The organism is Streptomyces sp. NPDC048484 (genome assembly GCF_040651415.1).
Lineage (GTDB): Bacteria > Actinomycetota > Actinomycetes > Streptomycetales > Streptomycetaceae > Streptomyces.
In genome coordinates this window covers 1-56443 of sequence record NZ_JBEZJY010000002.1, presented here as the reverse complement: position 1 = coordinate 56443, position 56443 = coordinate 1, and the positions used below count along the sequence as shown (strand labels likewise).

51 protein-coding genes (1 of these 51 cut by a window edge) are annotated in these 56443 nt (G+C 69.3%); 34 read left to right on the top strand and 17 right to left on the bottom strand.

Features of this window, described 5'->3' with window-relative positions; genetic code table 11:
* A protein-coding gene (locus AB0D14_RS02005) for a helix-turn-helix domain-containing protein (protein WP_362773306.1) crosses the window boundary here: on the top strand, positions 1–175 show its 3' portion. Its footprint begins 509 nt before the window's first position; only the last 175 of its 684 coding nucleotides appear in the window; the start codon falls outside the window, past its left edge; the stop codon is at positions 173–175.
* Between the two features lie 220 nt (positions 176–395).
* Entirely contained in the window at positions 396–1433 is a 1038-nt protein-coding gene (locus AB0D14_RS02000; protein WP_362773304.1) for a tyrosine-type recombinase/integrase, read from the top strand.
* 61 nt (positions 1434–1494) lie between these two features.
* Here AB0D14_RS02000 and AB0D14_RS01995 read toward each other — a convergent pair whose 3' ends face one another.
* Positions 1495–1728, bottom strand: coding sequence for a helix-turn-helix transcriptional regulator (locus AB0D14_RS01995; protein WP_362773302.1), 234 nt, complete (start codon positions 1726–1728; stop codon positions 1495–1497).
* Between the two features lie 191 nt (positions 1729–1919).
* Here AB0D14_RS01995 and AB0D14_RS01990 point away from each other — a divergent pair, with 191 nt between their 5' ends.
* Positions 1920–7628 (top strand): peptidoglycan DD-metalloendopeptidase family protein, encoded by a 5709-nt coding sequence (locus AB0D14_RS01990; RefSeq protein ID WP_362773300.1) that lies wholly within the window; start codon positions 1920–1922, stop codon positions 7626–7628.
* A gap of 145 nt (positions 7629–7773) precedes the next feature.
* Here the strand turns inward: AB0D14_RS01990 and AB0D14_RS01985 are convergent, their stop codons facing one another.
* Positions 7774–8151 (bottom strand): NUDIX domain-containing protein, encoded by a 378-nt coding sequence (locus AB0D14_RS01985; protein ID WP_362773298.1) that lies wholly within the window; start codon positions 8149–8151, stop codon positions 7774–7776.
* A gap of 162 nt (positions 8152–8313) precedes the next feature.
* On the opposite strand from AB0D14_RS01985, the gene AB0D14_RS01980 reads away from it, so the two are divergent.
* On the top strand, positions 8314–8925 hold the full coding sequence (locus tag AB0D14_RS01980; RefSeq protein ID WP_362773296.1) for a hypothetical protein: 612 nt from the start codon (positions 8314–8316) through the stop codon (positions 8923–8925).
* Here AB0D14_RS01980 and AB0D14_RS01975 read toward each other — a convergent pair.
* Both AB0D14_RS01975 and AB0D14_RS01970 read right to left on the bottom strand, forming a co-directional pair.
* The gene (locus AB0D14_RS01975; RefSeq protein ID WP_362773294.1) at positions 8922–10415 is read right to left on the bottom strand and encodes a peptide deformylase; all 1494 of its coding nucleotides are present in this window, start codon (positions 10413–10415) and stop codon (positions 8922–8924) included. The two genes, AB0D14_RS01980 and AB0D14_RS01975, sit on opposite strands and share 4 nt — an antisense overlap.
* Positions 10416–10555: 140 nt before the next feature.
* Positions 10556–10783: a hypothetical protein gene (locus AB0D14_RS01970; RefSeq protein ID WP_362773291.1), complete on the bottom strand. Its 228-nt coding sequence runs from the start codon at positions 10781–10783 to the stop codon at positions 10556–10558.
* 198 nt (positions 10784–10981) lie between these two features.
* On the opposite strand from AB0D14_RS01970, the gene AB0D14_RS01965 reads away from it, so the two are divergent.
* From AB0D14_RS01965 to AB0D14_RS01915, 11 genes are all read left to right on the top strand, one after another.
* Positions 10982–12022 carry a hypothetical protein gene (locus AB0D14_RS01965; protein ID WP_362773288.1) on the top strand — a complete coding sequence of 347 codons (1041 nt, stop codon included), beginning with the start codon at positions 10982–10984 and terminating at the stop codon, positions 12020–12022.
* Positions 12023–12140: 118 nt separating this feature from the next.
* Positions 12141–12617: a hypothetical protein gene (locus AB0D14_RS01960; RefSeq protein WP_362773286.1), complete on the top strand. Its 477-nt coding sequence runs from the start codon at positions 12141–12143 to the stop codon at positions 12615–12617.
* A gap of 115 nt (positions 12618–12732) precedes the next feature.
* On the top strand, positions 12733–13533 hold the full coding sequence (locus tag AB0D14_RS01955) for a hypothetical protein (protein ID WP_362773284.1): 801 nt from the start codon (positions 12733–12735) through the stop codon (positions 13531–13533).
* The gene (locus AB0D14_RS01950; RefSeq protein WP_362773281.1) at positions 13530–14345 is read left to right on the top strand and encodes a sigma factor; all 816 of its coding nucleotides are present in this window, start codon (positions 13530–13532) and stop codon (positions 14343–14345) included. Before AB0D14_RS01955 ends, AB0D14_RS01950 begins: the two co-directional genes overlap by 4 nt.
* Complete coding sequence (locus AB0D14_RS01945) at positions 14342–14638, top strand: HNH endonuclease (protein ID WP_362773278.1); 297 nt, start codon at positions 14342–14344, stop codon at positions 14636–14638. The genes AB0D14_RS01950 and AB0D14_RS01945 overlap by 4 nt, the downstream gene beginning before the upstream one ends.
* The gene (locus AB0D14_RS01940) at positions 14635–14817 is read left to right on the top strand and encodes a hypothetical protein (protein WP_362773276.1); all 183 of its coding nucleotides are present in this window, start codon (positions 14635–14637) and stop codon (positions 14815–14817) included. The genes AB0D14_RS01945 and AB0D14_RS01940 overlap by 4 nt, the downstream gene beginning before the upstream one ends.
* Positions 14814–15194, top strand: coding sequence for a hypothetical protein (locus AB0D14_RS01935; RefSeq protein ID WP_362773273.1), 381 nt, complete (start codon positions 14814–14816; stop codon positions 15192–15194). Before AB0D14_RS01940 ends, AB0D14_RS01935 begins: the two co-directional genes overlap by 4 nt.
* The gene (locus AB0D14_RS01930; RefSeq protein WP_362773271.1) at positions 15191–15559 is read left to right on the top strand and encodes a hypothetical protein; all 369 of its coding nucleotides are present in this window, start codon (positions 15191–15193) and stop codon (positions 15557–15559) included. The genes AB0D14_RS01935 and AB0D14_RS01930 overlap by 4 nt, the downstream gene beginning before the upstream one ends.
* A gap of 640 nt (positions 15560–16199) precedes the next feature.
* Positions 16200–16382: a hypothetical protein gene (locus AB0D14_RS01925; protein ID WP_362773268.1), complete on the top strand. Its 183-nt coding sequence runs from the start codon at positions 16200–16202 to the stop codon at positions 16380–16382.
* Between the two features lie 1350 nt (positions 16383–17732).
* The gene (locus AB0D14_RS01920) at positions 17733–18221 is read left to right on the top strand and encodes a hypothetical protein (RefSeq protein ID WP_362773265.1); all 489 of its coding nucleotides are present in this window, start codon (positions 17733–17735) and stop codon (positions 18219–18221) included.
* Positions 18218–18571 (top strand): hypothetical protein, encoded by a 354-nt coding sequence (locus AB0D14_RS01915; protein ID WP_362773263.1) that lies wholly within the window; start codon positions 18218–18220, stop codon positions 18569–18571. The genes AB0D14_RS01920 and AB0D14_RS01915 overlap by 4 nt, the downstream gene beginning before the upstream one ends.
* 30 nt (positions 18572–18601) lie before the next feature.
* Here AB0D14_RS01915 and AB0D14_RS01910 read toward each other — a convergent pair whose 3' ends face one another.
* Together AB0D14_RS01910 and AB0D14_RS01905 are read right to left on the bottom strand one after the other, a co-directional pair.
* Positions 18602–18850, bottom strand: a complete 249-nt coding sequence (locus AB0D14_RS01910; RefSeq protein WP_362773261.1) for a helix-turn-helix domain-containing protein — start codon at positions 18848–18850, stop codon at positions 18602–18604.
* 4 nt (positions 18851–18854) lie between these two features.
* Positions 18855–19154, bottom strand: a complete 300-nt coding sequence (locus tag AB0D14_RS01905) for a helix-turn-helix domain-containing protein (RefSeq protein WP_362773258.1) — start codon at positions 19152–19154, stop codon at positions 18855–18857.
* Positions 19155–19264: 110 nt separating this feature from the next.
* On the opposite strand from AB0D14_RS01905, the gene AB0D14_RS01900 reads away from it, so the two are divergent.
* Positions 19265–19537 (top strand): helix-turn-helix domain-containing protein, encoded by a 273-nt coding sequence (locus AB0D14_RS01900; protein WP_362773256.1) that lies wholly within the window; start codon positions 19265–19267, stop codon positions 19535–19537.
* 144 nt (positions 19538–19681) lie between these two features.
* Positions 19682–20059 carry a hypothetical protein gene (locus AB0D14_RS01895; protein ID WP_362773255.1) on the top strand — a complete coding sequence of 126 codons (378 nt, stop codon included), beginning with the start codon at positions 19682–19684 and terminating at the stop codon, positions 20057–20059.
* Positions 20060–20434: 375 nt separating this feature from the next.
* Here AB0D14_RS01895 and AB0D14_RS01890 read toward each other — a convergent pair whose 3' ends face one another.
* The 4 genes from AB0D14_RS01890 to AB0D14_RS01875 all read right to left on the bottom strand — a co-directional run bounded on the left by AB0D14_RS01890 (position 20435) and on the right by AB0D14_RS01875 (position 23041).
* Complete coding sequence (locus AB0D14_RS01890; RefSeq protein WP_362773253.1) at positions 20435–20782, bottom strand: hypothetical protein; 348 nt, start codon at positions 20780–20782, stop codon at positions 20435–20437.
* Positions 20783–21065: 283 nt separating this feature from the next.
* Positions 21066–21380, bottom strand: a complete 315-nt coding sequence (locus AB0D14_RS01885; RefSeq protein ID WP_362773251.1) for a hypothetical protein — start codon at positions 21378–21380, stop codon at positions 21066–21068.
* Positions 21381–21690: 310 nt separating this feature from the next.
* Positions 21691–22341 (bottom strand): MBL fold metallo-hydrolase, encoded by a 651-nt coding sequence (locus AB0D14_RS01880; RefSeq protein WP_362773249.1) that lies wholly within the window; start codon positions 22339–22341, stop codon positions 21691–21693.
* 10 nt (positions 22342–22351) lie between these two features.
* Positions 22352–23041 (bottom strand): maleylpyruvate isomerase family mycothiol-dependent enzyme, encoded by a 690-nt coding sequence (locus AB0D14_RS01875; RefSeq protein ID WP_362773247.1) that lies wholly within the window; start codon positions 23039–23041, stop codon positions 22352–22354.
* 223 nt (positions 23042–23264) lie between these two features.
* Here AB0D14_RS01875 and uvrA point away from each other — a divergent pair, with 223 nt between their 5' ends.
* Positions 23265–26339, top strand: a complete 3075-nt coding sequence (gene uvrA, locus AB0D14_RS01870) for an excinuclease ABC subunit UvrA (RefSeq protein WP_362773245.1) — start codon at positions 23265–23267, stop codon at positions 26337–26339.
* 106 nt (positions 26340–26445) lie between these two features.
* Here the strand turns inward: uvrA and AB0D14_RS01865 are convergent, their stop codons facing one another.
* The 4 genes from AB0D14_RS01865 to AB0D14_RS01850 all read right to left on the bottom strand — a co-directional run bounded on the left by AB0D14_RS01865 (position 26446) and on the right by AB0D14_RS01850 (position 30218).
* The gene (locus AB0D14_RS01865) at positions 26446–27357 is read right to left on the bottom strand and encodes a carbohydrate kinase (protein WP_362773243.1); all 912 of its coding nucleotides are present in this window, start codon (positions 27355–27357) and stop codon (positions 26446–26448) included.
* Positions 27354–28385 carry a LacI family DNA-binding transcriptional regulator gene (locus tag AB0D14_RS01860; protein WP_362773241.1) on the bottom strand — a complete coding sequence of 344 codons (1032 nt, stop codon included), beginning with the start codon at positions 28383–28385 and terminating at the stop codon, positions 27354–27356. The genes AB0D14_RS01865 and AB0D14_RS01860 overlap by 4 nt, the downstream gene beginning before the upstream one ends.
* Before the next feature lie 200 nt (positions 28386–28585).
* Positions 28586–29533: a hypothetical protein gene (locus AB0D14_RS01855; protein ID WP_362773239.1), complete on the bottom strand. Its 948-nt coding sequence runs from the start codon at positions 29531–29533 to the stop codon at positions 28586–28588.
* A 514-nt stretch (positions 29534–30047) separates the two neighbouring features.
* Positions 30048–30218 (bottom strand): hypothetical protein, encoded by a 171-nt coding sequence (locus AB0D14_RS01850; RefSeq protein WP_362773236.1) that lies wholly within the window; start codon positions 30216–30218, stop codon positions 30048–30050.
* A 354-nt stretch (positions 30219–30572) separates the two neighbouring features.
* Between AB0D14_RS01850 and uvrC the strand changes: the two genes are divergently transcribed.
* The 11 genes from uvrC to pgi all read left to right on the top strand — a co-directional run bounded on the left by uvrC (position 30573) and on the right by pgi (position 45438).
* On the top strand, positions 30573–32627 hold the full coding sequence (uvrC, locus tag AB0D14_RS01845) for an excinuclease ABC subunit UvrC (protein WP_362773233.1): 2055 nt from the start codon (positions 30573–30575) through the stop codon (positions 32625–32627).
* Positions 32624–33760: an RNase adapter RapZ gene (rapZ, locus tag AB0D14_RS01840; protein WP_362773231.1), complete on the top strand. Its 1137-nt coding sequence runs from the start codon at positions 32624–32626 to the stop codon at positions 33758–33760. The genes uvrC and rapZ overlap by 4 nt, the downstream gene beginning before the upstream one ends.
* Entirely contained in the window at positions 33757–34824 is a 1068-nt protein-coding gene (gene yvcK, locus AB0D14_RS01835; RefSeq protein ID WP_362773229.1) for a uridine diphosphate-N-acetylglucosamine-binding protein YvcK, read from the top strand. Before rapZ ends, yvcK begins: the two co-directional genes overlap by 4 nt.
* Positions 34815–35804 (top strand): DNA-binding protein WhiA, encoded by a 990-nt coding sequence (whiA, locus tag AB0D14_RS01830; protein ID WP_362773226.1) that lies wholly within the window; start codon positions 34815–34817, stop codon positions 35802–35804. Before yvcK ends, whiA begins: the two co-directional genes overlap by 10 nt.
* Before the next feature lie 456 nt (positions 35805–36260).
* Complete coding sequence (locus tag AB0D14_RS01825) at positions 36261–39209, top strand: M14 family zinc carboxypeptidase (protein ID WP_362773223.1); 2949 nt, start codon at positions 36261–36263, stop codon at positions 39207–39209.
* A 215-nt stretch (positions 39210–39424) separates the two neighbouring features.
* Positions 39425–40429, top strand: coding sequence for a type I glyceraldehyde-3-phosphate dehydrogenase (gene gap, locus AB0D14_RS01820; protein ID WP_362773221.1), 1005 nt, complete (start codon positions 39425–39427; stop codon positions 40427–40429).
* Positions 40430–40538: 109 nt separating this feature from the next.
* Entirely contained in the window at positions 40539–41750 is a 1212-nt protein-coding gene (locus AB0D14_RS01815) for a phosphoglycerate kinase (protein ID WP_362773218.1), read from the top strand.
* Positions 41751–41756: 6 nt separating this feature from the next.
* Positions 41757–42533 (top strand): triose-phosphate isomerase, encoded by a 777-nt coding sequence (gene tpiA, locus AB0D14_RS01810; RefSeq protein WP_362773215.1) that lies wholly within the window; start codon positions 41757–41759, stop codon positions 42531–42533.
* Positions 42534–42678: 145 nt separating this feature from the next.
* Positions 42679–42909 carry a preprotein translocase subunit SecG gene (secG, locus tag AB0D14_RS01805; RefSeq protein WP_030358806.1) on the top strand — a complete coding sequence of 77 codons (231 nt, stop codon included), beginning with the start codon at positions 42679–42681 and terminating at the stop codon, positions 42907–42909.
* Between the two features lie 235 nt (positions 42910–43144).
* Positions 43145–43480 (top strand): RNA polymerase-binding protein RbpA, encoded by a 336-nt coding sequence (locus tag AB0D14_RS01800; protein ID WP_362773212.1) that lies wholly within the window; start codon positions 43145–43147, stop codon positions 43478–43480.
* A 302-nt stretch (positions 43481–43782) separates the two neighbouring features.
* Entirely contained in the window at positions 43783–45438 is a 1656-nt protein-coding gene (gene pgi / locus AB0D14_RS01795) for a glucose-6-phosphate isomerase (protein WP_362773210.1), read from the top strand.
* Between the two features lie 311 nt (positions 45439–45749).
* Here pgi and AB0D14_RS01790 read toward each other — a convergent pair whose 3' ends face one another.
* From AB0D14_RS01790 to AB0D14_RS01780, 3 genes are read right to left on the bottom strand one after another with little or no spacing between them, the layout of a single operon-like run.
* Positions 45750–48041, bottom strand: a complete 2292-nt coding sequence (locus AB0D14_RS01790; protein WP_362773208.1) for an ABC transporter permease — start codon at positions 48039–48041, stop codon at positions 45750–45752.
* Between the two features lie 5 nt (positions 48042–48046).
* Positions 48047–48829 (bottom strand): ABC transporter ATP-binding protein, encoded by a 783-nt coding sequence (locus AB0D14_RS01785; RefSeq protein WP_362773205.1) that lies wholly within the window; start codon positions 48827–48829, stop codon positions 48047–48049.
* Positions 48826–49341, bottom strand: coding sequence for a PadR family transcriptional regulator (locus tag AB0D14_RS01780; RefSeq protein ID WP_362773202.1), 516 nt, complete (start codon positions 49339–49341; stop codon positions 48826–48828). The genes AB0D14_RS01785 and AB0D14_RS01780 overlap by 4 nt, the downstream gene beginning before the upstream one ends.
* Before the next feature lie 173 nt (positions 49342–49514).
* On the opposite strand from AB0D14_RS01780, the gene AB0D14_RS01775 reads away from it, so the two are divergent.
* From AB0D14_RS01775 to AB0D14_RS01755, 5 genes are all read left to right on the top strand, one after another.
* Positions 49515–50789, top strand: a complete 1275-nt coding sequence (locus AB0D14_RS01775) for an ABC transporter substrate-binding protein (protein WP_362773200.1) — start codon at positions 49515–49517, stop codon at positions 50787–50789.
* 223 nt (positions 50790–51012) lie between these two features.
* Positions 51013–52686 (top strand): glycoside hydrolase family 13 protein, encoded by a 1674-nt coding sequence (locus tag AB0D14_RS01770; RefSeq protein WP_362773198.1) that lies wholly within the window; start codon positions 51013–51015, stop codon positions 52684–52686.
* An 86-nt stretch (positions 52687–52772) separates the two neighbouring features.
* Positions 52773–54098 (top strand): ABC transporter substrate-binding protein, encoded by a 1326-nt coding sequence (locus AB0D14_RS01765; RefSeq protein WP_362773195.1) that lies wholly within the window; start codon positions 52773–52775, stop codon positions 54096–54098.
* Between the two features lie 5 nt (positions 54099–54103).
* Positions 54104–55468 carry an ABC transporter permease subunit gene (locus AB0D14_RS01760; RefSeq protein ID WP_362773192.1) on the top strand — a complete coding sequence of 455 codons (1365 nt, stop codon included), beginning with the start codon at positions 54104–54106 and terminating at the stop codon, positions 55466–55468.
* Entirely contained in the window at positions 55465–56304 is an 840-nt protein-coding gene (locus AB0D14_RS01755; protein WP_362773189.1) for a carbohydrate ABC transporter permease, read from the top strand. The genes AB0D14_RS01760 and AB0D14_RS01755 overlap by 4 nt, the downstream gene beginning before the upstream one ends.
* Positions 56305–56443 lie beyond the last annotated feature (139 nt).

The window sequence follows — 56443 nt, the reverse complement described above, 5'->3', positions numbered from 1 at the left end:
GGGCCTGGCGCAGATGGTCGGGCGCCTGGTGCAGACGACCGAGACGCGCGGTGATGACCCTGCTGCCGTGAAGCGGTCATTGCGCGCGGCCCGGCTGCGGCTGCGCAAGCTTGAGGCAGAGCTTGAGCAGATCGAGATCACGGCCGAGGAACTCGGCGAACTGGTAGGGGAGTAGTCCCGTCAACGTCGAAGGGCCCCACCGGTCGCTGCACCGGTGGGGCCCTTCGCTGTGTGCAAGCAGCCAGCAGGCATGAACAGTTGATGACTCGACGGTACGCGGCGGCACTGACAACGCCTTTGACGGCCGTAGTCGATCTATCTCCTAGGGAATAGGTATGACTCCAGATAATCTTTATTCTCTGGAGTTAGAATGGTCGTGATCCGAGGGGGAGTTCATGACCGACATCGAGCGCCGCGAACAGCCGAGCGCACCAGCCGTCCGCCAGCTGTCACCCGAAGCGCAAGCCGCACTCGCCGCCGGCCGCGCCGACTCGACACGGAAGGCGTACCGCGAAGACCGCGAAGCGTTCATCCGCTGGTGCGCCGAGCGCAGCGAGCAGCCGGTACCCGCGACACAGACCTTGCTGATCGAGTACGTCACCCACCTGACGCGCACGCCGCGCCCCCGCACCGGACGCCCGTCCGCGCCCAGTTCTCTTGAGCGGATGCTGTCGGCGATCAGCACCATGCACGCCGAGTTGGATGCGCCGCGACCGGAGACGAAAGGCGCCCGCACGGTCATCGCCGGCTACAGGCACCAGCTCGCCATCGACAAGAAGCCCGGCGGGAAGCAGCGCCAGGCGAAGGCCGCCCTGCCGCCCGCCTTGCGGAAGATGATCGACACCCTCGACCGGGACACGCTCATCGGCAAGCGCGACGCGGCGATGCTGCTGCTCGGCTACTCGGCGGCAACTCGGTCCTCGGAGCTGGTCGGCGTCGACATCGGCGAGCCCGTCGAGTGCGACGAGGGCTATCTGGTGTCGATCTACCGGGTGAAGATGAAGAAGTTCACGGAGTCGGCGGTGCCCTACGGCAAGAGCCCGGCGACCTGCCCCGTGCGTGCGCTGCGGTCCCTGCTCGCCGCCATGCGGGAGGCGGGCCGTACCGAGGGGCCGCTGTTCGTGCGCATCGACCGGCACGGCCGAATCGCCCCGCCGATGATGCGTCGCGGCAAGCCGATCGGTGACCCCTCCGGCCGACTCACCCCTGATGCCGCCTCCGACGTCATAGAGCGTCTGGCGGACGCGGCCGGCTTCGAGGGGCGCTGGCGGGGCCACTCTCTGCGGCGAGGCTTCGCTACCGCGGCGCAGCGCGGCGGGGCCCCGATGGTCCGCGTGGCGCGGCAGGGCGGATGGGCGGACAACTCGACGTCCCTCGCCCGCTACTTCGACGAGGGCGACCCGTGGGAGGACAACCCAGTCATGGGCCTGTAGCGACAGGCTTCCTGACAGGAAGTAAGTCAGAAAGGGTCCGCACTTAGAGCGGACCCTTTCGTCATGCCGTGGCGCGGGCGGGATGTGACCGCCCCGCGTCGTCGACCGCACAGCCGAACAGGGTGTGGCACTCGGCGAGCGTCAACTGCAGGACGTTGGCGAGGGCTTCGGCGACCGCCATGGACGGCACCCGCTGCCCCGCTTCGAGCAGCCACGCGTAGCTCTGGCCGATCCCTGCCCGGCGGGCGGCCTCGCTCTGGCTGAGCCCTGCCCGCTCCCTCGCTGTCCGCAGCATGGGGCCGAGCGCCTCGGGGGGTGTGCGCCGAACCCGTATGGGCGCCTGCGATTCCATCCCACACCGCCTCTCTCGGCTTTGAATCGTAGGCTAATTCATGCCCTAGGGCATAGAATCACCTGTCAGGTGCCCGTGTCTCCTTCGAGGCGGACAGGACGCGGGCGCCGCCTACCAGGGCGGGAGCACAGGACATGGCCGAGGCGACAGTCGTCGGACGCACGCGGGTATCGCTGGTCCCGGACACGTCCGTGTTCGGCGCCCTGATGAAGGTCGAGCTGCCCAAGGCGATGCGGGAACCGGGGCGCCTGGCCGGTGACGTCCTCGGCAGGGAGATCGCCAGTGCGGCCCGCAAGCGGCTCGCCGGCTTCAAGCCGGTCGTGAAGGTCGGCCTCGACCTCGACACCGCGGCGGCCACCGCCAAGCTCGACAAGCTGACAGCCCCTCGCACCGTCAAGATCAGTCTCGACCTGGATGCGGGCACCGCGAAGCAGAAGCTCGATCAGCTCGCCGCGGACCGCACGGTGAAGATCACGGCGCAGCTCGACGACAAGGCGGCCACCGCGGCTGTCGTCAAGCTCACCGCTGACCGCACCCTCAAGGTGACCGTCGACCTCGATGAGGCCGGGGCCAAGCAGCGCCTGCAAGGGATCCTCGGGCAGCGGACCGTCGACATCCTGCCCAAAGTCCAGCAGGCCGCCTACAACACGGCGAAGGCGAAGCTCGACCGGCTGACTGCCGACCGCGTCGTCAACATCCGCGCCTCCGTCGACACTCGGGTCGCCGCGAACGAGATCCAGAACCTGATCCGTAACCGGCGGGTCCGTATCGGCGCCGACGTCGACACCCGCGTCGCGGCGAACGATCTCGCGAACCTGGTGCGCCGCCGCATGGTCACCGTGCAAGCCCGCGCCGACACGACCGCGGCGAACGCCGCGCTGAACTTCCTGACCCGCGACCGCAACGTCAACGTCCGCGTCCGCACCACCGGCCTGGCCGCGCTCACCGCGAGCCTCGGCGCGCTCGGCGGCGGGGGAGGCGGAGGGCGCGGCCTGTCGTCCCTCACGAGCCGCATCCTGGCAATCGGCGCCGCAGCCCTCACCGCCCTGCCCTCCATCGCCTCTCTCGGATCTGCGATAGCCCAGATGGGTCCGCTGGCGGCGACGGCTGCACCCGCACTCGGACTCCTCCTCGGAGGCTTCGCCGCCCTGAAGGTCGGCATGACCGGCGTCGGCGACGCCGTCAAGGCAGCCTTCAAGCCCGTCGCCGGCGAGGCGAAAACAGCCGCGACGTCGACGAAGCAGGTCGAGAACGCGCAACGCTCCCTGGCCAACGCGCAGCGCGGCGTCACCGACGCCGAACGCAGCCTCAGTGCGGCGCAGCGCGACGCCCGCCGCATCCAGGACGAACTGTCTGTCGCACGCCGTCAGGCAGCCCGCGACCTGGCCGACATGAACGCACAGGTCAGGCAAGGCGCCCTCGACCAGAAGCAGGCCGCGCTCGATGTCGAACAGGCCGAACTCGACCTCGCCACCGTCCGATCCGACCCGGCTGCCACCCAGCTGCAGATCCGCCAGGCTGACCTCGCCCTAGAGCGGGCGCGCGCGGCAGCCGCAGAGCAGGGCCGCCAGCAGAAGCGGCTCACCGCCGACACGAAAGCCGCCAACCAGGCTGGCATCGAAGGCTCCGACGCGGTCGTGCAGGCCAAGGACCGGATCCGGCAGGCTGGCGAGCAGGTGGCCGAGCAGGAGCGGTCCGTCGCGGACGCGCACCGTGCGGTCTCCGACGCCGCCCGGCAAGTCGCCGAAGCCCACCAGACGGTGGCCGTACAGACCACCAAAGTCGACGACGCCCTGTCGAAGCTCAGCCCGAACGCCCGCCACTTCGTCGGCATCCTCCAGGACATGGCACCCGCCTGGCGGGCCATGCGCCTCGACGTACAGGACCGGCTCTTTGCCGGGCTCGGCACCCGCCTGCAGCAGGTCGGCGGCCAGATCCTGCCCACCGTCCGCAGCGGGCTGGTCGGCACTGCAGGCGAACTCAACCTGATGGGCAAGAGCGCCCTCGACGCCGTATCCAACCTGCAGAAGACCGGCCAGCTCGGACAGGTCTTCGACGGCATCCGCTCCAGCCTCGGCAACCTCAACAAGGTCCCCGGCCAGCTCGTCACCGGCTTCGCCCAGCTCAGCATCGCCGCACAGCCCGCCTTCGACCGCATCACCAAGGGCGCCGGATCCGCCATGGACCGGGTCATGGCGAAACTGTCCAAGGGCCTGGAGAACGGCAAGCTCGAAGAAGCCATCTCGACAGCCCTCGACGTGGCGGTTCAGTTCGGCGGGGTCCTCGCCGACATCGGCGGGATCTTCGCCGGGATCTTCAAAGCCGCGGGCGCGGCGGGCGGCGACTTCTTCGGGGTTATCGGCGCGGCCATCAAGGAAATCCGCCGCGTCATCGAGATGCCCGAGATGCAGAAGGCACTGACGGCGATCTTCACGGCGCTCAACGCGGTGGCCAAGCTCCTCGCAGGGGCCCTGGGTGCAGCCCTGCAGGCCCTGCTGCCACTCCTCGCCGCCATCGCCCCCGTGATCGTGCAGCTAGCCGGCCAGCTGGGGCCGGTCGTCGCAAAGATCTTCGAGACGCTCGGTGTCGCCCTGATGCCGATCATCGAAGCGCTGCTGCCGGTCCTCGCCAACGTGATCGGCGTGGTCGCGGATGTGGCCGTCCTGCTGCTGCCGCTCCTCGCGCCGATCGGTGAACTGATCGCGGCCGTCGTGACCGCGCTCGCCCCGATGGCGGAGTCTCTCGGCAAGACACTGGTGCCGGTCATCGGCGTCCTGGTGACCGCACTCGTGCCGATCGTGCAGGCGCTGGTGCCCGCCTTCGGAATGTTCGGGCAGTTGCTGGCGCAGATCGTGCCGCTGTTCCCGCAACTGCTGCTGGTGCTGCTGCCGTTGATCCCTTCGCTGACGCAGCTCGCCCTCTCGCTGATCACCCTGGCATTGCAGGTCATCACCCCGCTCATGCCGCTGATCGTCGGCCTGGCGCAGCTGTTCACCGGCACCCTCGCCGTGGCGATCGGCTTCCTCGTGCCGATCATGGAAGGTGTGATCAAGGGAATCACACGCTTCGTCGACTACCTGAGCGCCGGCGTGAAGGCGATCTACAACGGCTTCATGTGGGTGTGGAACAAGCTCCTCGGCCACAGCATCATCCCGGACATCGTCAACGGCACCGTCGAATGGTTCAAGCGGCTGGGCCGCTGGCTGCGCGACATCGTCCGAGGCATCCGCGACAGTGTCGTCGGCTTCTTCCGCGGCTTGAAGGATGGCGCCACTGCGATCTGGCAGTCCTTCTGGAACCGGGTTCGCTCCATCGCCTCCGGCGCCACGAAGGCCGTCCGCGAAGGCGTGTCCGCGTTCGGAGACCGGTTGAAGGACATGTTCACCTCGATCCGGGACGGGATTGGGCGGGTCTGGAAGGGCCTTCAGAAGCTCGTTTCGGCACCCATCAAATTCTGGGTGAATACGGTATATAACGATGGAATTCGCCCCGTCTGGAATCGCACGGCGGCCAAGCTGCCGGGCATCGACAACCTCGACAAGATGACCCTCCCGAAGGGCTTCGCCCGGGGTGGGGTTCTGCCGGGCTGGTCGACGTTCCGTCAGGGCGACGACCAGCTCGTGCCGATGCGCCGCGGTGAGGGCGTGTACGTATCGGAGGCCATGCGGGATCCGTATGAGCGGGCACGCCTCCACGCCGTCAACGAGGCCGCCATGGCGGGCCGCAGCCTCTCCGGGTTCCGCGGGTTCGCCGGGGGCGGCATCCTCGGCGACATCGGGTCGGGCATCAAGAACGGTGTCGGCAAGGCGCTGGGCAAGGGTGCGGATGTTGTCCGCGGCGGGCTGGCCGATCTGGCGCAGGCGGCGTTCAAGCCCGTCAAGTCCGGGATCAGGAAGACGCTCGGCGGCAGCAAGAGCACGTACAACGGGATGATCGCCGCTGCGCCGATCCTCGCCATCAACAAGGCCATCGACTGGATTCGCGGGAAGGACGTCGTCGAGTCGTCCGGCCAGTGGATGAAGCCGGTGAATGCGGCCTACGGGACGCCGTTCGGCAAGCGCGGGTCGATGTGGAGCTCTGGCCGCCACACGGGGCTGGACTTCCCGGCGAGGACCGGCACGAAGGTGGTGGCGGTCGACAACGGCACGGTGAAGTCCGCGGTCTCCGGCGGGCCCTACGGCAAGCATGTGACGATCAGCCACGGTGGCGGCCTGTCGTCGCTGTACGCGCACATGTCCGCCATGGTGGCCAGGGCGGGCGAGGGCATCACCAAGGGCGCCAGGGTCGGCTCGGTGGGCGCCACCGGCAATGTGACGGGCCCGCACCTCCACTTGGAGGCCCGGAAGAACGGCACTCCGGTCGACCCGAAGCCGTACCTGACGAGCAGCGGTGACGGCGGCTCCGGGGTCAAGCGGTGGACCGGCGTCGTCCAGCAGACGCTCGGCCAGCTCAACCAGTCGATGAGCCTCGTGTCGACGACGCTGCGCCGCATGAACCAGGAGTCGGGCGGCAACCCGACGGCCGTCAACCGGTGGGACTCGAACTGGAAGGCCGGCCATCCGTCGGTCGGCCTCATGCAGGTCATCAAGGGGACGTTCGCCGCGTATGCGGGGAAGTACAGGAACACCGGCCCGAAGATGTACGGGGTCTCGGTCGATCCGACGGCGAACCTGTACGCGTCGATGCGGTACGCGCTGAAGACCTACGGCAGCCTGGGGCGCGCCTACAACCGGCCTGGCGGCTATGCGATGGGCGGCATCTTCGGCGGGCTGCGCATCAACCGGGGCCGGTCGGGCGGGTATGCGTCGGGCGGCATCATCAAGGTCGGTGGCAAGCGCATCGACACGGGGCCGGTCGCCGCCTCGGTGGGCAGCAGCTTCCTCAAGGCCCTGACCGGGACCGCCGCAGCCATCAATGCGGCGATGACGAAGGTCGCCGCCGCGGTGAAGAACGCTTTCAAGGGCGTCAAGACGACCCTCGACAACAAGCTGCTCGCGGCAATCAGCAAGCAGAACAAGGCGCTACAGGCTCTGTCGAAGCAGCGCGACGCCATCGCGGCGAAGATCACCGCAGCGAAGGCGTTCGCCACGGAGGCCACCGGCCAGGCAGTCCAGTTCACGTCTCTGACCGGGCTACCCAACGGCGGCAACACCTTCGACGTCACCGGCATTCAGTCCGGCCTCAACGTGCGCCTCGGGCAGCTCAAGGCGTTCGGGAAGAACCTGCAGATCCTCAACCAGCGCGGCCTGTCCAAGACGCTCCTCCAGCAGATCATCACGGCAGGGCCGGACAACGGCGCCGCCTACGCGCAGGCCCTCGTCGACGCGACACCCGCACAGCTCAAGGACATCAACCTCACCCAGACCGCCATCACCAAGGCCACCAGCCAGTTCGGCCTCGATGCCGCGGATGCGATGTACGACGCCGGCGCCAACTCCGGCAAGGGCTACCTCACCGGTCTCGCCTCGACGCAGAAGCTCATCGAAGCCCAGATGGCGAAGATCGCGAAGGCGATCCAGAAGACCATCAAGGTTGAACTCAAAATCAAGTCTCCGTCGCAGATCCTGCGAGCCCTCGGCCGGTTCACCGGTCTCGGCTACGCGAAGGGGGTGGAGGAGACCGTGCCGCGGGCGAAGGCTGCCGCAGGGCGCATGGCCGGCGCGGTGCGTGCGTCCGCGGTGGCGAGTGCGGCCCGCATCCGGAACGCCAGCACCGTCAACAACGGCGGCGACAGGCACCTGCACTACAACGCGTCGGTCAAGGAAGAGGCGAGCCGCGCCAGCGTCCTCAAGGCCCTCGCCATCGACGACATGCTGAACCGCACCGTGATGGCCGGCGTCTGACAGACGCGGGCAGGCCCTGGTCCGGAGGTGCCAGGGGCCGCGCCCGATAGCCCTTCGCCTGGAGGCGCGGGCATGAAGCGGCCCCCGAGGTGTGAGGATCCCTGGGGGCCGCTTCTTTTCGTTTCGCTTTTCGTTTCAGGGCTTGCTAGGTCAGGGCCCTGTCGAGGTGTGCCTGCACGGCCGGGAACACTCCGCGCGGCACGAGGCGGCGTAGCGCTTCCCGGTCCGCCCATGTCACCTCGGCGACCTCACGGGTGCTGGCTGCCCGAGCCTCGCCTGAGACGAGCCGGCAGGCCACGTACAGCACCTGCCGGCCGGTGTCGGGGTGCGTCCGCTCGCCGAGGATTTCCGCCGGCTCGACGACCACCCCGGTCTCTTCGAGTGCCTCCCGTGCCGCGGCCTGCTCCGGTTGCTCCCCGGGCTCGACCTTGCCGCCCGGGAACGCCCACGACAGGGAGCCCTCAGCGACCGCACGGCGGGCCAGCAGCACCCGACCGGCCTCCACCACCACCGCGAGCGCCACAGAGACTCCTGGGTCGTTCACGGCTTGCCGGCCCCGCGGTACTCGCCGATCGCTGGCCGTGATGCGCCCACCGAAGATCCGCATCGCGTGCTCTCCCGGGTGGAAGCGCGGGCTGACCGGGAGGACCATGGAAGGGTCTCGGGGAGTTCGACGAGGTGTGCCATGGAGAACAGCCTTTCAATCACAGCTCTGGTGATCTCTGTCATTGCGCTGCTCGCGTCCCTCGCCCACGGTGGGCTCGAAGGACGGCGCCAGCACATCAGAGAGATCGAACAGTTCTACCTCACCCGGTACTGGGAGCTGCAGGATCAGGCTCCGGTGGAGGCATTGCGAGGAACGGGGCCGGCGAAGCCAGCGAGTCAGCTGCAGATTGACACGCATCCCGTCCAGATTGTCGACGACCAACAAGGCGGCGAAATCAACGTCAGCCGGCTTGCGCTGCTCTACCTGCGCATGTGCGACGACGAGGTGCACACCCGGCACCGCGGCATGATCTCCGATGCGACGTGGCAGGAATGGCTCGCAGCCATGCAGACCCAGGTGACCCGCTGGCCCGTCGCTGATGAATGGGAAGCCGTCAAGGCCCGCAGCTCCGAAGAAGGTTTTGCTGATCTCCACCGAGCCCTGCGGAAGCACGGGCCCGCCTACGAACAGACGGACCCGTGCAAGTGGAGAGGCTGCGTGCGTTACTGGCGAGGTCTGAGGCGCAACCCCTCGCGCGCTCCACTCCGTCCGCCCCCCGCGCACAGCGCTGGGCAATGGCCGGATGACTAGCGGCCGTACTGCCAGCTGTGGCCCGTACCGCGGTATTCGGCGACGGGGATGGGCTCGATGCCCTCCCGCATGCGCGAGCGGTACAGCTTGCCGTGCAGGTGGTCGACCTCATGCGCGGCGAGGCGGGCCAGGCCGTGCTCGAAGATGGTGATCCGCTCGGTGCCGTCGATGTCCTGATGCTCGACGCTGATGGCGAGCGGGCGGGGGACCTTGCCGCGGACATCGAAGAAACTCAGGCAGCCCTCGTACTGCTCGTCGCTGTCCGGGGACTCCTCGACGATCCGCGGATTGAACAGGGTGATCGATTCGCCGTCGGGGGTGCGGACGATCGCGGCGGCCCGGTCGATGCCGACCTGCGGGGCCGCCATGCCCATGCCCTTGCCGAACACGTGGACGGTTGCCGCGCGCTCGCAGGCGGAGACCAGCTCGGCGACGACCCGGCGGGCGTCCTCCGCTTCAGCGGGCAGGTCGAAGAGGCGGGCCGTCTTCGTCAGGATCGGATCGCCGTCCTGGACGATGCCGGCTTCGCGCATCCGGTCGCTGGCGCTCAACACGGTCTCCATGGCGTGCGGGGTCTCCTCGGTGTGGGTGCGGGCGCGGAACTTCCACTCCAGGCGGTAGCGGGCATGCAGGGGCGGATCGTCCGTCGTCCACGAGTAGACCCGACGGCCGTCCTCGTCGGAACGGCGTATTGCGGTACGGAAGGGGAGCGCTTCGGCGGTCATCGTCGTCTCTGTGCCCCACACGACCGGGTCGAGGCCGGCCGGAAAGTCGAGGCGGACGCTCATGCGCTGCGTGGGCAGGCGTACAGCGCGCTGGAACCACGAACCCCACTTGTCGTCTCCGACGGTGTAGCTGTACTCCAGCCATGCGGACTCGCCGGGGTACAGCGGGTACTGGCCGTTCTCGTTCTCAAGCAGGAGCCAGAGCTCTTTGAACGCGTCGCGGTCGTGCTTGACGCGCCAGGTGAGCGGCTCGCTGCCGATGGACGCGCTGAGGTTGATCTCTTCCCATGTGAGCGGGTTGTGGCGGTAGTGCTGGTTCGACCGTTCCGGGTTGCCCGGGTAGCGGTCGACGGAGATCCGGATCAGGTACCGGGTGACGGGGTCCGGGCTGTCGTTGTAGAGGCGGCGCCGCTGCGTGGCCCGGTAGACGTGCCCGTCGTAGTGCAGCGTCGTGTCCTCGTGTTCGACGAGCAGGTTGGCCGAGTGCGTGTCCCCGGAGGTGTTCTCCGGGGCGGACGTGTGCGCGGCGGGAGTGCGGGGCTCCAGGCTGCTGTATGCCCGCGAGAGGGCGCCTCCCGCCCGCAGTTCCCGGTCTGCGGCCGTCGCGAACTCGGCTGACGGCCGCTGTGTCCCGCCTTCCACCTTCGAGATGTACGACGGGGTGTAGCCCACCCGTTTCGCCAGGGCGGTCTGGGAGAGGCCGCGGACGTCCCTCCAGCGCTTCAACTCGGCGATGAACGCGTCGTCCTGCAGCTGGGTGGACATCGGAGCCTCTTCCTCCTGTGCGTATGAGTGATCTATGAGTGAGCGGCATTCAGCCTGTCGTCACATGCAACGCCCGCGCTTCCCTCGGAGTGATCGCACTCAACCCAAGCGAGGGGCGGCACTCGATGGAGGCCCGGAATTCAGTCGCCGGACGCCGCGGACCAGGCGCCAGCGGGCGGACGATCCGGCAGCTTGGCGCCTGGCCGGCGCATGTACCAGCGCATGAATTCTCGCAGCACCTTCGCGCGGGGGCTGCGCCCCTGGGGATGGATGGCACGGGTTGCCGCCTCGAAAGGGATCCATTCACCGTCGGGGATTCTGACGTGCCGCGGCGCGTCGTACTCAGCCTCTTCTGCCTCGGGGGTCATGTCCGCGAGGATATCCACTTGTGGTCACAAGCAGCAAGGCCAGGGCGCGCTATTTGTGTGTACAAGATTCTTAGCGAACCCCCTTGCTTTGTGTGCACAACGGCCCTAGGTTTGTGCACACAAGAACGGCCCCCGGTGGTGCTGGTAACACCAGCCGGAGGCCTGACGGACTACCTGTCTTCACCAGGGAGAACCGCTGTGAGCCATGCTCTCACGTCCCGCCAGCGTCACATCAAGGCCGCTTCGGCTGTTGACCTCGGCGTCCTCTACTCCACGATCTCGGCCGGCATGCTGCTGATCCGCCGCTATCTCACCGGCCGCGGCGTCGATCAGGAGTTTGCCGACCGGTACGGATCCGCCTTCGGCCGCACCGCCGCGAAGATCTACCGCACCGGTCACGGCGTCGAGCCCCGCAGGGCCTGGTCGAATGTCAACGGCAAGTGGCGCCGCGTCAACGGCTACCTGCCCACCGAGACCGAGACCCTTGACGAGGCGTTCACCACCTACAAGCGGACGGCCGAGTACGTCCTGCCCGCAGCGGCCGAGCCGGCCCCGGCCGAGGTGTACGTCAAGGAAGCCGGGCACTACCCCGCACAGTTCGCCGACCTGAACGGCGAGTCGCTCCGCACCATCGAGCGCGCCAGCAGCACCGAAGCCGTCTCCGAGTTCGTCAAGGCGCAGCTCGCCGACCTCGACACGTGGCAGCGGCACTACGAGCAGTACGACCGCGCGATGGTCGGAGAGGTCGACCAGGCCGCCCGCGCCGCCGTACAGGGCCTGCCCTGGGACGACCCGCAGGTGCAGACGCTCCTCAATGCGGAGCGCGGCCAGACGGAGATTCAGCAGGCGCGCGACATCCTGAACGCCGCTTACGTCGACTGGTCGTTCGACCTCACCGGCACCGTCGAGATCCCCGAGCCTGCACGGCCTGCCTCCCCGGTCATTGCCGAGGGCTGCCGGATTCCCGGCTGTGACGGCACCTGGCACTACGACGACGGTATCTGCGTGGCGTCTCTCGGCGAGGTGCGGTTCGAGGGCGAGGACGTCGCCCTGCCTGCGGAGTTGGTGGCCCCTGCCGACGGGCCGCGCCACATCGTGGCCTTCGCCTACAACATGACCAGCCTGAACTTCCGCCGCGAGATGCGCGACCGGACCTCGGCCCGCACCTTCGTCGGCCAGCTGCGAGCCCTTGGCGACGCCATCGACGACGCGTCCGCGCACCTCCCCGCTGCCAGCTGAGCGGCCCCAGACCAGGCCTTCGCTTCGCGGCCCCCGCACAAGAGGACGGCCCCGGCAGGTGTAGCGAGCACCTGCCGGGGCCTGGGGCCGAACCCGCTACAACCTAGGGAGAACGACCATGCAGAACATTCTAGTGCCCACCACCCCGGCCATCGAGACCAAGCCCGGATGGAAGCTGGCCCCCGCCGCGTTCGGCAAGCCCGGCAACCAGGCAACCGTGTGGGCCGAGTGCCCCGACTTCTGCAGCGAGAACCACGTCGACAACTGGACGCAGCACGCTGTCGATCTCGACCACTGGGGTAGCGACGGTGCCCGCTGGGACACCGACTCCATGCACGCGCCTGCCGAAGCGCTGCTGGCCCTGTCCGCCCGTCTGTACCTGGACCCGACCAACCCGGACCCGCGGATGCGCGCCGCGACCGTCCGCATCGACGACGAGTCCGTAGACGTGTTCCACACCCCGGAGATGGCCGAGCAGACGGCCGACGAGCTGATCGCGTTCGCCGCGCAGCTGCGCCACCTCGCCCGCCAGGCCCGCACCTTCAATGAGGGTCCCGCCGAGGCGTTGCACCAGGTTCGCGGGGGTCAGGTCTGATGCCGCGCCGCAACGACAACGTCGACACCACCCGCGACCACACGTCGCCGGAGCGGCTCTCCAAGAGGGACGCCCGCCGACTGGCCGCCAAGGCGCAGCGCAGGCGGTGGATCGTATGAGCAGCGACGACGAGAATGCCCGCCGCTTCGTCGAGCGCCACTTCCCCGAGGTGTCCCGCTTCCTGGCGTCGGAGAATCCTGCCGTCTCGCAGCTGCCCACGTTCGGCCCGACCGAAGTGTTCGGCGGCGTCGACGACCTGCAGCCGGCCGTGGCCGTGGTGCGGGTGGCGATGGCGTTGACCCGCGAGCAGCTGTCGACGGCCCTCGGTATCGCGTTCGCGGAGATTGCCGCGGACCGCACCGTGGAGTCGTTGACGGACGCCGAGGTCCGCAACGAGATCGAGCTGCACCTCGCGGCGCAGGCCATCCACTCGCTGGACATGCAGATGGAGCGGGACGCCGGCCGTGACTGGCCCGCCGACATCCGCCGGGTCCTGGACGTCATCGCCGCCAAGGCCGACCAGGCGTATGCCGCTCGGGTCCCGGATCGCCGTACACAGGATCCGGTGTACGGGGACGGCACGGTCACCGTCGACACCCTCGACCACGGCCGGATCACCATGAGTGAGCCGGCCTGGTGCATGGGGCACGACGGGCAGCCGGTCCTGCACCGTGCCGACGTCGCGCACACCAGCGATCAGACGGTTGCCGAGTACGCGGGCGTCGAGTTCCTGCCCGCCTGGATCACGTGGGCGCCGTTCTCGACGCGCCAGCCGGAGCCGATGGGCGACGTCGACGAGTTCCCCGGCCTGACCCCCGAAGAGCTGCGCGACCTGGCCGCCGAGGTGGGCGCGCACTCCGGCCGCCTCTACTCCAAGGCCAACGAGCTGGACCGCATCCGCCGGAGGCAGGCATGAGTGCCATCGAGCAGCAGTTCAGTGACATCTACCGCGAGCACTACAAGCGGCTCGTCACCTGGGTGTACTGGAAGCTTCCAGTAGGCCGGCAGCACATGGCCGAGGACTTCACGCAGGAAGCGTTCCAGTCCCTGTGGGATTACCTGCCGAAGAGTGGAGCACCCGAGTACCCGCTGGCGCTGCTGAAGCGGATGGCAGGCCACAAGATGGCCGACTTCTACGTGCGGCGCCAGAACGACTCGGACGTTGTCGCCTTCGACCCGGCCGAGTCGTCAGCAGCCGTGGCGGCTGCGGCAAGCGGGCACCGGTACGTGGAAGGTGACCCGGAACTCTCGCTCCTCGCGGGCGCCCTGTACGAGGCGATGGGGCGGATGCAGGACGCTTCGGTCCAGTGGCGGCGGCTGCACGCCCTGACGGGGAAGATGCGCCCCCTGGGCGAGCCGTACCCGGACGTCCCGAAGCGCGCTTCCAGGAAGCTCAAGCAGGAGGCGGTGCGAGAGCAGGCGTACCGCGGCCGTGACGAGGCGCTGGCCGAGCTGCAGATGGCGTGCGGCGAGGTCGGCTCGTTGCGGGCGGAGCTGGAGCGTCTGGGCGGCCGGAACTGGAAGTCGTCGACCGGCTGGCCTCCGCCGAGCCGTATCGACCACGGCACTCACAGGACGACGCTCGACAACCCCGACGTCCGCGAGTGCCAGTACGGCCACCCGCTGACCATCGACACGACCGGCTTCAGCGCGAACGGCGAACGGTCCTGCCGCGCCTGCGGCAACGACGTGCAGAAGCGATACGCGGCAAAGAAGGCGACGGCGTGAGCACCGTCCGGGAGTCGCTCACGGACCAGCAGAAGACCTATCTGCATTGCGCGCTCCGCAGGCGCGATGGGAGCCGCTGCTTCTACTGCGGCCGCAATTTCAAGCCCGGCCCGCGGCGGCGCAAGACCCTCGACCACTACATCCCGCACCGCATCTGGCCCGGCTGGCAGGTCGACAACCTCGTCCTCGCCTGCGAGGGCTGCAACACCGCCAAGGCCGACGTCCTGCCCTGGCCGTTCGTATGGCTGTTGCTGACCGCCTATCGGCCCGACGAGTGGGAGCTGACCGCATGAACACCCTCGTTCGCCGTCCCACGGAGAACATCGCGTTGCGGACGATGACGCCTCGCCCGCTGCCGCCCGTCGAGCTGGTCACCGACCTCCTGATCGCGGCCCGTGCGACGGACGACCGGTACGGCGCCCGCCACTTCTCCAACCTGCTCGACCGGATCCTCGGAAAGGACGCCCTATGAACACCTCGACCGCAGGTCGTACCGCAAGTGCCCCCCGGGTCGAGAAGTGCCCCGCCTGGTGCGTCGTCGAGCACGGTGACGACCCGATCGACGACATCTTTCACCGCGGCAGCTACGCCCAGGTTGGCGTGCCGGACGACCAGGTCTACCTGTCGACCGACGACCTGAAGATGGTCGCCCACCTATGCCTCCCCGAGGTGCCGGAGCCCGGCGACGAGAACGGCTTCGTCGTCCTCCACCACGGCGACCTGTGGGGCCCCTACGCCGAGCTCGACATCGAGGGCACCGACCAACTCATCCGGGACGTGAAGACGTTCGCCGCCCGCCTGCAGCAGCTGCGCGACCAGATGGCCGCAGTGAAGGAGCAACAGTCATGACCGTGTACCTGGAGCGGCCCGTGCGGTCGATGGTCGACCAGCACAGTCTGGTCGACCCCTACGACGAGCCGCACGCCAAGATCCGTATCGATGTCGTCGTGTCGCGCGACCACCTCGCCGCCGCGGTCGACATGGGCGTGCACAAGTACTACGGCGACGGCCGGACCGGCGACGACCTGACGGTCGAAGAGGTCCGCTACTTCGCCGAGGCATACGTCCTCTCGGAGAGCGCGCTGGGCGCCCAGCAGGGCGCCGAGGCGATGGCCGCGCTCCTCGACGAGGACTTCCACGAGGAAGTCACCCGCGCCCACATCGCCGCCTCATACCGGGCCGTCGACAGGGCGTACCCGGCGGCCCTGAAGTAGCACGTCGAATCCCAAAAGGTCCCCTCTCCGGAGGGGGCCCGGGAGGGGAAGAGTTCCCAGCGTGCTGCTCAAATGTCCCTGTCTGTGAGCGCGGTTCTGGCGCTCAAGTTGGCGCCCGCCTGAGCGCGCTCATGGGCGCCAGTTGGCGCCCGTTCTGGCGGCAGAAGTGAGCGCCACCTGGCGACAGGATGAGCGCGTCCGCGAGCGTCAAGTTGAGCGTCCTGGCGGGCACGAGTTGGCGACAACTTCACAGCGTGCGATCCAAACACCCGGCCCGTTCCGGGGGGCTCCACGGCCGTGACGACCGCGCAGGTCGCGATCCAAGTTAACGACCCTCGAACGGGCTGGTCGAATCCCTAATCAAGACCCCGTCGGAGACACCGGAAACGGCTGGTCGAATCCCAACGACCCCGCAGCGTGTTCCACATCTACCCCCGGCCGTTTCGGCAGGTCGTTACCGATCTATCCCCGCCGTTCCGGAGGGGTGACGGAAGCGCCGTAACCCTTTACGCCCAAGGGGTCGGAGCCCTTTACCCCCAAGAGTCTGCGGGGGTCGCCGTGACCCCCGCAACCCGCTCCCCGTAAGGGCGGGACGCGCCTCCCGGTGCGTCCCGGCAACCACTCTCCCTGAGGAATTCACATGGCTGGCATCAACACCCGCGTCGTCGGACTCGGGAACCACCACACCGCCCGCACCGGGACGGGGATCGTCTCCGACGTCGAGCCGGACGTCGAACCCGGCGAGGTCCCTCACGTCAAGGTCGACTGGGACTCCGGTGACACTTCCTGGGTCTCGGCAGATGGCGTGACTCCGGAGAGGTAGCTCGCATCTCGTTGCAGCGCCCCGTCCTGCGCCCGACTCCACCGGGCACGGTGCGGGGCGCTTCTTCGTGTCACGGGTGTGACCTTTCCGGTCACGCTGGTCACGGCCACGCGAGCAAGATCGGCGTCACGGGTGTCACGGCCGGCGTGACGGATGGCTCGCGCGATGGCTCAACGGCTCGGCTCAAGCCGTTCTGCTGAGCCATCGGCGGCCCTACGCGCCTGCTCGCGCTCGCGCGCACGCGAGGGACGGCTCGGATGGGGTCGGTCAGACCGACGTCATCGATCACGCGCATGCGAGGGACGGCTCAGATTCCCGACAGTACGAAGATCACGCGGGGTCCTCGCGTTCACTCGTTCGTTCACCCGGTCGGCGAGTGAACTTTCGCCGCCCTACGCGCGCACGTGCGCGCACGAGGCTGGCACGGGCCCGGCGTTCACCCGGCGGGACCCCGGCGCAAGCCCGGCAGAGACCCGGCGGACTTCTCGCCGTACCCGGCGGGCCGCCGCCCTCCTGCCGGGTCTGCGCCGGGTGCAAACCGGGCAGCCGCCGGGTGGACAGGGGGAGGACATGTGCCGGTTTGCCCCCGGACAGATGCTCTCTGCACCCCGGACGGAGGGTGGACGCTGTCCGGACAGCGTCCACCCTCGAAGATCATCCGTCCGCCCTCCAGTCCGGGGCGTATCAGGATCTTTCGGTCGGCTGTCCGGGTAGCCGTCCACCCACTTTGCCCCGTCTTGTCGGGCGGATAGTTGATCTCCGAGGGTGGATGGAAGCCGGATGGAATCCACCCGCCAGCCGCCCCGCAAGACGGGGCAAAGTGGGTGGCATCCACCCTGCTATCCGGGTGTCCGCAGAGATCGAACTAGACCAATTCGACGCCCGGAACATCCCGTTATTGGAACTGCTCGCGAGGTGCTCGGCACTGCTCGACCGCAGGTCACAGCTGCTCGGAGTACTGCTCGCCGAGGTGCTCGGGATTTCGCGAGCAGTTGGGCGAGCACCTCTGCGAGCACTTCTGACCTGCGGTCGAGCAGTGCCGAGCAGTCGACCGAGCGCCCACTTTGCCCTGATGTGCCGCCACTGATCAGTGCCTGCTCAGCCCTGATCAGGCTGGAGAAACCGCAGGTCGCGCCTGCTCAACACCCTGATCAGGCCCTGCTCAACGGATGCTCTGAGCAGGCGCTGAGCGGCAGGCTGAGCGGCTGTGACCTGCACCTTCACATTCTGAGCAGAGCCTGAGCGGGCGTATTTTGTCCGAAAATGCGGGGCTGGCTAACGCCATCGCCGGGTGCCGGACCAACCCATATGTCATTGCGCACGCCATACCTTTGAAGTAGTTTTGAAGTCATGACCACCACGCCCATCGAAGCGACCTTCTCGGAGCTGCTACAGAAGCCGAAGGACACCGTCGCCCGCATGCAGGGCAGCGCCCGCAGAGGCATCCGTTTGAACCGTCGAGACGACGAAGACCTCTACCTCACCACCGCGACCCAGGCCGAAGACGCGGTGCAAGTCGTCGACTCCACCACGCGCATCTTCGTCGCCATGATGAAGAGCGACCCGCAGGCAGTGAAGATCCTTACGCACGTCTTCCCCGATGCCTTCCCCTGGGTGCGCTTCCTGCCGGACCCAGCCGTCCGCGAGTTCCTCGTCGAGTTCATCGAGACCGCCCGCGCAGCTGTCGACCTCGACAACATCAGCCTGCTCGCCCCGGTCATCGCTGCATGGAAGTCCACCGCACTCATCCACGCCGACAAGGATCTACACCGCGCCCTCACCACCCCGGCTGGCGAGGATCTCGGGCCTGTCGAGCCGCCGGAGGTGCCCGGCGAGTGAGCCCGAAGAAGGGGGACCCGGTAGCTCCACCACCGGGCAAAGGCGAATACGAGGTCCGCTACGGGGAGACGGCGGCCATCGAAGGCTGGCGAGAAGTCGGCAACAAGGCGCCAGGCAACGCAGCCAAGGCATGGGAGCAGATGCGCACTGACCCTTGCCCGGCGATACAGACCGAGCGGCACCACCAGTTGAAGTTCGACCTCGCCTACCGCGACTTCAAGGGCGGGCGGCTCCCGCAGTGGCAGATCGAGGTCACGGGCGGGGGCCGGCTCTGGTTCCTGATCAATGAGGGGAGACGGATTGTCTGGCTGGTGAAAGCCAGCATCGGGCATCCGAAGGAGACCGAGTAGTAGCAGGGACGCGGAATGCGCGGCCGGGGGTTACCGCTTGCCTTTGCGGCTGGAGCGTCCAGGCCGGTTGGCGCTGTAGTAGCAGGCGAGATCCTCCCGGCTGATGAGGATCACTCCACCCTTCATCTCCTGGCTGTACGCGAGCGTCCCGGCAGCCAGCCGACGCCGGACGGTGTCGTAGCTGCACTTCAGGAGCCATGCCACTTCCCGGACGCTGAAATAGGGAGCGTCGAGGTTCTGCGGCTTGGTGGGGGTCCGCGGGGACTGCTTGCTGGTCATCCTGCTACTGGCCGCCATCGCCTACTCCCCGCCGCGACAGGCGCGGCTCCGGTGGGCGGAAGTTGCGGACGCGGGCCTCTTCTTCAAGTTCAGCTGCTTCGAGTTCGGCCTCGATGTGGGCCTTGATGTCGGCCGTGGCGTAGATGAGTCGGCCGCGGTATCGCTTGGCCTTAGGGCCTTTGCCGGTCTGTCGCCAGTTCCAGAGGGTGCGGCGGGTGATGCTCATTCGGCGGGCCGCCTCGTCGCTCCAGACGTAGCCCTCGGGCGGCTCGGGCGGGGGGCCTTCCTTCGGGTTGCGGGGCATACGGGAAGGCTGTCCAGGCTTGACCGGAATGAAGATCACTCGTTGGTGGGGTTAGCCGGAGGTCGTCTCTGTCGAAGGTCTCGTAGAAACCTTCGACGAACGGAGCAGGCGTGAACAGCAGCACAAGCCAGTGCGCTGGCAGCGGGTGCCCTGTGGCGGCCTCCGTCGAGCTGGAGCTGAAGTGCTTCACCCCGGAGCAGGCTGCCGCGATCCTCGGCATGACCGAGAACTGGGTCGTCGAATCCGTTCAGGCCGGTTCGATCCCCTGCACCCGCATCGGAAAGTCGCCCCGACTGACCGCCGCCCAGATCCGCTGGATCCAGGCGCAGGGCGAAGCCCGGCCCCACAAGTACGCGCTGGCTAGGCCCGGGCATCCGGCGTAGACCCGGCGGTCCGCCGGCCGCCGGGGATCGCAGAGTGACCGGGCAGGTCAGACATCACGGCCACAGCTGACGGGCAGAAGGCGGTATACCGGGCCGGCCGCCCAGATGTCATGCTGCTGCATTCCCTAGCGGAAGGGCCAGCAGATGACCAGCAAGCGACTCATGAATCCGCGAGAGTTCGGGCAACACATCACCGGAAAGGCGCGAGCAAAGGGCTACGACCTCACCACCGCAGACGGCCGAACCAGGCTCGCCAAGGACACTGGTCTGCCGGAGGGCGACATAGCGGCCATCGCGGCAGGGAAGTACAAGCCCCCGGTCGATCCATGGAAGACGTTCGGCGAGATCGTGGTCGAACGCCACAAGGACATGCTCTGCATGGTCGGCATCCTTGAACCTAGCGGCACCAGACCGCCGAAGAAGAGCGTCAAGGACACCGCTGTCGACCTGGGCCTCACCCAGCCAAAGAGCGTGGTCATATTCGAGGCACTCGTCGCCGCGCTGCTCAACTCCGAGAAGTAGTACCCCCTGCGACGGCGCGGGTCAGCCGCATGCCTCCCGTGGGGAGCCCGGAGGAGCGACGGGTCCTGCGGCCTACTCCGGCTGCGGATCCACTCGAAACGCTTGCGCGATCATTGCGTACCGAGCGGCGATCTCCAGCTGGCGACTGCTAGAGATCGCAGAGTCCAGCGCTTCCGCTCGCGCAAGGAAGGCGCGGGACCGACGAAGACAGTAGGAACGCACCTCGTCATCTGACGCGTCCCCGAAATCGAAGTCGGCAGCAGGCTCCTCAGTGAACTCGCTCCGTTGCCACGGACGCTTCTGGCTCATGGCGACCCCATCTCAGAACGTAAGCGCCCGCCCCTGACATGGAGGCGGGCGCTTACGCAAGTGCTCCTAGTAGCTGTCGGGCGTTCCGGGGGCGGCGTAGTGGCCGTCATCGTTCGTGCGGACCCCCGCTGTAATGACACCGCTCTTCGCGCCGCGCGACGTGTAGATGTCGACGCCGCACGCCTCAGCAAACTCGAACAGTTCGAGGCTGGGATCCTGGTAGCCGAGGACCTGCGCGGTCACCCACATCACGTTCATGCGGACCGCATCCGTCTGCAGCTGCGTGAGCTGCTCGACCGTCCGGTTGTCGTGGTCCCGGTTGTGGCCAGCGCGATCCGCCCGATACGGCGCATCCGACCAGTCGTGATTCTTGATCTCGGCGGCGAACTGGCGCGCCAAGGCAGTCAGAGCCATGGTGTCCTCCTACAGGACGGGGTGAGCATCGCCCCCCGACGGGGCGGCTCATGCCAGAGTACGCCCGACCTCGGAGCTGAATCGAGGTTCGCTGGCACTCCGGGCTACTCGCAGAAGTCCTTTGGATGCAGCCACTCGTCGAGCTTGGTGGCCTCGGCGTTCGGAGCGGGGGATTAGGGATGGACATGATCACCTCTTCACGGCGGACGCAGAGCGATGCTGCCCCCGGAGAGGGTGGATCAAGATCGCTCGTCAGTACGGTTTGCCCGGCCAGGTCGACGAATCAGGCAGTAGGCGACGTGCGAAGTGGATCAAGGTGGTTGCCGACACCATCCAGGTTGAGCGCGGCCGACGCCATCACCGAGAACAGGACCAACTGCCGCAGCAGGTCCGCGCGGATCTCGATTGCCGCTTCCAGTGCCAGTTGGTGAGGCTCGCTCTCCAACGGCTCATCGCACACTGCAGACGCGGCCATCGCCAACCGGTACGGAATGCGGCTGAGCTCAGCGGCCTGCCCGGCGACAGCCTGCGGGCCATCGATCATCACCGAGTTCCGCGCCGCCTCGATCTCTCCGGCGGCAGACAGCAGCGCCGCCACGTACTCGACGAGATCCCCCCCGCCGCTGCGCAGCCTCGATCGCATCCTCACGGGTCAGCTGCGTCAGCGTCGAGACGGACTTCATGAACTCGATGTACGTGGCGCGCCGATTCTCCAGCCGCTGACCGACGTGATCGACGTACAGCTGCGTGCGCGCCTGCTCCTTCGCCTGGTCGAGCTCCTGGCGCTTGCTGCGCGCCACGATCCGCGCCTGCCACGTCGTACCTATGAGGGCGAGCGAGGCGCCGAGGCCAGTGCCGGCGACGCCAACGACAGCCGTAATGATCTGCGTTCTCACCAGAGTCGTCGGCTACCAGCCACGGGCGTGCCACTCCGCCAGGTGCGGACGCTCCGACCCGAGGGTGGTGTCGTTGCCGTGCCCGGGGTAAATCCACGTCTCGTCTGGCAAGCTGAACACCTTCGCCTCAAGGCCGCTCATCAGACTCTGGAAGTCCTCCGGACGTGTTGTCCTCCCAGGACCGCCCGGGAAGAGGCAGTCACCCGTGAACACATGAGGATGTCCGTGCGGGTCGTCGTAGACCAGCGCGATCGAGCCGGGCGTGTGTCCCACCAGGTGACGGGCGGTCAGCTCCACGTGCCCCACCCGGATCGTGTCGCCGTCCCCGACCGGCACGTCCGTCGGCACGGGGATGCCGTCGACGTCGTCCCGTCCCGCGTACGTACGGGCGCCCGTGGCCGCCACGACCTCCGCGAGTGCCTGCCAGTGGTCGCCGTGCTGATGCGTGGTCACCACGGACGTGATCCCGTCGGCGCCGATCAGCGTGAGCAGTGTCCCGGCGTCGTTGGCCGCGTCGATCAGCAGCTGCTCGTCGGTGGCCCGGCAGCGCAGCACATAGGCGTTGTTGTTCATCGGGCCGACCGCGACCTTGGAGATCATCAGGTCCCGCAGCTCGTGCACATCCGCAGGGCCGCCGACCTTCACCGCTCCGCTGTATGTCATGCCGCTCAGCCTATAGCGGGGGCAGTACGGGAAGCGGCCCGCCCTCGACGAGCAGAGAGGCTCCGTCCCGGCGCCCGGCGAGCCAGCCGAGCAGGGCGGGAGCGGGACCGCTCACGGTGACCTCGGCGTCGCCTCCGGAGCCGTGTCCCGTGCTCCACGCGCGCGTGAAGTCCGTGACTCGCGTGGGCGGGACCTCGGGGTGCCCGGCGAAGCGGTCCGTGAGAAAGGTGATCTCCCGTTCCACGAACTCCTCCGGCAGGTCTTCCGGCTCGTACCCGATCCCCAGGTCCACGTGATGCAGCTCGACCTCGATCCACCGCCGGAACGGCACCCGGGACGCCGAGTCGGTGACCCCGTTGCGCAGCTCCACGGTGCGGGACCAGTCGGCGGGCGCGGCCCCTGCCTGCTGGAAGCCCGCCGCGCTGTCGCGCAGATCGGTGAGCTGCGTCTCCAGGGGGCGGGGAGCGTCCCGCTCGATGTCGGCGTCCCGGGCGTCCGCGGAGGCGTACATCGGCCGCCCCAGGAGGACGTTCACGAGGGCGTCCGCGTTGCGGGAGAGATGGGCGAGGACATGCCCACGGCTCCAGCCGGGCAGTCGTGACGGTTCGGTCACACGGGCGTTGTCGAGCTCGGCGACTGCGCTGAGCAGCCGTTCGGTCGCGTCACGTACAGACGTCAGGTCGCGCACATGATCGTTCATGCGTCCGACGATAGCTGCGCCACACGTTCGGGTGAAGGTGGTGGACGACCTCCGCAAATCGAATGCGCGTGCTATAAGGTCGGACGTGGCGCCGGGCATTCTTGGAAGCCCGGGATTGTTCTCATCGAGGCGAACCGAACCGGCGTTGTCAGTGGCTCCCCCTAGTCTGAGAATGACGGGGTCCCCGCCCCTGTCACTTCTCTCAAGAAAGGTGCGGACCGGCGTGGCCGACCGTCTCATCGTCCGTGGAGCGCGCGAGCACAACCTGAAGAATGTCTCGCTCGACCTCCCGCGCGACTCGCTCATCGTCTTCACGGGCCTGTCGGGGTCGGGCAAGTCCTCGCTGGCCTTCGACACGATCTTCGCCGAGGGACAGCGGCGCTACGTGGAGTCACTGTCCTCCTACGCCCGGCAGTTCCTCGGCCAGATGGACAAGCCGGACGTCGACTTCATCGAGGGTCTCTCCCCGGCGGTCTCCATCGACCAGAAGTCGACCTCGCGCAACCCGCGCTCGACGGTCGGCACCATCACCGAGGTCTACGACTACCTGCGTCTGCTCTTCGCGCGCATCGGCAAGCCGCACTGCCCCCAGTGCGGCCGTCCCATCGCGCGCCAGTCGCCGCAGGCCATCGTCGACAAGGTGCTGGAACTCCCGCAGGGCAGCCGCTTCCAGTTGCTCTCGCCGCTCGTGCGCGAGCGCAAGGGGGAGTTCGTCGACCTCTTCGCCGACCTCCAGACCAAGGGGTACAGCAGGGCCCGGGTCGACGGCGAGACGATCCAGCTCACCGAGCCGCCCACGCTGAAGAAGCAGGAGAAGCACACCATCGAGGTGGTCGTCGACCGCCTCACGGTCAAGGAAGGCGCCAAGCGCCGCCTGACCGACTCCGTGGAGACCGCGCTCGGCCTCTCCGGCGGCATGGTCGTGCTCGACTTCGTCGACCTGCCGGCCGACGACCCCGAGCGCGAGCGCATGTACTCGGAGCACCTGTACTGCGCGTACGACGACCTGTCCTTCGAGGAGATGGAGCCCCGCTCCTTCTCCTTCAACTCGCCCTTCGGCGCCTGCCCGGAGTGCTCGGGTATCGGCACGCGCATGGAGGTCGACGCCGAGCTGATCGTCCCGGACGAGGACAAGTCCCTCGACGAGGGCGCCATCCACCCCTGGTCGCACGGGCACACCAAGGACTACTTCGGACGCCTGATCGGAGCCCTCGCGGACGCGTTGGGATTCCGGACCGACATCCCGTTCGCCGGTCTCCCGCAGCGCGCCAAGAAGGCCCTCCTGCACGGACACAAGACGCAGATCGAGGTCCGCTACCGAAACCGGTACGGCAGGGAGCGCGTGTACACCACGCCCTTCGAAGGTGCCGTCCCCTTCGTGAAGCGCCGGCACAGCGAGGCCGAGAGCGACACGAGCCGAGAGCGCTTCGAGGGCTACATGCGCGAGGTGCCCTGCCCCACCTGTGAGGGCACGCGCCTCAAGCCGGTCGTCCTCGCGGTCACGGTCATGGAGAAGTCCATCGCCGAGGTCGCCGCCATGTCCATCAGCGACTGCGCGGACTTCCTGGGCGAGCTGAAGCTCGACGCCCGCGACAAGCAGATCGCCGAGCGGGTCCTGAAAGAGGTCAACGAGCGGCTGCGTTTCCTGGTCGACGTCGGCCTCGACTACCTGTCACTGAACCGCGCGGCCGGCACCCTCTCCGGCGGCGAGGCCCAGCGCATCCGGCTGGCCACCCAGATCGGCTCAGGCCTCGTAGGCGTCCTGTACGTCCTCGACGAGCCCTCCATCGGTCTGCACCAGCGGGACAACCACCGACTCATCGAGACCCTGGTCCGGCTGCGCGACATGGGCAACACGCTCATCGTCGTCGAGCACGACGAGGACACCATCAAGGTCGCCGACTGGATCGTCGACATCGGTCCCGGCGCGGGTGAGCACGGCGGCCATGTCGTACACAGCGGCTCCCTGAAGGAGCTTCTCGCCAACGACGAGTCGCAGACCGGTCAGTACCTGTCCGGCAAGAAGGCCATCCCGCTGCCCGACATCCGGCGTCCGCGCGATCCCTCCCGGCAGCTCACGGTGCACGGTGCCCGTGAGAACAACCTGCGGGACATCGACGTGTCGTTCCCGCTGGGCATCCTCACGGCCGTCACGGGTGTCTCCGGCTCCGGCAAGTCGACGCTGGTCAACGACATTCTGTACACGCACCTGGCCCGCGAGCTGAACGGCGCCAGGAGCGTTCCCGGCCGCCACACGCGCGTGGACGGCGACGACCTCGTCGACAAGGTCGTGCACGTCGACCAGTCGCCCATCGGCCGCACACCCCGGTCCAACCCGGCTACGTACACCGGTGTCTTCGACCACGTCCGCAAGTTGTTCGCCGAGACCACCGAGGCGAAGGTCCGTGGCTACCTGCCCGGCCGCTTCTCCTTCAACGTCAAGGGCGGCCGTTGCGAGAACTGCTCGGGCGACGGCACGATCAAGATCGAGATGAACTTCCTCCCGGACGTGTACGTCCCGTGCGAGGTCTGCCACGGTGCCCGCTACAACCGGGAGACCCTGGACGTCCACTACAAGGGCAAGTCCATCGCCGACGTCCTGAACATGCCGATCGAGGAAGCCATGAACTTCTTCGAGGCCGTGCCGGGAATCTCCCGCCACCTCAGGACACTGAACGACGTCGGCCTCGGCTATGTCCGGCTCGGCCAGTCCGCGACGACCCTGTCCGGCGGTGAGGCCCAGCGGGTGAAGCTCGCCAGCGAGCTCCAGAAGCGGTCCACCGGACGCACGGTGTACGTCCTCGACGAGCCGACCACCGGCCTGCACTTCGAGGACATCAGCAAGCTGCTCGTCGTGCTGTCCGGTCTGGTCGAAAAGGGCAACACGGTCATCGTCATCGAGCACAACCTCGACGTCATCAAGACCGCCGACTGGGTCGTCGACATGGGCCCCGAGGGCGGCGCCGGCGGTGGCATCGTCGTTGCCGAGGGCACGCCCGAGGAGGTGGCCGGGGTGCCGACCAGCCACACCGGCAAGTTCCTGCGGGAGGTCCTGGACGCCGAGCGCGTGAGTGACGCCACGCAGGCGAAGCCCGCGCGCAAGGCCGCCGCCAAGAAGGCCGTGGCGGCCGGGTCGACGACGAGGAAAACGGCGACGGCCAAGACCACGACGGCCAAGACCACGACGGCCAAGGGTGCCACGGCCAAGGGTGCCAACGGCACGGCCACGAAGAAGGCGACCGCAGCCGCCAAGAAGGCCGCCCCGGCGAAGAAGACGACCCGGACCCGAACCGCCTGAGACAGGTTCGTACGTCATCCGCATTGCGCCGGGCCCCACGGAAACTCCGTGGGGCCCGGCGCAATGCGCGACCGCGCCGGTGCCGCGACAGGCACCAGGACAGGCGCTAGAAGGCACCCACCTCATGGGCGTACGGCGGTTCCGCGCCCGCGCGGGAGCAGGTGATCGCCGCGGCCCGTGCGGCGAACCGCAGCAACTCGCGCCAGCCGTCGGCCCCGAGGCCCGCCACCGCAGCCCCGGACAGGGCGTCGCGGGAGGCGAGACCGTGCAGCAGCGCCGCGTTCACCGTGTCGCCCGCGCCGATCGTGTCCACCACGTCGACCGGTTCACCCGGCACGGAACACTCCCCGCCGTCACGGGTGAAGACGGTCAACCCGTCACCGCCCCGCGTGATCACGACGGCCGAAGGGCCGGAGGCCAGCCACTCGCGCGGCGTGCCGCCCAGCCACCGGGCGTCCTCCTCGGACAGTTTGAGCAGCGACACGGACGGCAACCAGCTCTTGAACCGGGCCCGATAGGCCGCCGGGTCGGGGATGAGGCCCGCGCGGATGTTCGGGTCGAGCGTGGTGAAAACGCCCTGCGCGGCCGCGCTCCGCATCAGCTCCTCGTAGGCACTCGCGCCGGGCTCCAGGACGAGCGAGCAGGTGCCGAAGGACACTGCTCGCACCCCGTCCGGGAGCCGGTCGGGCGCCGAGAACAACCGGTCCGAGGTGCCTTCGACGTAGAAGGAGTAAGCGGCCGAGCCGTCCACGGCGATGGACGCGACGGCGAGGGTCGTGGGCTCGGCGCCCCGCTGCACGCCCGCGACGTCGACGCCCGCCTCGCGCAGCCCGCCGACAAGGGCCTCGCCGAAGGCGTCGTTCGAGATCCGGGAGCAGAAGGCCGTGGGGGAGCCGAGCCGGCCCAGCGCCACCGCCGTGTTGTACGGACCGCCGCCGCGGCGTGGGGCGAGCCCGGCGAGCGCGCCCGTCCCGCTGGGCACCAGGTCGATCAAGGCCTCACCGGCGACGACGATCACGAGTCGGATCCTTTCTCGGGGCAGCCGCACGACGTGCGGTGCACGAAGGCGGAGGGCAGCCGGACCGTACGGGACGCACGGCCGGGGGAGTCCAGGCGTTCCAGCAGCAGCCGTACGGCCTGGGCCCCGATCTCCTTGCTGGGCTGGGAGATCGCGGTGAGCCGGGGCGAGAAGAGGTCCGCCCAGGCGAAGTCGTCGAAGCAGCACAGGGCCAGGTCCGCGGGCACGGACAGACCCCGCGCGCGCACGGCACGCAGCGCACCGATGGTCATCGCGTTGTTCCCGGTGACGAGTGCTGTCGGCGGTGCCGGGAGGGACAGCAGGGCGTGGGTCGCCCGCTCGGCGCCCGCCGCCTCGGAGTTGCCGGGGACCACGAGCCGCTCGTCGTACGCGAGTCCCGCGTACGCCAGGCCGTGCCGGTAGCCGGAGATCCGCTCGCCCGTCGTGCTGAGCCCCGGGAGCCCGGTGACCAGAGCGATCCTCCTGTGACCCAGCTCGGCGAGGTGGGTGACCAGGTGGCAGACGGGCTCTACGTTCTCCGCGCACACCTGGTCGAACGCGAAACCGGGCGCCGGGCCCCCGTCGGCCAGCCGGTCCAGGAACACCGTCGGTACGTCGTGCCGTCCGAGGTAGCCGACCAGCTTCCGCGGGTCCGCGGAGGGCGCGACGATCATGCCGTCCACACGCCGCTCGTGCAGAAGCTGGACCACCTTGCGCTCATGGGCCGGGTCGTCGTGCGGATCCGCGATCAACAGGCCGTAACCGTGTTTCAGGGCGCCCGCCTCCACGCCCTGGAGGATCTCCGTGAAGTAGGGGTTGCTGATCGCCGACACCGCGAGCCCGATCGACCGGGTGCGCGCGGTGACCAGGGACCTGGCCAGGCTGTTCGGGGTGTAGGCGAGAGCGTCGATGGCGTCGAGCACGGCTCGGCGCGTGTGCGGCAGCACCGGGCGCGTGTCGTTGAGCACGTGGGAGACCGTCGCGACGGACACGCCCGCGTGCCGGGCCACATCGGCCATCGTCGCCATGGTGTCCTCCCCGGAACCGTCTGCCCGCCCGCGAAGCTACCCCATCCGACAGTGCACGTAAACGCTTACGTAAGCGTTTACGTCCCGCTGCCGCTGCCGCTGCCGCTGCCGCTGCCGCTGCCGCTGCCGCTGCCGCTGCTGGTGCCTGGTCCCGGTGTCCGGTGTCCGGTGTCCGGAGTCCCGCCAGGCCCCCCAAGCGCTCACTCCCAATCCCACCCGATGCCCACGATCCCCGACCGCACCCGCTGCTCCACCAGGTGGACCGACCGGTGGAGGCCGCTCAGGGCCAGTTCCTGGCGGCCGCTGCGGGGAGCCGCCGCCGAGTGCTGGGCGAAGCGGTGGCAGCGCACGGGCAGTGCCTCCTCGGTGAACCTCACCTCAAGGGCGTACTGCCCGCCGGAGAAGCCGAACCCGCGGACGTACTCGCCGGCGGTGCCGGCTGTGCCGTCCTCGACGCCGTAACGGAACAGGAAGGTGTCGCCCGCCCGCAGCCGTGTGTCGAAGAGCAGCTCGGCCACGAGCACGCCGGTCTCGTGATGCCGGAGCACCCGTCCCGTGCGGCAGTTCTCCAGGGCGTGCACGGTCATGCGCTCCGGAGTACAACCGGGGTCGCCGTGGTGGACGGCCACATAGCGGTCGACGCCGTCCGTGTGGGCACGCACGATGTGCTGGGAGTCGCGCCCCAGCAACTCGCGGCGGGTGCCGATCCGTACCCGCTCGTGATGGCCGAGGGCGAGCAGCCCGCCGTCGAGCGGTGAGTCGAGCTCGGTCAGCAGCTTCTCCACAGCTCCGGAGGCCTCGACCAGCGAGCGGTAAGAGCGGGCCGCGGGGTGTTCCGGGCCGGTGCGTTCGTCCGCCGTCGTGAGCAGCCGGATCAGTGACTCGTCCGGCAGCTGCAGTATCTCCTCCAGGGCGCGTACGGCCCGCAGTGACTCGGCGCGCTGCGGGCGCCGGGCGCCCTGTTGCCAGTAACTCAGGCTTGTCACGCCCACCTTGACCCCGTACCGCGTCAGATGGTGCTGTACGCGTTGCAGCGGCAGCCCACGGGCGGAGATCGCGGCGCGCAGCGCGACATGGAAGGGGCCGCTCCGCAGGGCCGTCTCCAGTTCCGCCGCGGCGACGTCCGCGTGCTGTATGCCGTGCCGCATGCAGGGCCCTTTCTGTGAATGCGCACAACGGCTGGTCGGGCCGTTTGCGCCGTTCGTGGGGGCCGTCCGGTCGGCGCACCGGGAAGGGGCACATGGGTACGCCGTGTTTCCCGGCCCAAGTAATCCCGCATTGAAGCCTGTTGACCATGCCCGGACAACACTTGCTGCGCAACTCACTGTCCCCGTGGCCTCCGAACGCCTCACCGACGGTGCCGAGCAGGCGCGAGTGTCAGCGATCCGGGCGCGGGTGCGTGGCGGGCGAGCGCGGGTGCGAGCGCGGATGCGCGTACGGGTGTATACGGGTGTATTGGGGGGGCGGACGTATGGCGGAACCGCGGAGATCGTCACCGCGCGGCGAGTCCTCCGCGCACAGACCGCGGCCCGGAGCGTACGCGGTGAAGGTCCGAGGAGCGGGAGCCCTGGACCCGGTGGCACGCGTTCGCTCCGAGCCGTTTTCACACTGCTCGCTCCGAGCTGTCTGCACGCTGTTCGGAGGGTGAGGCGGCCGTACGGCTCAGGAGCGGGGGTCCCCGCCGTGCCGTGCCGACCGCAGACGCTTGGCGCGCACGATGTCGGGGTCGCGGGGGTCGAGGCCGGACAGCAGGCCCTCGCCGTACTGCTCCTCGTCCTGATACGGGCGGACCCGGACCGACCGCCGTGATTTCTCGATCCGTGTCTGTCGCATCTTCCGCAGCCCTTCGGTCATCGACCCGACGCCCTTGCTTCCTGGGCGCCCGGTCCACCTGCATCTGCACTGGTACGAGCATTGCCCCGGATTGTCTTCGTGTCGTCACGGCAAGCCCCCGAAACAGGTTCCGGTCCACCTCAATTGCCCACCTCCCGCCAGCCGTAACCGTCAACGCCCGGCAGGCTCTCGGGCGCGGGCCTCGAAAACGCGCCCGGACGGGCCACCGGGAGTGACGGGAAGTGACCGTGGGCGCGGCCGGGCAGCACGTCCGGAGCCTCCTCGGCCCGCACGCTTCCGAAGCCGCGGTGAGGCCCGGCCGCGCTGTCACACCCCGCCAGTAGGGTGGGAGACATGGCCGACCCCTCCAGCTACCGCCCCAAGCCGGGACAGATCCCCGACTCGCCAGGGGTCTACAAATTCCGCGACGAGCACCACCGGGTGATCTACGTCGGGAAGGCGAAGATCCTGCGCCAGCGCCTGGCCAGCTACTTCCAGGACCTCTCCAACCTCCACCCGCGGACGCGCACGATGGTCACCACGGCCGCGTCGGTGGAGTGGACGGTGGTGTCCACGGAGGTCGAGGCGCTTCAGCTGGAGTACTCCTGGATCAAGGAGTACGACCCCCGGTTCAACGTCAAGTACCGCGACGACAAGAGCTACCCGTACCTCGCGGTGACCATGAACGAAGAGTTCCCGCGGGTGCAGGTGATGCGCGGCCACAAGAAGAAGGGCGTGCGCTACTTCGGTCCGTACGGGCAGGCGTGGGCGATCCGCGACACCGTGGACCTCCTGCTGCGCGTCTTCCCCGTGCGGACGTGCTCCGCGGGTGTCTTCCGTAACGCCGAGCGGACGGGCCGCCCCTGTCTGCTCGGCTACATCGGCAAGTGCTCCGCGCCCTGCGTCGGGCGGGTCTCGGCGGAGGAGCACCGTGAACTCGCCGAGGAGTTCAGCGACTTCATGACCGGCCGCACGGGTACGTACATCCGCCGCCTGGAGCGGCAGATGACGGACGCCGCCGAGGACATGGAGTACGAGCGCGCCGGCCGCCTGCGGGACGACATCGGGGCCCTGAAGAAGGCCATGGAGAAGAGCGCCGTCGTGCTCGCCGACGCGACGGACGCCGATCTGATCGCACTCGCCGAGGACGAGCTGGAAGCCGCCGTGCAGATCTTCCACGTACGCGGCGGCCGGGTGCGCGGCCAGCGCGGCTGGGTCACCGACAAGGTCGAGGCGGTCACCACGGCAGGCCTGGTCGAGCACGCGCTCCAGCAGCTGTACGGGGAGGAGACCGGCGACTCCGTACCCAAGGAGGTGCTCGTCCCGGCGCTGCCCGACCCCGTGGAGCCCGTCCAGGAGTGGCTCACCGAGCGGCGCGGGTCGAACGTGTCGCTGCGGATCCCGCAGCGCGGCGACAAGAAGGCCCTCATGGAGACGGTGCAGCGCAACGCGCTCCAAGCGCTCGGCCTCCACAAGACCAAGCGGGCCTCCGACCTGACGACCCGCTCCCGCGCCCTGGAGGAGATCGCCGAGGCCCTCGGCCTGGACACCGCGCCCCTGCGGGTCGAGTGCTACGACATCTCGCATCTCCAGGGCGACGACGTGGTGGCGTCGATGGTCGTCTTCGAGGACGGGCTGAGCCGCAAGAGCGAGTACCGCCGCTTCCAGATCAAGGGCTTCGAGGGCCAGGACGACGTCCGGTCCATGCACGAGGTGCTCACCCGCCGTTTCAAGCGGTACCTCGGTGAGAAGGAGAAGACCGGCGAGTGGGCCGACGGCGAGACCGGTCTCACCGAAGAGGACGGGCGGCCCAAGCGGTTCGCGTACCCGCCGCAGCTGGTCGTCGTCGACGGCGGCAAGCCGCAGGTCGCGGCCGCGCAGCGGGCCCTGGACGAGCTGGGCATCGACGACATCGCGGTCTGCGGCCTCGCCAAGCGACTCGAAGAGGTCTGGCTGCCCGGCGACGACGACCCGGTGGTACTGCCACGTACCAGTGAAGGGCTCTATCTTCTTCAGCGTGTGCGCGACGAGGCGCACCGCTTCGCGATCACCTATCAGCGCGCCAAGAGGGCCCGGCGTTTCCGGGCGAGCCCGCTCGACGACGTACCGGGCCTCGGGGAGACGCGCAAACAGACGTTGATCAAGCATTTCGGTTCGGTGAAAAAGCTGCGATCCGCGACAATCGACCAGATCTGCGAGGTTCCCGGCATAGGCCGCAAGACGGCCGAGGCGATCGCTGTGACCTTCGCCCAGGCCGCCCCGGCGGCTCCCGCCGTGAACACCGCGACCGGAGAGATCATGGAAGACGAGGATCACGTGGAGGACGCGGCACCCGAAACGACGGCGGGTGTCGCAGGGGAGCCCGTGTCCGCGGGCGCCTCGGACGAGCGACGGGGGCAGGAGAGATGACCGAGCACGAGCAGGAAGAATCACACGAGCAGGAAGAACCGGCGGCACGGCGCAGGACAGACGCCGAGGAGCCGCGTAGGGCCGCAGCCGGCGAACAGCGCACAGCTGAAACCGGGGCCTCGCACAAGGAGGCGCGCGAAGGTCGCCCACAGGAGACGGCAGCGGTAGACGCGGCCGACGAAGCGGTACAGAAAGCCGATGAAACGGTGCAGAAAGACGGAGCGGAAGTGAACACGGGCGCGATCATCGAGACGGCCGGCGTCCCCGAGGCGGCCATTCCGGAGCTGGTGATCATCTCCGGGATGTCGGGCGCGGGCCGGTCCACGGCCGCCAAGTGTCTGGAGGACCTGGGCTGGTTCGTCGTCGACAACCTGCCGCCCGCGCTGATCCCCACCATGGTGGAACTCGGCGCCCGCTCGCAGGGGAACGTGGCGCGGATCGCGGTCGTCGTCGACGTCCGTGGCCGCCGCTTCTTCGACAACCTCCGTGAGTCCCTCGCCGACCTGGAGACCAAGAACGTCACGCGGCGGATCGTCTTCCTGGAGTCCTCCGAAGAGGCCCTGGTGCGCCGCTTCGAGTCGGTGCGCCGGCCGCATCCGCTCCAGGGCGACGGCCGCATCGTCGACGGCATCGCCGCCGAGCGCGAACTGCTGCGCGAGCTGCGCGGCGACGCCGACCTGGTGATCGACACCTCCAGTCTGAACGTGCACGAGCTGCGCGCCAAGATGGACGCCCAGTTCGCCGGGGAGGAGGAGCCCGAGCTGCGGGCCACCGTCATGTCCTTCGGCTACAAGTACGGCCTGCCGGTCGACGCCGACCTGGTCGTGGACATGCGGTTCCTGCCCAACCCGCACTGGGTCCCGGAGCTGCGCCAGTACACCGGCCTCAACGAGGAGGTGTCCGCGTACGTCTTCAACCAGCCCGGCGCCAAGGAGTTCCTCGACCGGTACGCCGAGCTGCTGCGCCTCATCCAGACCGGCTACCGCCGTGAGGGCAAGCGCTACGTGACCATCGCGGTCGGCTGCACCGGCGGCAAGCACCGCTCCGTCGCCACGTCGGAGAAGCTCGCCGCCCGCCTGGTGTCAGAGGGAGTGGAGACGGTCGTCGTCCACCGGGACATGGGCCGCGAATGACGGGACGTCCTCTGCGGCTGAACCGGCTGCGGCGTGTCGGCGTCGAGGAGCGCGGCGGCAAACCCGCCGCGGCCCGCGGCGCCAAACCGCGCCGTCGCGGTGCCCAGCCCAAGGTTGTCGCGCTGGGCGGCGGCATGGGGCTCTCCGCCTCGCTCGCCGCCCTGCGCCGCATCACCGGCGACCTCACGGCGGTCGTCACGGTCGCCGACGACGGAGGCTCCAGCGGCCGCCTGCGCGACGAGCTGGGCGTGCTTCCGCCCGGTGACCTGCGCAAGGCACTGGCCGCGCTGTGCGGTGACGACGAATGGGGCCAGACGTGGGCCCGTGTCATCCAGCACCGCTTCCAGTCCCAGGGCGAGCTGCACGAGCACGCGGTCGGCAATCTGCTGATCGTCGCCCTGTGGGAGCAGCTCGGCGATCACGTCCAGGCCCTCGACCTGGTCGGCAGGCTGCTGGGCGCGCACGGCCGGGTACTGCCCATGTCCGCCGTACCCCTGGAGCTCCAGGCGCTGGTCAAGGGCCACGACCCGGAGCGGCCCGAGGATGTGGACACCGTCCGGGGCCAGGCGACCGTGGCGCTCACAACCGGCGAGGTGCAGTCCGTGCACCTCGTGCCGCACGACCCGCCGGCCGTGCCCGAGGCCGTCGCCGCGGTCCTCGACGCCGACTGGGTGGTCCTCGGCCCCGGCTCGTGGTTCTCCTCGGTGATCCCGCATCTGCTCGTGCCCCAGCTGCTCGACGCCCTCACCGACACGAAGGCGCGCCGGATCCTCCCGCTGAACCTCGCTCCGCAACCCGGAGAAACAGAAGGCTTCTCCCCGCAGCGTCATTTGGAGGTTTTGGGACGACACGCCCCTAAACTCGCCCTGGACGTGGTGTTGGCCGACGAGGCCGCCGTGCCCGACCGCGACTCACTCGCCGACGCCGCCCAGCGGTTCGGTGCCGCGGTCGAGCTGGCGCCGGTGGCCAGGACCGACGGGACTCCGAGGCACGATCCGGAGCTGTTGGCCGCCGCGTACGACCGTATTTTTCGGATGCATGGAAGGATCGGCCCATGGCGATGACGGCAGCGGTGAAGGACGAGATCTCCCGGCTTCCCGTCACCCGGACCTGCTGCAGAAAGGCGGAGGTTTCCGCCATCCTGCGGTTCGCGGGCGGCCTTCACCTGGTGAGCGGCCGCATTGTGATCGAGGCGGAGCTGGACACCGCGATGGCGGCACGACGGCTGAAGCGGGACATCCTGGAGATCTTCGGCCACAGCTCCGAACTGATCGTGATGGCGCCCGGCGGTCTGCGCCGCGGCTCCCGTTACGTCGTGCGGGTCGTCGCCGGTGGTGACCAGCTGGCCCGCCAGACCGGCCTCGTGGACGGCCGTGGCCGCCCGATCCGGGGCCTGCCGCCGCAGGTGGTCTCGGGGGCCACCTGCGACGCCGAGGCGGCCTGGCGCGGGGCCTTCCTGGCTCACGGATCGCTCACCGAGCCCGGCCGCTCGTCCTCCCTGGAGGTGACCTGCCCGGGCCCGGAGGCCGCGCTCGCGCTGGTCGGCGCCGCCCGGCGCCTGTCGATCGCCGCGAAGGCCCGCGAGGTGCGCGGCGTGGACCGGGTCGTCGTACGTGATGGTGACGCCATCGGCGCGCTCCTGACCCGCCTCGGCGCGCACGAGTCCGTGCTGGCCTGGGAGGAGCGGCGGATGCGCCGCGAGGTCCGCGCCACCGCGAACCGCCTCGCCAACTTCGACGACGCCAACCTGCGCCGCTCGGCTCGCGCCGCCGTCGCCGCCGGAGCCCGGGTGCAGCGTGCCCTGGAGATCCTCGCGGACGAGGTTCCGGAGCACCTGGCTGCCGCCGGGCGCCTGCGCATGGATCACAAGCAGGCCTCTCTGGAGGAGCTGGGCGCGCTCGCCGAACCGCCCCTGACGAAGGACGCCGTGGCGGGCCGTATCCGGCGGCTCCTCGCGATGGCCGACAAGCGGGCCCAGGACCTCGGCATCCCGAGCACGGAGTCCAACCTCAGCGAGGACATGGCCGACAACCTCGTCGGCTGATCGCCCCGACTCCCGCCGGGCGGGCTCCCGGACACCGCAGAGCCGGGTTCCCGGCCATCCTGGGACCGGATGCCCGCCCCCCGGCCGGATGCCCGCCCCCCCGGCCGGATGCCCGGCCACCGGATGCCCGGCCACCCCCGACCGGATGCCCCCGCCCGGATGCCCGGCCACCCCGGGGACCGGGTTCGTGGCCATCCCGGGGCCGGGCTCCGGACGTCGCAGGGCCGAACGCCCCGGGCCCTCGGCCCGTCGGCGGCCCGCCGCAGGGCTGTCCCGCGGGAAACACCGAACCCGCAGCAGCTAGGTCGCCGCATTCCTCAACACGCCGGTGCGCGCGCCCATTTGGGCTAATCGCACCACCCGTTTCACTTCCAGGCGGCGCTCTTGACTTGACCATGAAGTGTCATGAGCCTGGCATCTGTTCGCCGTCGTGGCGGACTATCGCAAGGGGGGCTCATGAGACGAAGAGCGAGATCGATCCTCGCTGCCGGCGCACTCCTGCTCGGCGCAGTGGCCATCGGACCCGTGGCGCAGGCGGAACCAGGCGCCGCCGCCCCGGGCTCGGACGAGGTCAAGGTGTTCCGCGCGGACGTCACCAAGGAACAGGTGCCCCTGCTCCTCGCGGCGGGCCAGGACAGTCACGAGCTGGGTGAACGAGTACCGCAGAAGGGCACGGCCACGGTCGAGGTCTACCTCACCGACAAGCAGGCCGGGCAGTTGGAGGACAAGGGCGTCGACCTTGCCGAACACAAGCTGTCGGCCAAGGCACGCGCGCGTGTGTCGGCCGCGGGGGACGGCGTCTTCCGGCCGTACAGCGGCGCGGGCAACCTCCAGGAGGAGATCGTCAGAACGGGACAGCAGAACCCGTCCCTGACGAAGGTCGTCTCCATAGGCAAGACCCTCCAGGGGCAGGACATCCTGGCCGTCAAGCTCACCAAGGGCGCCAAGAAGAGCAAGGACGGCGCCAAGCCCTCCGTGCTGTACATGTCCAACCAGCACGCCCGTGAGTGGATCACGCCCGAGATGACCCGGCGTCTGATGCACTACTACCTGGACAACTACGGCAAGGACCAGCGGGTCACCAAGCTCGTGGACTCCACCGAGCTGTGGTTCGTCCTGTCCGCCAACCCGGACGGCTACGACTGGACGTTCAAGGCCGGGGGCGACCGCCAGTGGCGCAAGAACCTGCGCGACGTCAACGGTGACGGGGCCCTGACGGTGGCCGACGGCGTCGACCTCAACCGCAACTTCGCCTACAAGTGGGGCTACGACGACGAGGGCTCGTCCCCGTACCCGACGAACCAGACCTACCGCGGTGCGAGCCCCGGCTCCGAGCCCGAGACCAAGGCGCTCGACACCTTCGAGAAGCGCATCGGCTTCACGTACGGCATCAACTACCACTCCGCCGCCGAACTGCTCCTCTACGGGGTGGGCTGGCAGGTGGCGACACCGAGCCCCGACGACGTGCTCTACAAGTCCCTCGCCGGCACCCCGGAGAACTCGGCGATCCCCGGCTACCACCCGCAGGTCTCCTCGGAGCTCTACACGACCAACGGCGAGGCCGACGGACACGCGTCCAACGTCAACGGCACGGCGATGTTCACCCCCGAGATGTCGACCTGCCAGACCGTGTCGAACCTCTACCCGGACGACGCCTGGAACGCGGCGGACTGTGCGTCGGTCTTCACCTTCCCGGACGACGAGAAGCTGATCCAGCAGGAGTTCGCGAAGAACATCCCGTTCGCGCTCTCCGTCGCGGAGTCGGCGGCCAAGCCCGACCAGCCGAAGTCCTCGGTCGGCATCGACGCCCCCGACTTCACCCCGGCCCCCTTCGCGACGTCGTACTCCCGCGGCGCCGACCAGGAGGTCTCGGTCGTCGCCCGCAAGTCCGTACGCGACAAGGCGCTCAGGTACCGCGTCAACAACGGCCGTACGAAGGACCAGGCGCTCAAGTCCTGGAAGGGCGGCGAGACCTTCGGCGGCGAGGACAACCTCTACTTCGACGAGTACCGCGCGAAGGTCCGGGGCGGTGCGCCGGGCGACAAGGTCGAGGTCTGGTTCACCGGTCGGACCCGCGGCGGAAAGCCCACCGCCAGTGAGCACTTCACGTACACCGTCGTCGAACGGCCGCGCGCCGACACGCTGGTGGTGGCCGAGGAAGGGGCAGCGGCGACCAAGGCCCAGACCTACGTCGACGCCCTGAAGGCCAACGGCCGCAAGGCCGTCGTCTGGGACGTCAGCACCCAGGGCACGCCCGACGCGCTCGGGGCCCTGAGCCACTTCGGGACCGTCGTCCACTACACCGGCGCGGACCGCCCCGGGTACGCCACCCAGCTGCAACTGCGTGCCTATCTCAACGAGGGCGGCAAGCTGATCGAAGCGGGCGAGCAGGCGGGCGGCCAGGTCGCGCTGCCGGGCGCCCTGACCAACGACTTCAGCCAGTACTACCTCGGCGCCTACTCCCGTACGACGACTCCGGGTGCCACGGCCTTCACCGGCTCGGGGAAGCTCGCGGGCGCCGCGGGACCGCTCGGCGACACGCCCGGCAATCCGCTGAACGCGGCGGGTGCCTACAGCGTCACCTCGGACACCCTGCCCGCCGCCACGTACCCGCAGTTCGCGAGCGCGGGAGCCGGGGCGTACCCGGGCACCGTCAACCCGTACGGCCCGTACGAGGGCGCGTCCATGGCGGCCGTCACGCACTCCGACTACGCCTGGAACCGGCTCACCCGCACCATCGACCTCACCGGGGTGAGCGCGGCCGACGCGCCCGCCCTGCGCACCCGGCTCCTGTGGGACACCGAGGAGGGCTACGACCACGCGGTGCTCGAGGCGCACACGGCCGGGGCCGACGACTGGACCACGCTCCCGGACAAGGGCGGCGCCACCAGTACCGCGGTTCCCGCCGAGTGCGGGGCAGGGTTCTTCATCCAGACGCACCCCGCCCTCACGCGTTACCTGACCCGGAGTGAGAGCGGCTGCACCCCGACCGGCACGAGCGGCTCCTGGAACAGCTTCACCGGGGCCTCCGACGGCTGGAAGCAGGTCGAGTTCGACCTGGCCGCGTACGCCGGGAAGACGGTGGAGGTGTCGCTGAGCTACATCACCGACCCGGGTTCCGGCGGACACGGAGTCCTCGCCGACAACGCCTCCGTCGTGATCGGTGGCACAGCGGGCGCGGCCGAGGGCTTCGAGACGTCGCTCGGCGCCTGGAAGGTCCCCGGGCCGCCCGCGGGCAGCCCCGCGGTCGTCCAGGACTGGGGCCTGTCCGGCGAGCTCTTCAAGACGTACGGCGCGGTCACCACACGTGACACCGTGCTGCTCGGCTTCGGTCTGGAGCACGTCACCGCGGCTACCGACCGCACGGCACTGCTGGGCAAGGCGCTGGCCGCCCTGCGCGGCTGACCCGGCCGGCCAGTCGGCTGACCTGACCGGCTGAAACGGACGTCGAGTCCGGGGCGGTCCGTACCCCTACTGGCGGGTACGGACCGCCCTGCCGCGTATGGGGCATCTCGATGTCACTCCGGGAGTCTCAGGGAGGTAGGGTCGTAGGCGGTCGGGGACATCCCATACAACTCGCCGGAGTCCACAGCCGGCGTACCTAACGAGGAGATCGGTTCGTGACGATCCGCGTAGGCATCAACGGCTTTGGCCGCATCGGTCGTAACTACTTCCGCGCGCTGCTGGAGCAGGGTGCTGACATCGAGATCGTGGCTGTCAACGACCTGGGTGACACCGCGACCACCGCTCATCTGCTCAAGTACGACACCATTCTGGGCCGTCTCAAGGCCGAGGTGTCGCACACCGCCGACACGATCACCGTCGACGGGCACACCATCAAGGTGCTGTCGGAGCGCAACCCCGCCGACATCCCGTGGGGCGACCTGGGTGTCGACATCGTGATCGAGTCGACCGGCATCTTCACCAAGAAGGCCGACGCCGAGAAGCACATCGCCGGTGGCGCCAAGAAGGTCCTCATCTCGGCTCCGGCCTCGGACGAGGACATCACGATCGTGCTCGGCGTCAACGAGGACAAGTACGACGCGGCGAACCACCACATCATCTCCAACGCCTCCTGCACCACCAACTGTGTGGCGCCGATGGCCAAGGTTCTCCTGGAGAACTTCGGCATCGTCTCGGGCCTGATGACCACGGTCCACGCCTACACCAGCGACCAGCGTCTCCAGGACTTCCCGCACAAGGACCTGCGCCGCGCCCGCGCCGCCGCCGAGAACATCATTCCGGCGAGCACCGGTGCGGCCAAGGCCCTCGGCGTGGTCATCCCGGAGCTGGCGGGCAAGCTCAACGGCATGGCGATGCGGGTGCCGGTCCCGACGGGATCCGTCACCGACCTGGTTGTCGAGACCGAGCGCGTGGTGACCAAGGAAGAGGTCAACGCCGCGTTCCAGAAGGCCGCCCAGGGCGAGCTGAAGGGCTACCTGGACTACACCGAGGACGCGATCGTCTCCTCGGACATCGTCGGCTGGCCGGCCTCCTGCACCTTCGACTCCTCCCTGACCATGGTGCAGGGCAACAGCGTGAAGATCATCGGCTGGTACGACAATGAGTGGGGCTACTCCAACCGCCTCGTCGACCTGACGGCCTTCGTCGGCAACCAGCTCTGACCGACACAGCAGGCACTTCGATGTGAGAGCAGGGCTCGGGCAGCGCACGGACGCGCTGTTCGAGCCCTGACTCACGTACGCGATCAAGAGCCCTCCCAGGAGTTCCCTCATGAAGACGATCGACGAACTTCTCGCCGAAGGCGTGGCCGGCAAGCGGGTCTTCGTGCGCGCCGACCTGAACGTGCCGCTGGCCGAAGGCCTCATCACCGACGACGGCCGTATCCGTGCCGTCCTGCCGACCGTCAAGGCCCTCGCCGAGGCCGGTGCCAAGGTGGTCGTCGCCTCGCACCTGGGCCGCCCCAAGGGCGCCCCGGACCCCGCCTTCTCGCTGCTGCCCGCCGCCGGGCGGCTCGGTGAACTCCTCGACGCGCCCGTGGCGTTCGCCCAGGACACCGTCGGCCCCGCCGCCCACGACGCCGTGAACGGGCTGCAGCCCGGCCAGGTGGCGGTCATCGAGAACCTGCGCTTCAACGCCGGCGAGACGTCCAAGGACGACACCGAGCGCGGCGAGTTCGCCGACCGGCTGGCCGCCCTGGCCGATGTCTACGTAGGCGACGGTTTCGGCGCCGTGCACCGCAAGCACGCCTCGGTCTTCGACCTCCCGGCGCGACTGCCGCACTACGCCGGATACCTCATCGCCACCGAGGTCGGTGTCCTGAAGAAGCTCACCGAGGACGTCAAGCGGCCCTACGTGGTCGCCCTCGGCGGCTCCAAGGTCTCCGACAAGCTCGCCGTCATCGACGAGCTGCTCGGCAAGGCCGACCGGCTGCTCATCGGCGGCGGCATGGCCTTCACCTTCCTCAAGGCCAAGGGGTACGAGATCGGCGCCTCCTTGGTCCAGGAGGACCAGCTGCCGACCGTCAACGAGTACGTCGAGCGCGCCGAGAAGAACGGCGTCGAGCTGGTCGTCCCCGTCGACGTCGTCGTGGCCGCCGGCTTCCCGGACCTGAAGACGAAGGCTCCGTCCGACCCGGCCACCGTCGCCGCGGACGCGATCCCGGGCGACCGGATGGGTCTCGACATCGGCCCTGAGACCGGCGCCCTGTACGCCTCGAAGCTCGCCGACGCGGCCACCGTCTTCTGGAACGGTCCGATGGGCGTCTTCGAGCACCCCGACTACGCCGAGGGCACCAAGGCGGTCGCCCAGGCCCTTCTCGACTCACAGGCCTTCACGGTCGTCGGCGGTGGCGACTCCGCCGCGGCCGTCCGCATCCTGGGCTTCGACGAAAACGCATTCGGCCACATCTCCACCGGTGGCGGCGCCTCCCTCGAATACCTTGAGGGCAAGACGCTCCCCGGTCTCGCCGCACTGGAGGACTGACCCCGTATGACCACTCGTACGCCGCTGATGGCGGGCAACTGGAAGATGAACCTCAACCACCTCGAGGCCATCGCCCATGTCCAGAAGCTCGCCTTCGCCCTGGCCGACAAGGACTACGACGCCTGTGAGGTCGCGGTCCTGCCGCCCTTCACGGACCTGCGCTCGGTACAGACCCTGGTCGACGGCGACAAGCTCAAGATCAAGTACGGCGCCCAGGACCTCTCGGCCCACGACTCCGGCGCCTACACCGGCGAGATCTCCGGTTCGCTGCTGGCCAAGCTCAAGTGCACGTACGTGGCGATCGGCCACTCCGAGCGCCGCCAGTACCACGCCGAGACCGACGAGATCGTCAACGCCAAGGTGAAGGCCGCCCACAAGCACGGCCTCACGCCGATCCTGTGCGTCGGTGAGGAGCTGGAGGTCCGCGAGGCGGGCAACCACGTCGCGCACACGCTCACCCAGGTCGAGGGCGGTCTCAAGGACGTCCCCGCCGAGCAGGCCGAGTCGATCGTCATCGCGTACGAGCCCGTCTGGGCCATCGGTACCGGCAAGGTCTGCGGCGCCGACGACGCCCAGGAGGTCTGCGCGGCGATCCGCGGCAAGGTCGCCGAGCTGTACTCGCAGGAAGTGGCCGACGCCGTCCGTATCCAGTACGGCGGCTCGGTGAAGTCCGGCAACGTCGCGGAGATCATGGCGAAGCCCGACATCGACGGCGCCCTGGTCGGTGGCGCGTCGCTGGACGCCGACGAGTTCGTCAAGATCGTCCGGTTCCGCGACCAGTAGGCCGCGCTCCGGAGGTGAACCACCGAGCTGCGAGTATGCGGTAGCGGTGTTACGTCGTACCCTTGCGGGGGCCGGGCGGCTTCGTACCCGAAGCGCCGGCCCCCGTCGTCCGTCCAAGTCCTAGGAAGTTGGTCCAGCCGTGGTTATGGGGTTCTCGATCGCCCTGATCGTCTTCAGCCTGTTGCTGATGCTGCTGGTGCTGATGCACAAGGGGAAGGGCGGCGGCCTGTCCGACATGTTCGGTGGCGGCATGCAGTCGTCCGTCGGAGGTTCCTCGGTCGCCGAACGCAACCTCGACCGCATCACCGTGGTGGTTGGTTTGCTGTGGTTCGCCTCCATTGTGGTGCTGGGCATCCTGATGAAGGTCAACAACTGATCACCGCTGACACCGGTACAGCAGCACAAACGCACATTACGCAAGCACATTCCGCACGTAAGGCCCCATGTCCGGTACGCGCCCGCAGGCGCGGCCTATCATGGGGCTTGCGTCTGAGCGCGGGGGTGTAACTCCTATCACTGGACGCGCGTTGGGCCTTACGTAGACTGAGGCGCCCGCAGCGAAGCATCACGCCGACTCGCTTCGCGGCACCATTACGCAGGGAGTTACGACCGTGGCAAGTGGCAACGCGATCCGAGGAAGCCGGGTCGGGGCGGGGCCGATGGGTGAGGCCGAGCGCGGCGAGTCCGCGCCCCGGCTGCGCATCTCCTTCTGGTGCTCCAACGGGCACGAGACGCAGCCCAGCTTCGCCAGCGACGCGCAGGTCCCGGACACCTGGGACTGCCCGCGCTGCGGCTTTCCCGCCGGACAGGACCGGGAGAACCCGCCGGCCCCGCCGCGCACCGAACCGTACAAGACGCACCTCGCTTACGTACGGGAGCGGCGCAGCGACGCGGACGGCGAGGCGATCCTCGCGGAGGCGCTCGCCAAACTGCGGGGCGAAATCTAGGCGGAGTCGAGACCCGGCCGGACACCGAAAGGTGCCCGGCCGGTGGTGTCTTCCGCGCGGGCGTACCTTCCGGGCGGGACCCGGGCGGACGTATTTCTCGTACGCCTGGGACCGTTTCTCGTACCCCCGGGATCGCACAACTTCTCCGTCGCTGTGCTGATACCTGCGATCGAGCCGGACGTATCTGTTGTTGAGCCGGAAGACGGCGGGACGACAGCTCACGTCACCCCCTGATCAATTAGGTTGGGACCGGCAGCGGGGCAAGGTACGCAGCACAGGCAGGAAAGAGGCGGAAGTCCGAAATGAACGCAGAAAGCCGTACCAGGCTCAACCAGACGCCCGAGTGGACCGCTCTGGCCCAGCACCGGGAGGAACTCGCCGAGGCGCACCTGCGCGAGCTGTTCGACCGGAACCCGGGACGCGGCGCCGCATACACGCTGCGGGTCGGCGATCTGCACGTCGACTACTCCAAGCACCTGGTCACCGACCGGACGCTGCGGCTGCTGCGGGAGCTGGCCGCGGCGACGGATGTGTTCGGCCTGCGGGATGCCCTGTTCGGCGGCGAGAAGATCAACACGACCGAGGACCGGGCGGTCCTGCACACCGCGCTGCGCGCCCCGCGCGACGCGGTCGTCGAGGTCGACGGCGAGAACGTCGTACCGGCGGTGCACGCGGTCCTCGACAAGATGTCCGGCTTCTCCGAGCGCCTCCGCTCGGGCGAGTGGACCGGGCACACCGGCAGGCGCATCAAGAACGTGGTCAACATCGGCATCGGCGGCTCCGACCTGGGCCCGGCGATGGCGTACGAGGTACTGCGGTCCTTCACCGACCGGGACCTGACGGTCCGCTTCGTGTCGAACGTCGACGGGGCCGACCTGCACGAGGCCGTGCGCGACCTGGACCCGGCCGAGACGCTGTTCGTCATCGCCTCGAAGACCTTCACCACCATCGAGACGATCACCAACGCGACCTCGGCGCGCGACTGGCTGCTGACCGGGCTCAAGGCCGGTCAGGAGGCCGTGGCCAAGCACTTCGTGGCGCTGTCCACGAACGCGGAGAAGGTCGCGGACTTCGGTATCGACACGGCCAACATGTTCGAGTTCTGGGACTGGGTCGGCGGACGCTACTCGTTCGACTCCGCCATCGGTCTGTCCCTGATGATCGCGATCGGCCCGGACCGCTTCCGGGAGATGCTCGACGGCTTCCACCTCGTCGACGAGCACTTCAGGACCGCGCCCGCCGAATCCAACGTGCCGTTGCTGCTCGGCCTCCTGGGCGTCTGGTACGGCAACTTCCACGACGCGCAGTCCCACGCGGTGCTGCCGTACTCGCACTATCTGTCCAAGTTCACCGCGTACCTCCAGCAGCTCGACATGGAGTCCAACGGCAAGTCCGTGGACCGCGACGGGCACCCGGTGGAGTGGCAGACCGGACCGGTGGTGTGGGGCACGCCCGGCACCAATGGACAGCACGCCTACTACCAGCTCATTCACCAGGGCACGAAGGTGATCCCGGCGGACTTCATCGGCTTCGCCGAGCCGGTCGCCGAGCTGAGTGACGGGCTCAGGGCGCAGCACGACCTGCTGATGGCCAACTTCTTCGCGCAGACGCAGGCGCTGGCCTTCGGCAGGACTCCGGACGAGGTGCGGGCGGAGGGAGTGCCCGAGGAACTGGTGCCGCACAAGACGTTCGAGGGCAACCACCCGACGACCACGATCCTCGCGCGCGAGCTCACCCCGTCGGTCCTCGGCCAGCTGATCGCCCTCTACGAGCACAAGGTGTTCGTGCAGGGCGCGATCTGGAACATCGACTCCTTCGACCAGTGGGGCGTCGAACTCGGCAAGGTCCTCGCCAAGCGCGTCGAACCCGCCCTCACCGAGGGCGCCGACGTCCCCGGCCTCGACGAGTCCACCAAGGCCCTCGTGGCCACGTACCGGGAGCTGCGCGGCCGCGGCTAGTGCCGCGGCACTAGGGCCTGTCTGGAGTTGTGATCTGGGCTCGCGGGGCGTGGCACGCACGCTCGCGGCGTTGCCGAAACGCCCTAGTAGCTCCGCTACGAGGGCCTTCCGGCGCCTTGCGATCGCACGCACCACGCCCCGCTCCCTGATCCAGATCACAACTCCAGACAGGCCCTAGCCGCGCCGCGTGGGCCGGTACTTCACCTGCGGGCCGGTGGGGGCCGTTCGCGCCCCGCGGCGGAGCCGCATGACGTCACTGCCCCGCGCCCCTCAAAAGCGGGGCTGCGCGTCCGGCCCCGAGCCCGCCCCGCTCAGGCCGCCGCGCTCAGTGTGTCCGCGAGCCGGCGGCGGGCCGACCGGGCCGCGGGCAGGGCGGCGAGCGCGGCGGCGCCGAGCACGGCGGCCGCGGCGAAGAGCACCAGGAGGACGGGGGAGGGCCCCCGGGCGATCCCGGCGCCGATGCCGCTCGACCTGCCCTGGGCGTCGATCAGCCAGTGCGCGAGCGGCACCCCGAGCGCCGTACCGACGACGACCGAGGCCAGCGCCGTGCACCCGGTGGCCGTCACCGTGATCGCGGTGATCTGCCGTGGGGTCAGCCCGATCGCCTTCAGCGCCAGCAGGTCCCGTTCGCCTTCGCGCACCGCCCCGCCGATCACGGTGAGCAGTTCGATGAGCCCGATCAGGGCCAGCACGGTGATCAGCCCCACCACGACTCCGCGCAGCGGCGAGAGCCCGTCGGCCGGATTCGGCACGGCGTACGCGCTGATGTCCCCGTGCGCGGCCTCGGTCAGCTCGGCGGCCACCCGGTGCGGGTCCGCGCCAGGGCGCAGCTGGAGCTGATAGAGGGCCGCATCGAGCCCCGGGTCGTTCTCCCGGAGGGTGTCGAGCGAGGTGGAGATGACCCGTCCGCCGTTCTCCGGCTCGATGCTGCGCCCGACGATGTGCAGGATCTGCGGCTGGGCGCCGACCGTCATCCGCACCCAGTCCCCGACACGCACGTCCAGCAGGTCGAGCAGCCCCTGTCCGGCCACCGCCTCGTCGGGGCCGTGCGCGGGGCGGCCCTCGGCCAGTGTGAACGGGTAGGGGTCCTCGCGGGTGCCGAGCCCGCGCAGCGCGATCGTGCCCGTCTGGCCCGGGACCAGGGCGGCCACCTCGACGCCCGGATGGACGGCGGTGACCCGTGGGTCGCGGGCCAGCAGGGCTCGTACGTCCGGATCGCTCAGGGTCTCGTCCGCCCGTACGGTGAGCGCGGACGCGAGCCCGATCTGGTCGGGCCTGCTCTGGAAGCGGTCGATGGTGGTCCACGCGCTCATGGCCACGACGATCAGCAGCAGCGGCAGTGCCAGCCGGGCCACCGTGGCCAGCGAGCGCGGCCGGCGCGTGAACGCCTTGTGCCAGCCCAGGACCAGCGCCGACGGCAGCCGCAGCCCGAGCGCCCCGCGGGCGAGCCCGGACAGCCGGCCGCCGAGCGGGGCCGCGGCCCGCAGTCCCGGCACCGGAGGCACCTGCCCGGCGCGCCAGGCCGCGAGCCCGGTCGTCGCGGCGATGAACAGCACCGCGGCCAAGGGCACGCCGAGGAGCGCCGCCGTGTACCCAGGCAGCCCCTGCCACACACCGACCGCGTCCCCGAGACGCCCCGGTGTCCGGCTGCCCAGGGCCTGGATGAGGGCGGCGGCGAGCACGGCGCCGAGGAGCGCGAACGCCACATGCTGGAGCAGGAAGATCCGCACGACCTGGCCCGGGGTGAAACCGATCGCCTTCAGCACCGAGATGTCCCGCAGATGGCCGCGGATACGCGTACCGATCGCGCCGTGCACGGCGAGCGCGGCGGCGAGGAGGGCGGCCAGGCCGAACAGGCCGAGCACCTGGCCGAGCAGCCGGTTGCCGCCCTGGGCCTCGGACCGGGCCTGCTGCCAGCTGGAGACCTCGGTGACCGCTTTGGCCCCGAGCACGGTGACGGCCCGCTGGACGGCGTAGTCCGTGTCGTCGGGGTCGGTCAGCCGCACTCCGGTCACCTGGCCGCCACGACCGTCGGTGCGCTGCACGGCGGAGGGGAGCGCCCACACCAGGCCCGACCGCTCGCCCGGGCTGTAGCGGGGCTCGGCGCTGTCCGCGATGCCCAGCACGGTCAGGGGGCGAGTGGCGCCGGGCACGGTGAGGGTGTCTCCCGGGTCGGCCCACAGCGCCCGGGCGAGGCTGCTCTCCAGCACCACACCGTCCGGCGCGTGGGGGTCGAGCCAGCGGCCGGAGGTGAGCAGCGGACGGCCGGTCGCGGGCCGGTCGACGGTGCCGCGCAGCTCGACGGAGGCACGGGTACCGTGCGACGCGACCGTCGTGGCGGCGGTGGGATAGGGGCCCGCGACCGACGCGACACCATCGAGCCCGGTGAGTCTGCCGGCGTCCGCCGACGGGCCGGTGTGGATCCACACATGTGCGCCCTGCGACTGGGTGAAGACCCGCTGCCAGGGGTTGGTCGCGTATCCGAAGAGCGCGGTGGCCAGCAGCAGGGAGGCGACGATCCCGGCGGTGGCGAGCACGATGAACAGCGCCTCGCCACGATGCGAGCGCAGATCGGCGTGCGCCCAGCGCAGAGTGGCCCGCACGCCGCTCAGTCCCTCAGTTCCAGTACGCCGGACATCCCCGTGCCGCGGGCGGGCGTGGCGTCGAGTGTGGCGTCGTCGGCGATACGGCCGTCGAAGAAGCTGATCACCCGGTCCGCGGCGCTCGCGAGCCGTGCGTCGTGCGTGACCAGCACGATGGTCTGGCCACGCTGGTGGAACCCCGACAGCAGCCGGGTCACCTCGCGGGTGCCCTTGCTGTCGAGGCTGCCCGCGGGCTCGTCGGCGAGCAGCAGCTGCGGGTGGTTGACCAGGGCGCGGGCCAGCGCGACACGCTGCTGCTCGCCTCCGGACAGCTCGCCCGGCATGCTGCGCTCCTTGCCCGCCAGTCCCAGCTCGGCGAGGAGCCGCTCACGCTCGGCGCGCGCCTGCTTGGTGGAGAGACCGGCGAGCAGGGCGGGCAGCTCGACGTTGTCGGCGACCGACAGGTTCGAGACCAGGTTGAAGAACTGGAAGACGATGCCGATGCGGCGCCGGCGCTCGGCCGCCCAGCGCGCCTCGCTGTACGCGTCCGTGCACTCGCCGTTCAGCCAGAGGCTTCCGGAGCCCGGTCGCTGGAGCCCGCCGAGCAGATGCAGCAGCGTCGACTTCCCGGCGCCGGAGGGGCCCGTGACGGCCACGAACTCACCCTGCCGTACGGCGAGATCCACGCCTCGTACGGCGTGCGCGGGGGCGCCCTCGCCGTAGTGGGTCTTGACCAGGCCCTCGGCCCGCAGGAGCGGGGTGTCCTCGGCGCTCGGCGAAGGAGCGGTGCGGGGAGTGGCGCGGTTCATTCCAGCTCCTCCAGTTCTTCCTGACAGCGCTCCAGCCAGTCGAGGTCGGCCTGCAGATGGAGCATGGCGCCCTCTATGAGCAGCTGGGAGACACGGTTGTCCCGGCTCTCGGCCGCGGCGAGCTTCGACAGACTGCGCATGGTGTTCAGGTACTCACGCCGTTGTTTGTTGATCAGGGCGATCTGGTCGGCGAGTCCGGTCCGCGGCGCGAGGGCGAGTTTCATGAAGAACTCGTCCCGTACGCGCGGCTCGTCCGTCGTCTCCTCGTACCAGGCGCGCAGCGCTTCCCGCCCGGCATCGGTGAGGTGGTAGATCTTCTTGTTGGGCCGGCTCGACTGCTCGACTTCCTCGCCCTCGATCAGTCCCGACTTCTCGAGGCGGCCGAGCGTCACATAGATCTGGCCGACGTTCGGCTGAGGGTACGCGGAGCCCAGCAGTTGCTCAAGGTCCTGCTTGAGCTCGTAGCCGTGGGCCGGGCCGCGCGCCAGCAGGGCCAGGAGGGGCAGCCGCACTCGTGCTCTCCTCCTCCTCCGCTGTCGTTCCTTGTAAGGTGCCGCAGGCCCGCGCGCGCCCGGGGCAGGGCCAATGTGCCGCGGGCCCTAGTATCGCCCATACCTAACGGGTATACATGGCCTCTGACTCCGGACGAACGTGCCCGGCAGCCGGGAGTACCAGGGAGGAACCTATGCGGTGGATACATACCGCGGGTAGGGGACTCCTGGTGGCGGCGGTGGTTCTGACCGGTTACGTCACCTCGGGGGCTCATTCCGACGGGGCGCGCGGCGGCGGACGGGGTCCGCTCACGCTGGCCACCGCCGGGGACCTCACCGGTTATCTGGGGCCGCTGCTCGACGGCTGGAACCGTGCCCACCCGGGCGAGAAGGTCACCCTCGTCGAACTCCCCGACGCCGCCGACGAGACCCGTGCGCAGATGACCACCGACCTGCGCGGCGGTGACCGGGGCCGCTTCGACGTCCTCAACATCGACGTCGCCTGGACCTCGGAGTTCGCCGCCGCGGGCTGGATCTCCCCGCTGCCCGAGGACCGCTTCCCGCTCGACGGTTTCCTGCCGCCGGTCGTGGACACCGCGACCTACGACGGGCGGCTGTACGCCGTCCCCTACGTCACCAACGCGGGACTGCTCCTCTACCGCAAGGACGTTCTCGACAAGGAGGGCGTCGCTCCGCCGCGCACCTGGGCCGAGCTGGAGAAACAGGCGAAGACCATCGCGCCCGAGTACGGACTCGACGGTTACGCCGGCCAGTTCCTGCCCTACGAGGGGCTCACGGTCAACGCGGCCGAGGCGGTCTACTCGGCGGGCGGCGCCATCCTCGGCGACGAGGGCGAACGCGTCACCGTCAACTCGGCGGCGGCCCGCGAGGGTATCGGTTTCCTGGCCCGCGGGGTGCGTGACGGCTGGATCCCGGAGAAGGCGCTGACGTACAAGGAGGAGGAGTCCAAGCAGGCCTTCCAGGACGGCCGTCTCCTCTTCCTGCGCAACTGGCCGTACGCCTATGTCGGCGCCTCGGCCAAGGGCTCGCCGGTCGCCGGGAAGGTCGGCGCGGTGCCACTGCCCGGGCCGGACGGGCCGGGCGCGAGTGTGCTCGGCGGTTCGAATCTCGCGGTCACCGCGCATGCCCGGCACCCCGACTCCGCCGCCCGCCTCCTCGCGTACCTCACCAGTGAGCGGACGCAGCGGCAGGTGCTCACCAAGGGCGCGCTGCCACCGGTGCGGGCCGCGCTCTACCAGGACCCGGAGCTGATCCGGCGGTTCCCCTATCTGCCGACCCTTCGCGCGAGCGTCCTCGCGGCGGCGCCGCGCCCGAAGAGCCCGCGCTACGACCAGGTCAGCCTGGCCGTGCAGGCCGTGGTGCATGACGCGATGGCCGGACACCGGACGCCCGGGAGCGCCGTGCGACGGCTGGCGCGAGAGCTGGCGGAGATCTCCCGCCGGGGCTGAGCCTTCGCCGCCTTCTCCGGTCTCTGCGCCCTCTTCTTGCGTCTTCTTGTCTCTTCTTGTCGCGTTCAGCCTCGCCGCGTTCGGCAGATCATAGTTTCATGTTAGGTAACGCGTTCGTCTCACCTGCGCCTGCGCGGGCAGAAAAGTACGGACATAAATCCCCAACCTTCAGGACGACTCCGTCTACTCGTTGACACTCGTCCGACACTCCTACTTAACATGCATGCATAACCGGAGGCACGCACAGACAGGTCAACGGGTGACGCTCAACATGCACCGCTGGTGGCGCGACGCAGTGATCTACCAGGTCTACGTCCGGAGCTTCCTGGACAGCACCGGGGACGGCATCGGCGATCTCGCCGGGGTACGGGCCGGACTGCCGTATCTGAAGAAGCTGGGGGTCGACGGGGTCTGGCTGAGCCCCTTCTACCCCTCGCCGCAGCAGGACCACGGCTACGACGTGGCCGACTACTGCGACGTCGACCCGCTCTTCGGCGACCTCGGCGAGTTCGACCTGCTCATGACGGACGCCCGGCGGCTCGGCGTCAAGGTGCTCCTCGACATCGTCCCCAACCACTGCTCCGACGAGCACCCGTGGTTCCGGCAGGCGCTGGCCGCGGCGCCGGGCGGTGAGGCCCGCGCCCGCTTCCACTTCGCCGAAGGACGGGGCCAGGACGGGGCGGAGCCGCCCAACAACTGGCACGCCATGTTCGGCGGCCCCGCCTGGAGCCGGGTCACCGAGCAGGACGGCACGCCGGGCCAGTGGTACCTGCACATGTTCACGCCCGAGCAGCCCGACCTGAACTGGCGCAACCCCGAGGTGGGCACCCACTTCGACCACGTACTGCGCTTCTGGCTCGACCGGGGCGTCGACGGCTTCCGTGTCGATGTAGCCGCCGGCCTCTACAAGCACCCGGAACTGCCGGACTCGCCCGACCCCCTGGCCGACGCCCGTACCCGGGACTCGGTCAACCCGCTCGCCTGGAACCAGCCCGAGGTGCACGCCGTCTGGCGGCACTGGCGGTCGGTGTGCGAGGAGTACACCGCCCGCGACGGCCAGGAACGGCTCCTCGTCGGCGAGGTCTCGGTGCCGACGACCCGCGAACACGCCCGGTACGTACGCCACGACGAGCTGCACCAGGCCTTCTTCTTCGACCTGCTGAGCGCGCCCTGGAGCGCCGACGCGTTCCGCAAGGTCATCTCGGACGCCATGCAGGACATCGCGGGCACCGGCTCGACCGTCACCTGGGTCCTCAACAACCACGACCAGGTCCGCACGGTCACCCGCTACGGCGAACTGGGCACCGAGGGCAGCGGACTGGGCGCCGCCCGCGCCCGCGCCGCCGCCCTGCTGATGCTGGCGCTGCCCGGGGCCGCGTACATCTACCAGGGCGAGGAGCTCGGACTGCCCGAGGTCGTCGACCTGCCGGACGACGTGCTCACCGACCCGATCTTCCGCCGCACCGGCAGCCGTGCCCGGATCCGCGACGGCTGCCGGGTGCCGCTGCCGTGGTCGGGACACGCCTCACCGTTCGGCTTCACCTCCGGCGCCGAGAGCGCCAAACCGTGGCTGCCGCAGCCCGCCTACTTCGCCGAGTACGCCACCGACCGCGCCCTCGCCGACACCCGCTCCTTCTGGCACCTCTACCGCGACGGGCTCCAACTGCGCGCCGGGCTGCCCCAGTTGGGCGAGGGTCCGCTGTGCTGGCTGGAGACCCCGCCCGGCGTCCTCGGCTTCGTCCGCGGCGACGGCCTGGTGTGCGCCGTCAACTTCGGTACGGCGCCGACGCCCGCGCCGGTCTCCGGCACCCCCCTGCTGTCCAGCGGCCCCTGCGAGCCCGGGCTCCTGCCCGGCTCGACGGCCGCCTGGTGGATCAGCGACCGCATCACCCCCTGAACCAACGGCCCTGTCGGGCCCCGTCCTCCCGTTTCTCCCCGTTCCTCCTCGTCTCTCCCCGTCCCCTCCCCGAAGGAACATCAACGATGATGCGACGACGCACGACCCTGCTCGCGAGCTGTACCGCCCTCGCCCTGTCACTCGGCGCCACCGCGTGCGGAGGCGGCCCCGTCTCGGCGGGTGGCGGCGACAAGCCCCTCAGTGGCCAGACGATCAACGTGGCCGGTGTCTGGTCCGGCAGCGAACAGAAGAACTTCCAGAAGGTCCTGGACGCGTTCGGCGAGAAGACCGGCGCCACGACCCGGTTCACCTCCACCGGTGACAACGTCTCCACGGTCGTCGGCAGCAAGATCGAGGGCGGCAACGCCCCCGACGTGGTGATGGTCCCGCAGGTCGGCGTGCTCCAGCAGTTCGCGAAGGAGGGCTGGCTCACGCCGCTGTCCAGGACCGCCCAGAAGTCCGTCGACGCCAACTACGCGAGCGTGTGGAAGGACTACGGCAGTGTCGACGGAACCCTGTACGGCCTGTACTTCAAGGCCGCCCACAAGTCGACCGTCTGGTACAGCCCCGACGCCCTCGACGAGGCCGGTGTCGAACCGCCGAAGTCGTACGACGCGATGCTGAAGGCCGGGCAGACCGTCTCCGAGTCGGGCCTCGCGGCCTTCTCCGTCGCCGGCCAGGACGGCTGGACCCTCACCGACTGGTTCGAGAACGTCTACCTCTCGCAGGCCGGCCCCGAGAAGTACGACGCCCTCGCCGCCCACGAGATCAAGTGGACCGACCCGACCGTGGTCGCGGCCCTCACCACCCTCGGCAAGCTCTTCAAGGACAAGGAGCTGATAGCCGGCGGCCAGAAGGGGGCCCTGAACACCGACTTCCCCGGCTCCGTCGAGAAGGTCTTCGGGCCCGAGCCCGCGGCGGGCATGGTCTACGAGGGCGACTTCGTGGCCGGCGTGGCCAAGGACCAGTTCGGCAGGAAGATCGGCGAGGACGCGGACTTCTTCCCCTTCCCCGCGGTCGGCGACGGCGAGGCGCCCGTGGTCAGCGGTGGCGACGCGGCGGTCGTCCTGAAGGACGGCAAGAGCCGGCGGGCCGCCATGGAGTTCCTGGAGTACCTCGCGACCCCCGAGGCGTCCGCGGTCTGGGCCGAGGCAGGTGGCTTCCTCTCTCCGAACAAGTCGCTCGACCTCGCCTCCTACGGCGACGACACCACCCGCGAGACCGCCAAGTCCCTCGTGGGCGCGGGCGATTCGGTCCGCTTCGACATGTCGGACCAGGCCCCGGCCGCGTTCGGCGGCACCAAGGGCGCGGGCGAGTGGAAGCTCCTCCAGGACTTCCTGCGCGACCCGTCGGACCCGAAGGGGACCGCGGCAGCGCTGGAGAAGGCCGCCGCCAAGGCGTACCGGGACTGATCGCCGTGACCGCCACGCTCCTGAAAGAGACGAGCCCCCCGCCCCTCGCGCAGGCCGACCACGACCGCAGACGGCGCGCGCGACGCCGGGCCCGGTTCATCGCCCTCGCGTTCGTCTTCCCCGCCCTGCTCCTGCTCGGCGCGCTCGTCGTCTACCCCGTGCTGTTCTCCGTGGGCCGCAGCTTCTTCGACGCCTCCGGCGACCGCTTCGTGGGCGGCGACAACTACACCGAGATGTTCCGCGATCCCGCCACGCTCAAGGCCGTCCGCAACACGGCCGTCTGGGTCGTCGTCGCGCCCACCCTGCTCACCGGGCTCGGCCTCGTCCTCGCCGTCCTGGTCGAAAAGGTGCGCTGGGCGACGGCGTTCAAGCTCCTGCTGTTCATGCCGATGGCCGTCTCGTTCCTCGCCGCGGGCATCATCTTCCGGCTCGCGTACGACGAGGACCCCGAGAAGGGCGTCCTGAACGCCGCCGCCGTCTCCGTGCACGACGCCTTCAAGGACGCGTCGTCGTACCCGACGGCCCGCGCCCGCGACGACCAGGGCCTGACCAGGGGCGCCGACGGCTCGTACCGCACGACCGCGACCGCGTCCCCGGGCGACAGCGTCGGGCTCGGTCTGGTCGGCGTACGCGCCGACGACCTTCCGCCGGACGCGCGGCCCGCGTACCCGGCGGCGGCACGGAAGGCGTCGGCCGACGAACTGCGCGGCGTCGTCTACCTGGACTTCACCCGTGGCGGGGGAGGGGAACAGGGCAAGGTCGACAGGACCGAGAGCGGGCTGCCGCAGCTGAGGGTCGAAGCGGTGCGCGACGGGAGGACGGTCGCGAGCACCGCCACCGAGGCGGACGGCGCCTTCCGCTTCCAGGGCCTCGACGCGGGCTCGTACACCGTGCGGCTGCCCGGGTCGAACTTCGCCCCACCGTACGAGGGGATCTCCTGGCTGGGACCGGCACTGGTCACCCCCGCCATCATCGGCGCCTACCTGTGGATCTGGACCGGCTTCGCCATGGTGCTGATCGGAGCCGGGCTCGCCGCGCTGCCGCGGGACGCCCTGGAGGCGGCCCGGATGGACGGCGCGGGCGAGTGGCAGATCTTCCGCCGGATCACCGTTCCGCTGCTCGCGCCCGTCCTCACCGTGGTCTTCGTGACCCTGGTGATCAACGTGATGAAGGTCTTCGACCTCGTCTACATCATCGCGCCGGGACCGGTGCAGGAGGACGCCACCGTGCTCGCCACCCAGATGTGGCTGGTGTCCTTCGGCGGCGGCAACAACCAGGGCCTGGGCAGTGCGCTGGGGGTGCTGCTCCTGCTGCTGGTCATTCCCGCCATGGTCTTCAACGTCCGCCGTTTCCGAGGGAGTCAACGATGAACGCGCTCAGGCGGGGGCTCGGCAACAGCCTGGTCCAGGCGTTCCTGGTGGTGATCGGCCTGGTCTGGCTCACCCCGCTCGCCGGACTGTTCCTGTCGTCGCTGCGGTCAGCCCAGGACACGGCGACGGGAGGCTGGTGGACCGTGCTGACCAGTCCCCGCCAGCTGTCCTTCGACAACTACTCCGAGCTGCTGGGCGATTCGGGGATGACGCAGGCGTTCTGGAACACCGTACTGATCTCGGTGCCGACCACGTTCCTCGTCGTCGTCCTCGCCGCGCTCGCGGGATACGCCTTCGCGTGGCTGGACTTTCCGGGGCGGGACTCCGTCTTCCTGGTGGTCGTCGCCCTGTTGGTGGTCCCCGTGCAGATCGGTCTGCTGCCGGTGGCCAAACTCTTCGGTCAGCTCGGCCTGTTCGGCACGATTCCCGGGGTCATCCTCTTCCACGTGTCGTACGGGCTGCCGTTCGCGATCTTCCTTCTTCGCAACTACTTCGCGGAGCTGCCGAAGGAGATGCTGGAGGCCGCGCGGATGGACGGGGGCGGGGAGTGGCGTATCTTCACCCGGCTGGTGCTGCCGGTCGGGCGCCCGGCCATCGCCAGTCTCGCCATCTTCCAGTTCCTGTGGGTCTGGAACGACATGCTGGTCGCGCTGCTGTTCGCCGACAGTTCGGCGCAGCCGTTGACGGTCGAACTCCAGTCGCAGATCCGGCAGTTCGGAAGCAACATCGATGTGCTCGCGCCCGGGGCGTTCCTGTCGCTGGTGGTGCCGGTGGTGGTCTTCTTCGCCTTCCAACGGCACTTCGTGCAGGGGGTCATGGCGGGCTCGGTGAAGTAACCGGCTTTTCGCCCCCGCCGCCCCTACCCGTCCCATCCTTCCGGGGCTCCGCCCCAGACCCCGGCCGTGCGTTGTCGGGTGCGGCCCCGGTGGGGGCTGATCGCGCAGTTCCCCGCGCCCCCAGGTACCTGGGGGCGCG

Excerpts from the sequence above, each read along its gene's own strand:
- AB0D14_RS02000 (WP_362773304.1), top strand. The coding sequence starts at position 396 with ATGACCGACATCGAGCGCCGCGAACAGCCGAGCGCACCAGCCGTCCGC.
- AB0D14_RS01995 (WP_362773302.1), bottom strand. The coding sequence starts at position 1,728 with ATGCTGCGGACAGCGAGGGAGCGGGCAGGGCTCAGCCAGAGCGAGGCC.
- AB0D14_RS01990 (WP_362773300.1), top strand. The coding sequence starts at position 1,920 with ATGGCCGAGGCGACAGTCGTCGGACGCACGCGGGTATCGCTGGTCCCG.
- AB0D14_RS01980 (WP_362773296.1), top strand. The coding sequence starts at position 8,314 with ATGGAGAACAGCCTTTCAATCACAGCTCTGGTGATCTCTGTCATTGCG.
- AB0D14_RS01975 (WP_362773294.1), bottom strand. The coding sequence starts at position 10,415 with ATGTCCACCCAGCTGCAGGACGACGCGTTCATCGCCGAGTTGAAGCGC.
- AB0D14_RS01970 (WP_362773291.1), bottom strand. The coding sequence starts at position 10,783 with ATGACCCCCGAGGCAGAAGAGGCTGAGTACGACGCGCCGCGGCACGTC.
- AB0D14_RS01960 (WP_362773286.1), top strand. The coding sequence starts at position 12,141 with ATGCAGAACATTCTAGTGCCCACCACCCCGGCCATCGAGACCAAGCCC.
- AB0D14_RS01955 (WP_362773284.1), top strand. The coding sequence starts at position 12,733 with ATGAGCAGCGACGACGAGAATGCCCGCCGCTTCGTCGAGCGCCACTTC.
- AB0D14_RS01950 (WP_362773281.1), top strand. The coding sequence starts at position 13,530 with ATGAGTGCCATCGAGCAGCAGTTCAGTGACATCTACCGCGAGCACTAC.
- AB0D14_RS01940 (WP_362773276.1), top strand. The coding sequence starts at position 14,635 with ATGAACACCCTCGTTCGCCGTCCCACGGAGAACATCGCGTTGCGGACG.
- AB0D14_RS01935 (WP_362773273.1), top strand. The coding sequence starts at position 14,814 with ATGAACACCTCGACCGCAGGTCGTACCGCAAGTGCCCCCCGGGTCGAG.
- AB0D14_RS01930 (WP_362773271.1), top strand. The coding sequence starts at position 15,191 with ATGACCGTGTACCTGGAGCGGCCCGTGCGGTCGATGGTCGACCAGCAC.
- AB0D14_RS01925 (WP_362773268.1), top strand. The coding sequence starts at position 16,200 with ATGGCTGGCATCAACACCCGCGTCGTCGGACTCGGGAACCACCACACC.
- AB0D14_RS01920 (WP_362773265.1), top strand. The coding sequence starts at position 17,733 with ATGACCACCACGCCCATCGAAGCGACCTTCTCGGAGCTGCTACAGAAG.
- AB0D14_RS01910 (WP_362773261.1), bottom strand. The coding sequence starts at position 18,850 with ATGACCAGCAAGCAGTCCCCGCGGACCCCCACCAAGCCGCAGAACCTC.
- AB0D14_RS01905 (WP_362773258.1), bottom strand. The coding sequence starts at position 19,154 with ATGCCCCGCAACCCGAAGGAAGGCCCCCCGCCCGAGCCGCCCGAGGGC.
- AB0D14_RS01895 (WP_362773255.1), top strand. The coding sequence starts at position 19,682 with ATGACCAGCAAGCGACTCATGAATCCGCGAGAGTTCGGGCAACACATC.
- AB0D14_RS01890 (WP_362773253.1), bottom strand. The coding sequence starts at position 20,782 with ATGGCTCTGACTGCCTTGGCGCGCCAGTTCGCCGCCGAGATCAAGAAT.
- AB0D14_RS01880 (WP_362773249.1), bottom strand. The coding sequence starts at position 22,341 with ATGACATACAGCGGAGCGGTGAAGGTCGGCGGCCCTGCGGATGTGCAC.
- AB0D14_RS01875 (WP_362773247.1), bottom strand. The coding sequence starts at position 23,041 with ATGAACGATCATGTGCGCGACCTGACGTCTGTACGTGACGCGACCGAA.
- AB0D14_RS01860 (WP_362773241.1), bottom strand. The coding sequence starts at position 28,385 with ATGGCGACGATGGCCGATGTGGCCCGGCACGCGGGCGTGTCCGTCGCG.
- AB0D14_RS01855 (WP_362773239.1), bottom strand. The coding sequence starts at position 29,533 with ATGCGGCACGGCATACAGCACGCGGACGTCGCCGCGGCGGAACTGGAG.
- AB0D14_RS01850 (WP_362773236.1), bottom strand. The coding sequence starts at position 30,218 with ATGCGACAGACACGGATCGAGAAATCACGGCGGTCGGTCCGGGTCCGC.
- uvrC (WP_362773233.1), top strand. The coding sequence starts at position 30,573 with ATGGCCGACCCCTCCAGCTACCGCCCCAAGCCGGGACAGATCCCCGAC.
- rapZ (WP_362773231.1), top strand. The coding sequence starts at position 32,624 with ATGACCGAGCACGAGCAGGAAGAATCACACGAGCAGGAAGAACCGGCG.
- yvcK (WP_362773229.1), top strand. The coding sequence starts at position 33,757 with ATGACGGGACGTCCTCTGCGGCTGAACCGGCTGCGGCGTGTCGGCGTC.
- whiA (WP_362773226.1), top strand. The coding sequence starts at position 34,815 with ATGGCGATGACGGCAGCGGTGAAGGACGAGATCTCCCGGCTTCCCGTC.
- AB0D14_RS01825 (WP_362773223.1), top strand. The coding sequence starts at position 36,261 with ATGAGACGAAGAGCGAGATCGATCCTCGCTGCCGGCGCACTCCTGCTC.
- AB0D14_RS01815 (WP_362773218.1), top strand. The coding sequence starts at position 40,539 with ATGAAGACGATCGACGAACTTCTCGCCGAAGGCGTGGCCGGCAAGCGG.
- tpiA (WP_362773215.1), top strand. The coding sequence starts at position 41,757 with ATGACCACTCGTACGCCGCTGATGGCGGGCAACTGGAAGATGAACCTC.
- secG (WP_030358806.1), top strand. The coding sequence starts at position 42,679 with ATGGGGTTCTCGATCGCCCTGATCGTCTTCAGCCTGTTGCTGATGCTG.
- pgi (WP_362773210.1), top strand. The coding sequence starts at position 43,783 with ATGAACGCAGAAAGCCGTACCAGGCTCAACCAGACGCCCGAGTGGACC.
- AB0D14_RS01785 (WP_362773205.1), bottom strand. The coding sequence starts at position 48,829 with ATGAACCGCGCCACTCCCCGCACCGCTCCTTCGCCGAGCGCCGAGGAC.
- AB0D14_RS01775 (WP_362773200.1), top strand. The coding sequence starts at position 49,515 with ATGCGGTGGATACATACCGCGGGTAGGGGACTCCTGGTGGCGGCGGTG.
- AB0D14_RS01770 (WP_362773198.1), top strand. The coding sequence starts at position 51,013 with ATGCATAACCGGAGGCACGCACAGACAGGTCAACGGGTGACGCTCAAC.
- AB0D14_RS01765 (WP_362773195.1), top strand. The coding sequence starts at position 52,773 with ATGATGCGACGACGCACGACCCTGCTCGCGAGCTGTACCGCCCTCGCC.
- AB0D14_RS01755 (WP_362773189.1), top strand. The coding sequence starts at position 55,465 with ATGAACGCGCTCAGGCGGGGGCTCGGCAACAGCCTGGTCCAGGCGTTC.